Origin of the sequence: Marinigracilibium pacificum (assembly GCF_012926615.1) — a bacterium.
Classification (GTDB): domain Bacteria; phylum Bacteroidota; class Bacteroidia; order Cytophagales; family Cyclobacteriaceae; genus Mangrovivirga; species Mangrovivirga pacifica.
The window spans coordinates 1-57,671 of record NZ_JABBNU010000016.1; the positions used below are offsets into that span (position 1 = coordinate 1).

The window sequence follows — 57,671 nt, forward strand, 5'->3', positions numbered from 1 at the left end:
CTTTTTTTTCATAATTTCAATGATTATTTAAATTAAGAACTCCTCCTAAGTTAGAAACTTTCCAGGTTTCCGACGAAGGAGGATTTGTTCAACAAAAGCTATGAATGAATGGGGTTTTATCGGTCAGGATATTTTGGTGGAGATTGGAAAGTCCGCCACAAGTTTTATTTTTAAATCAAGGCGTGGCTATGTGCGAGATGAGAGGTTAGTGTTTTCTAATCCCCACTCATTATAGCAAGAGCGGTTATGTGTAAGTTAATGAAACTCATTACATAAATTAGAAAACAAAATAAAATGTGGAATCGAATAAAGGAAATTGGTGGTGTGATTGTGATGTTTATTACAATTATAGGAGGAACCTCTGCTTTTTGGATTTTTATTCACTATGACAAATTGAAGATTGAATATGATTCAAAAATTGAAACGTTACAAGTTAAGAATATTGCACTTCATGATGATAGAGGAAAATTGGAAAAAGAGAATGCGAAATTATATTCTTGGCTTCGAGAGACACCAAAAACGATTCCATATTTTGAAAGAGTAATTAAGGAAAAAGAAGCTACTATTGATTCTTTAAGACTTTTATTAGAAAAACCTACAACAAGTAAAACAACGGAAACTAATAATAAATCCCACAAAAAGAAATATCGATATTCTGAAAAACTGAAAGAGGGAGAAAGTTTTATTGACCCATTAACAAATTCTACTGTATCTATTTATAAAATTGAAATGGATTATTCAGCAAAGGCAAAAGTTGATTATCCAAATGGTTTTAATACAACTAAAGTTAAATCTGAATCTATAGATGTTTCTCCTGGATTTACTTGGACAGATGTTCGTTTTGAAAACCGTCAATTTAAAATTGTAATTCAGAAAATTGACCCGTTATTTGATGAATTTGTAATTGAAATAATAGAAAATTAAAACCTACACACCCATTCAGGTCCAAGATTGCATATCTGGCTCTGGTTCAAGTGTTTACTTGGACCGATCATTATTAGTTTAAAAATTAGACTTGCAATAGTCTATTTCTCCCATGACCTGTCTCCTGCCAGTACATTTATTGTAGAAGTTACTTTCCTGTCTGTTGAGGGAAAGACCAAGGTGGTGGAAAGCCGGGTGGGTCAAGTAGCGGATTGACCTGAACTGAAAAATCTGATTTCATAAATATTAAATTATCCATTTGGAATTGTTTATAAATGTTTACAAACGGATTAAAAATTTCCGGTTACATACGTTTACAAACGGGTATTTATAAAGTAAATATTTGATTTTGCGGAATCAAGAGCTATTTTAGAATTTTTAAAGAGAATTATTAACAAAAAGAACAACGAAGTTAAAAAAGGAATAAGAGCAATAGAGTCGCGCTTATCCGCTCATTATGACTAATTAATAAAACCAAAATATTGAAGCTAATCGTATTATTTGTATATTTATCCTATCATTAATTATACTCGAAGAATGATAACAATAATTAAAAAAGGGACTCCTTTAGAAGACATAAGAAAGGCGATGAAAAAAGCTACAACTTAACCTAAATCAAAAGGGATTATTAAATTTTCGGGTAAGCTAAAAATCAATCAGAATCCTTTAGACATCCAAAAAAAAATGAGGGATGAATGGGAATAGAATTTTTGTTGATACTAATATACTTTTATACCTGCTGAATGGTGATAAAGAAGTAACCGAAATGATATCAAATAAAGATGTGGTTATATCATTTATTACAGAACTTGAACTCCTCTCTTATTCAAATTTGAATGACGATTCAGAGCAACTTATTAAAGAATTATTAAATGAATGTATAATAAGGGATATTTCTGGAGAGATTAAAGAATTAACTATAGAGTTTAGAAGGAAATCGAAACTTAAATTACCTGATTCCATTATTGCTGCAACAGCGTATTTCAATAAACTCCCATTACTAACTGCAGATAAGCAATTTAGAACTGTAGATGAATTGGATGTGATAATTTATGATGTATAAAAAGCCATAACAGTACCTATATGCCAATGTTTAGTTTTTCTGTTGGGGCTATCTCGCTGTTCGAAGTTTAGGTTCAGCGTAACTTCGAACAATAAATAAAAACAGGGATTGTATCCCGGTCAATATTACAAGATCTCCCCGACGGTACTTAATTGCTTTATAAACCACTAACATGAATAGACTAATTATTATACTTTTAATAATAACAATTGGATGTAATCATTCTGAAATAAACTCTACCGAAGGGGATCTAGAAGTGTCAGATACAACTAAATTGACATTGGCAGAACACTCGACAATAATAGAAGAAGTAATTGAAACTGAAGAACTAGTACCAGAAGAATTCGATAGCTTTTTTGATAAATATAGTACTGATTCTATATTTCAAATCACAAGGACTCTTTTTCCATTAGAAGAAAAAATTTGGGAGATTGGTGAGGATGAACCAACATCTGAGACTATTAATAGAAGTCAATGGAATTTCATTACATTTAATTATCATGACAGTTTATCAACCCGTAAAATTGACCCTTACACACAATCGGTAAATTATGGAATGGATACTACGAAAATTGAAATACGGGGAGTAGATAATGGCATTTTCACTGATTTCAATTTTGTAAATAGAGATGGTCAATGGTTTTTAATTTCTATTCATGATTATTCGAACTAAGCTTCCACCTCTCGCTGTTCGAAGTTTAGATTCAGCGTAACTTCGAACTTTTTATGAAAAGCAGGGATTGTATCCCGGTCATTTTTACGATATCTCCCATGGCCTGTCCCCTGCCAGTACATTTATTGTAGAATCAAATTTCCTGTCTGTTGAGGGACAGACCAAGGTGGTGGAAAGCCAGTTGGGTTAAGTGGCGGGTTGACCTGAAACCTGAAAAATCTGAAAACATAAATTTTAAATTATCCATTTGGAATCGTTTGTAGATGTTTATAAACGGATTTAAAAATTTCCGATTACATTCCGGTTACATTCCGGTTACATACGTTTACAAACGGGTATTTATTAAGTAAATATTTGATTTTGCGGAATCAAGAGCTATTTTAGAATTTTTAAAGGGAATTATTAACAAAGACAACAACGAAGTTATAAAAGGAATAAGAGCAATAGAGTCGAGCTTATCTGATAGTTGTATTGCATTAAAATAGAAGACTGAATGAGTACTGTGAATTTAGCTTATTGATATAAAATAAGACATATAAATATTTGTAGACTGCTATATATGAAACTTGAAAACAAAGTTTATAAATTGAATTGGGGTTTTAATCATTCGGGTGATTCTGAAAAAGATGCTTTTCATATACCATTCAAAAATAATATGGAATTTTCTGCGGATATGATGAGTGTTAGGGAGTTTGAGTTGCCTGAAAGGCTTTATCTTCAGGCAAATTTTAGAATTATAGAAAATATTGACTACCCATTGACTGACCTGAATATTCAAATAATTAGTAAAAGAATACTTGATATAATTAATGAACTAGGGGGTATTAAACATAGACAGGTTCCGATAACTATGATTGATGATACATTTTTAGATGAATTATTTGACAAGCAAGGTGAATTGAAACCTAATGTTCCTACTAATAATGACTTTGTTGGGATTCAGCTAATGGAGTATACTGACGTTTTCGACTATGATAAATCAGAGTATGAAGAAGACTTTATACTTCCAGTTGGACATATTAGCAAATTAATACTTAAAAAACCAAAATATGGATTTCCTCCAATTTTTAAATTGAAAGAATGTTCAAGTGAAGTTTTTATTTCCGAACAGACATATAACAGAATGAAAAATGAGAACATTAGAGGATTTGATTTTGAAGAGATTGAAGTGTCTTGAAAAGAAGAATGACGCAATACAACAAGGTATAAAAAACATAAGTGGTTCAGTGGTTTACGGAACTATGGAGCATTTAATTAACTCCGCCAAAACTGCGATTTGACGGGTTTATGAAAGGATTTAAATTTGTGTCAAAACGTAAATTTGGCTCAGTGCAACTTGATAGTTATGTGCTTCGAAATCACTTACGTTTCTTATATTTAATGTTGTGAATAAGAAGAGAAAAAATGAGAGTTATTTTTTGCGACAGTGTATTTGATAATAAACTGATCGAGCCTGAATATGAAAAAGAGAAATTATCAGCAGTTAAAAATGGATTCTCTACTTCACTTATCAGTCACGAAGAACTAACAGATGGAAATGTAGCTCTAAGCATTAAGCTTGTTAAACCAAGCGAAACAAAAGAACTAGGCATTTACAGAGGATGGATGTTAACTCCATCTCAATATGAAGACCTCTATAATGCACTTCTGAACAAAAATATTGAGTTGGTTAACTCTCCAACCGAATATACAAACTGCCATTATTTCCCTGAGTCTTATGGTGTGATTGAACAACATACACCTAAGTCAAACTGGACTGAACAAATTGACGATTCAGCCATTTTAGAACTGACATCTCAATTTGACAACAGTGCAATTATCATCAAGGACTTTGTGAAGTCTGAAAAACATAACTGGGAAGAAGCTTGTTTCATACCTCAAGCCTCAGATCAAGAACATGTGAAATCTGTGGTTAAAAGGTTCCTTGAATTAATAGGAACTTCGCTCAATAAAGGAATTGTTTTTCGACAGTTCGAAGAATTAGAATTTCTAACAGACCATTCAAAAAGTAGAATGCCATTGACTAAGGAATTTAGAGTCTTCTTTTATAAGAACAAACTCGCTTGCATATTCGACTATTGGGACGAAGGTGATTATGATGGAGAAAAACCAAACCTTAAAACCTTCGAAGAACTTGCTACTAAAATCAATAGTAACTTTTTCACTATGGACATCGCTAAGAAAAAGAACGGTGAATGGATAATTATGGAATTAGGAGATGGACAGGTTTCTGGATTACCTGATAACGCTAATACAGACAAATTCTTTAATAGCCTAAAATGAAAAACCACTACAACATCCAGTATGATGTAATAGCTAGTAGCGTGTTTTATAGAGATTGTGCTAATTGGACCCCATACTGTTCGAAGTTTAGCTTCAGCGTAACTTCGAATTTTTAATGAGAGGCAAGCTCAGCCATTTTTACGATATCTCCCATGGCCTGTCCCCTGCCAGTATATTTATTGAAGAATCAAATTTCTGGTATGCCGGGGGACAGACCAAGGTGTTGAAAAGCCAGGTGGGTCAAGTAGCGGGTTGACCTGAAACCTGAAACCTGAAAAATCTGAAATCATAAATATTAAATTATCCATTTGGAATCGTTTATAGATGTTTACAAACGGATTTAAAAATTTCCGATTACATTCTGGTTACATACGTTTACAAACGGGTATTTATTAAGTAAATATTTGATTTTGCGGAATCAAGAGCTATTTTAGAATTTTTAAAGGGAATTATTAACAAAAAGAACAACGAAGTTATAAAGGAAATAAGAGCAATAGAGTCGCGCTTATCTGCTCGTTGGCAATAATGTAAAATGAAAAAATTAACATCATTCATAATTCTTTTCTTGACCCTGAGTTTAGGGTTTTCACAAAATCGAAAAAACTGGACAGAACTTGACTATCTAAATGCTGACGAATTTCGTTTTCAAACAGAAAATGATATTACGGGAAAATTCTTTGTAACTGTTTCAGACAATTTTAATTACTATACCAATCCAATCATTATCAAGGATCTAAGAAATAAAGAGATTGTAAAAATTGAATTTAGTGAAACTGGTATTGACATTGTTTTTGAAGGAATAAAATACCAAGGAAATGATACATCAAATCCCTTGAAGCCTTGGCTTCTAATGCTAAACCCTGACTTTTTCCGGTTAGTATTTGAATGTGTTGATATAACTGCTAATCATTATGTTGTCAAACTTAATGAGAACGAAGTAGGCTATATAGCAACAGATAATCCCGATTTCAAAAGAGTAACCATAGAGGATTTTATTAAGCATTGGACAGAATTGGGATTTGATTTTGACCGCTCAACTAATCCATTACGTACTGAACCCAATGAAGGTGGTCAGATTATATTAAACTCTTTAAATGAAAAGTACAAAATTTGGACTGGAGGAATTCTAGAACTGAGGAGTGATTGGTTGAAAATTAGAACTATAAACGATGAGGTTGGATGGATAAAATGGAGGGATGGCCAGAAAGTTTTGATAAAAATGTATTATGCTTGTTAAAAAACACTATTGCCAACAATTTGTAAAAAAACATGCCGAGTTTCCTGCTTGATCGAATTCTAGAAGTCCACTGCAGATTGGTCGTAATATTTGCTCATCGTTTTGGGGATGCAGTTAAGAGCTTCAAAGATTACTCAAAACTTATCGCAGGATTGCAGGTTCGAAGTTTGGTCAAAACTTCCAGCAACGCAAATATTACTATTTTGCTTGCTCTTTACAGCTTTAGGCACGTTTTTTACAAGGGCCGTTGTGCTTAATACAGGGCTATCAATCGAACTTAATGAAAATATTCAATCCAAATTATATAATAGAATTTCGCAACGCAATAGAATCTCATAACCTAAAGTCAGGAGAAATAATTCTTCAAATATGTGAGCATGATGGTTATAGAGATAATTATATAAATTTGATAAAGGATTTTTTTACCAAAACCAATATTCATTTAGAAAAGGAAAGTTTCGATATAAATAGAATAAAAAGAAATGAAGCTATTTCCGCAATCAAGTTTGGATTAAGTACAAAACCAAATTATACTAGCATAGATAAAGAGTTCAACGAATCAGATAAAAACAGATATGCAAATGGCTTTATTGACTTCTTTATTAATCCTGATTTTTTCTCTGTAAACGTAAGAATATTTAATAAGGATTTAGATTTAAATGATTTTTGGGAAACAGGAGGAGCAATCTTAATTGATGATAATAAAATTGGATTATTTTGGATTAATGATCTATATGATAAATTTAATTAAAGCACATAAGCACAATAACTAAGCATTCGAGTGGCCGATACGCAATTGAATACAGAGTTGACAAGTCCGGTGCTTGAAAATGTTACTATGGCGATTTCAGTTACTTTCGTGAGGTTATTGGCTAATTTACTGCCTCCTGCTGCTCGAAGTTTAGCTTTAGCGTAACTTCGAACTTTTAATAAAAAGCAGGGATTGTATCCATGTCAATATTACTATATCTCCCATGGCCTGTCCCCTGCCAGTATATTTATTGTAGAATCAAATTTCCTGTCTGTTGAGGGACAGATCAAGGTGTTGGAAAGCCAGGTGGGTCAAGTAGCGGATTGACTTGAAAACTGAAACCTGAAAAATCTGAAAAATCTGAAAACATAAATATTAAAATATCCATTTGTAATCGTTTGTAGATGTTTATAAACGGATTTAAAAATTTCCGATTACATTCCGGTTACATACGTTTACAAACGGGTATTTATAAAGTAAATATTTGATTTTGCGGAATCAAGAGCTATTTTAGAATTTTTAAAGGGAATTATTAACAAAAAGATCAACGAAGTTATAAAAGGAATAAGAGCAATAGAGTCGCGCTTATCCGCTCGTTGTGAGACATAAATAATGAATAAAATAAAGATCATATTTTTAATATTGACCTTTCCTTTAGTATGTAAAGGCCAAATGAAGAATTATGAATTCAATAAAAATGATTTGGTGAACTATAAAAAAATAATAGCTAATCAAATTGATTATTATCAGGAAAATGATAGTTCGATGCGTCAGTCGATTTACTATTTAGATAAAAAGGGAAATATTATTAAATCCGAATCATTTGAGAATGACACATTAAGGCACTATGCTATAAATGATTTTGATACTAAAGGACGAATAATTTCTCATAAATCATATTTTGAAATATATACATACAATGAAGATATTGGAGACCATACTCCTGAATGGAATGACAAATATTACAATGGCTCTGATTTTATTTATAATGAGGATCAATTAATTGAAGAACGTATTTTTAATTATGTAGATGGTGAAAAATCATACGATTATATATACAAATTCAAATATGATAAAGATGGAAAATTAATTAATACTCAGTTTATAGATCTTTATAAAGGTCTGACAGGAACTTTCCTTCCAAATACAGCAATTATTGATTCATTATTTAATAAGGAAGACATCACCATAACTAATACATATTATGAATATCGTAATGATTCAGTTATTGGAATTAATTATGGAACAAAAAATATCATTACTGGGTATGAATTTGAAATTTTAAATGAAAACGGGCTTCCAATTGAATTTCAAAGTGCAGATTCAGAGGGCTCAGTTTATATTATTTACCGGTCCAGATATAATGAATTGAATAAGCTAATCGAAAAATCAAGAGAAATAATTGATTACTCAAAAATCAATTATGATTTAACTGCTGAGGACAATTATGTTATAAAATATAATCAGAATGGATTGCCTGAAAGTGGAATTTCATATTGGAAAGGAGAAATAATATCAAAAAGAACATTAAAATATGAATAAATACATCTCACAACAGCATGTATGCAGTTATGGCGGCTATAGAGTCAGCTCAAGCGCCGGTTCTCGCTGGATTTCACTGTCCTATCGGACGCGAAATCGGCACGATAATCCGCCACAAACTCATACATCGAACGTTGGCAAAAAATTAAAACCTCGATGACAGATGCATTAAAATGCAATATTTAAACTACATATATGATTTTTTAATTTTACCGTACTTTTTTGCAAGTCTGATAAATATATTTATAACAGAGAGATTTCTTAAACGAGACTTTAAAACGATACAGGATATAATTGGGCTAGTTTTAATCATTGGTATAGTACTTTACATATTGATTATATTATTAGAACTTTTTGATGCATGGTATAGTGGTGTTGAGTATGAGCAATATGCCTTTATTAATTCGGATTCATTTTCGAAAGGTAGATTGATACTTACTTTCTATCCAATACTTATGTTGGTATTAAATATTTTTAGAAGATTTAGGACTAATGAAATTATTATGTTTATAACATCATTATATTATTTGCCTAGATTTTATGAATTAATAATATTTTTAACTGTTTCAAGAGTTACTTTGAGAACCATAAACCATGATTATTTAATACCGATAGGTAAAATGTTTGCATACCGGATTATTTTATACTTTGCGGTTTTAATATTTTACAGATATAGGAAAAAAACTTTTGCTAATAACTAAGCATTCGAGTGGCCGATAGGCCTATACTTAGCCTGTCTCGAAACAACCGGGAAATGCAGTGTTGACAAGTCCGGAGCTTGAAAATGATACTATGGGCATTTCGACTATTTTTATGTGACTTTTGGCTAATTGTCTCCCCCCCCCCTGGCTGTTCGAAGTTTAGCTTCAGCGTAACTTCGAACTTTTAATAAAATGCAGGGATTGTATCCCGGTCACCTATCAGTATTTATAAAGTAAATATTTGATTTTGCGGAATCAAGAGCTATTTTAGAATTTTTAAAAGGAATTATTAACATAAAGATCAACGAAGTTATAAAAGGAATAAGAGCAATAGAGTCACGCTTATCCGCTCGTTATGACTAATTAATAAAACCCAAATATTGAAGCTAATCGTATTATTTGTATATTTATCCTATCATTAATTATACTCGAAGAATGATAACAATAATTAAAAAAGGGACTCCTTTAGAAGACATAAGAAAGGCGATGAAAAAAGCTACAACTAAACCTAAATCAAAAGGGATTATTAAATTTTCGGGTAAGCTAAAAATCAATCAGAATCCTTTAGACATCCAAAAAAAAATGAGGGATGAATGGGAATAGAATTTTTGTTGATACTAATATACTTTTATACCTACTAAATGGTGATAAAGAAGTAACCGAAATGATATCAAATAAAGATGTGGTTATATCATTTATTACACAACTTGAACTCCTCTCTTATTCAAATTTGAATGACGATTCAGAGCAACTTATTAGAGAATTATTAAATGAATGTATAATAAGGGATATTTCTAGAGAGATTAAAGAATTAACTATAGAGTTTAGAAGGAAATCGAAACTTAAATTACCTGATTCCATTATTGCTGCAACAGCGTATTTCAATAAACTCCCATTACTAACTGCAGATAAGCAATTTAGAACTGTAGATGAATTGGATGTGATAATTTATGATGTATAAAAAGCCATAACAGTAGCTATATGCCAACGTTTTGTTTTTTATCTGGTGCTATTATCTTTGAGGGTTAGCTATGCGTTTTTTCAGAAAGCCGAATGTTTCGGGTATCCATAGCTTTATTTGTAGTTATGTTGAATGATAAAGAAAAATATCTTATAGATACTTTTGAAGGTAATAATAACCTCGATAACTGGATAATATTGCTTCAAAAATCAACCAATTCCTTTTTTTTAAAAGAAAGTGCCGAAAAATATAATTGGGATGACGGATTTGAATTGCCAACGGTTATTGCCGACAACCCCTATTGTGATAAAGGAACGGCTCTTACACTATTTTGGTTAGCTGAAGGAATTTCTTATTACACAGGAGAAATAGAAAAAAATGAATACAATACTGACTGGGTTGATTTTTGCAAATTTATGGGTGACAGATTAATAAATGGCGCCTATAAAGAAGGGCTTGTTAGCTTCAACCCTGGCCTTAGTAAAATATTAATATATAAATACAAAAAAGCTGGAATTCCCGAAGAACTATTCATGCCAATAGAAGGAAAACCAGATTATAACGTAGATAGCTCCTCAAACGGTAATTGAAAACCTGATTATCTTCAATAGATTTTTATAGAATCAGGGTGAAGTTTTGTCCGGGTTTCAAGCTCGTTATTATTTGAAAAAGTTTGAAATTTCCGATTGTGAGAGGGATTTACCAGAAATAAAATTAAGAGAGCATCAAGTAAACATTGTATTAATAAACCGTGAAAAATCTAATTCTAATAACATTCTCCTTACTTGCTATAAATTCAATAACTTTTGGTCAAAAGGGAGTCATTAAAGGTCAGCTTATTGACTATAAAACATCAAAACCTATTGCAGGTAAAACAATAATATTGTTTGGTACAACATCAGGTGTCACATCTGATAAGGAAGGCAGGTTTGAATTTGATAATCTGAAGCTAAAAAACACCGAGCTAATAATTTATGGTGGTCATATTCATGATTCAGGTATTGGAAATAAAAAAAACTATTATACTTTAAGCTTGCGAAATATTAAATTAAATGAGAATAACAGGACGATTGATCTTAAGATAATTTACTTATTGGATAGTGATCAAAATGTATCAAATCTGAATTTCCCGTGTATCATTCTTGATGAAAAAACTTTTCAATACAAATTCGTTGGAGGTGCAGACCGCCACTTTGAAGGCAAGTTTGGGTTAATTGATTTTTCAACTCCTTCAAAAAATTGTGCCTTATGATAATTATCATTCACCCGGAAGGCCTGAGTTCTTGAATAAACGAAGAAGTAAATCCTGTTTAAATGATCTCTGAAGAACAAAATATTGCCTTAATCGAAGTTGCCAAAGGGGCATCTGATAATCCAGCCTGGAAAGATTATGCAGATTATTGTCTTTTAAAAGAGAAAGGACTTAGAAAGCCGGCATTATCAAAGTTGAATGAGTTTTTAAATTCAACCCAAGGCTGGTCAGCAGAACAAAGAATCGAGTTTGTCAATTTCTTGTTTCCTCTTATTGAGACAATACCGGGAGCAGACCAGGGTCCATTTCCTCATCCATTAAGTATTAGGTTAACTAAACCTACCCTTGAAGAGTGGTGCGCTTATGAAAAATCAGACAGCAAGCCTTTTCGCTGGTTTGGAAAATATTACAGAAGTGAAGAACATCTACACAAAGCCCTGGAGGTAAATCCGGAGGATGATTTAGCAAGAGAGACTATTTTAAACTGGTGGACAAACATCCTTTATTTTTCAATTCATCATCTGCCTGAAGGTTATATTGGTGATCCCGTCGAAGATCTTGAATTTGCTGAAAAAATCAAGGTACAGATTTCCAGGTTAGTTGATCCGGAGCGAAGGGATTACTGGACAAAACAACTGGGTATTGATCTGGAAATAATTGAAAACTATCTTGAGTGGAAAAAATCAGGTCATCCCGATCTTGCCAGTTGGGGAAAGGAAAATAATAAAACAGTGGGTTATCATTTAACCAGAGCTTATTACTTCGAAAAATGATCAGGTTTCAATAGTTATGATTAGTTTGAGGGGATTAACTTAGAAATTTTCGTCAAGGAATTTTTCCGACCGGTATGAATTGGTAACCGGAGTGTTTCTAATATTATTCAAAACATAGTGTCCACTCTGATTAACTAACATATTAATATTCAGTTAGATATATATAAATAAATTGATGTCGTCATTTTGTTTATATGGCTTAAAACTTATATTTTGGTAGGTTTCCATATTAATCGTAAGGCTTCCCAAGGTTCGAGGGGTTATTATTATTAACAATTCAAATTAAGTATACGATCCATCATGGTGCTTATACACGACAACAGGATTCAGTTTAAAGTTATTCCGTATTAAAAAGACTGAAACATTCAATGAAATATTTATTATTAACTGCCCTGGTTATAGCTACTCTGGCCAGCTGCAGGCAATCAACTGAAACATCGGAAATTATGAAAGACAACAAAAATCAAGCAGAAACACCTGGCACACCTGTTGATACGTCAACACCTAAAGTCACTGGAATTGGTGGAATCTTTTTTTATTCGGATAATCCTGATAAGACAAAAGAATGGTACACGAAAAATCTGGGAATTGAAATTAATGACTGGGGCTCATCAAGTTTTGAATCAAGAAATCTTGATGATCCTGAAAAAATAAATTCGCTACAATGGAAACCATTTAAAAATGGAGACGAATATTTTGCTCCCTCAAGCAAGAATTTTATGATTAATTATCAGGTTCAGAATATCGAAGGGCTTTTAGCCAAATTGCAAGAGAATGGAGTAACTGTAATTGATAGTATTACCACATATGACGGAATAGGGAAATTTGTCCATATTATGGATGCGGATGGCAATAAGATTGAATTATGGGAACCCGCCGATTAACCTGAAATTACTTGATTTCTAAATTTCAGGTAATTTTTTGTCTGACTACAAGATTATACCTGCTGTTCGAAGTTTTGCTTCAGCGTAACTTCGGACTTTTAATAAAAAGCAGGGATTGTATCCCGGTCATAATTGTCTGAAATTCCACCCATGGCCTGTCCCCTGCCTGTACATTTATTGTAGAATTTGTTTTTCTGTCTGTCCCCCGACTGACCAGGGTGTGGCAAGTTTTTTACACCCCTCCGTTTGGTACCGGTATGACCTTTATCACCTCTATCAGTAGTCCTCTCCTACATATACTGCATATCAAATCAAAAAACATTAAAAAAAATAAATCATAAACATGTAACATTTTTTGATTTCTGCATCTAAAGGAAAAACAAACACAGAACCATGAAAAAAATCTTACTATTTTCAGCAATCTTACTTTCCTGTTTAACTTATGCTCAAGAAGTCAAACAACCAATTCATGTAAAAGTAACAGGTAGCGGAAAACCTCTCCTGCTTATTCCCGGCTTTACCGTTCCTGGTGAAAGCTGGAATTCCTTAGTTAACCAACTGGAGAAAAACCATGAGTGCCATATTGTTACACTTGCAGGTTTCGGAGACAAGGAACCTATAGATTTTCCGTGGCTTCCAGCAGTTAATGAAGCAATCGAAACCTATATAAATGATAATCAAATAAAAGATTTAACCGTAATTGGGCATAGCCTGGGAGGAACAATAGCTACCTGGCTTGCTGGTAGAAGTAATAACTATTTGTCCAGAATAATATTGGTAGATGCATTACCGGCTACCGGTGCCCTTATGATGCCCAATTATAATCCTGATAATTTGGTGTATGACAGTCCTTATAATAATCAAATGTTGTCGATGAGCGAGGCTGATTTTGAGAAAATGGCTGATGCTATGGCTAAGGGAATGAGTTTAAACCCCGAAGCACAAAAAAATATTAAGGACTGGATGATTTTAGCAGATAGAAGAACTTACGTATATGGATATACCGATTATCTTAAACTAGATTTACGGGAGAATTTAAAAAACATTTCTATTCCTGTGACAATAATCGCTGCAGATATGCCTTATGGAAAGAATATGGTAACGCAAACCTACCAGACTCAGTATGCTAACCTGGCAAAATATGATTTGATAATTGCTGATAATTCGGCTCATTTTGTAATGTTTGACCAGCCGGAGTGGTTTATTGATCAAATTCAACAAATCCTTGTATCTAATTAAATGAATATAGAAAAGGAGGACTTCACCTGTATTTATAATACCCATGCCCCGAAGGTATTCAGGTTGTGTATGCAGTATGCATCCGGTGATGAAGACTTAGCAAAAGAGTGGCAACAGGAGACTTTTATCAAGGTATGGAATCATAGAAAATCATTTCAGGCAAAATCTTCAATAAGTACCTGGATATATAGAATTGCTGTAAATATTTGTTTGGGAGATTTGAGGAATTCCAAAAAGGAAATTCAGATTGATGAAGGTATCCGGAGTATTGACTCAACCACTGAGGAAAATGAAAAACAGGAAAATCAAATTAAGAAGATGCATAACTGCATCAATAAACTAACTCAAATCAATAAGGCAATCATAGTTCTGGAACTAGAAGAAGTACCTCAGGCTACAATTGCAGAAATGTTAGGATTTAGTCACGGTTCATTACGAACCCGGTTGAGTAGAATTAGAAATTCACTTTTAAAATGTATTACAAATGGAAAATGATAAATTATCCCAGTTATGGAAAAGTCAAAACAAAGACTTTACGCTTGATAATCCGGATATGATTATTAAAAAGGCTAAAAAGCAACGTAATGGACAATTTATTACCATAACGATATTGGCCACAACAATTATAATATTGATAATATTCACAGTTAAGTATGCTAATACCGACTGGAATAACTTTACACTTGGGCTTACTTTAATGATTTCGAGTCTCGTTTTTCGACTCATACTTGAATTTGCAACAATTTACCGCAGAGAAAACAGGTTAGTCTCATTAGACAATCAGTTGTATCAGGAATACTTGAAAAAACACTATAGAATAAGGCTGGGTATTAATTATTTAATCACACCTATCTGTTTTGGAATTTATATTTATGGATTTACAATGTTATTACCATATTTCAAAAATGAGTTTTCCGAAGGATTTTATACTTACATTCTGATTTCCGGGTATGCCTCATTTGTTGTAATAGCATTAATTATTCTTAATAGTATATTTAAAGAACACAGATTTCTAAAACAATTGAAAAGTAAATAGCTTTCCTGTGTTACCGGAGTATATAATAATTACAAATGTTCGAAGTTTAGCGATAGTGTAACTTCGAACATTTTATGAAAAGCAGGGAATTTATTCCGATCATCTCTCCCTGTGGCCTGTTCCCTGACAGGACAATTATTGTAGAATTTGTTTTCCGGTCTGACGGAGTACAGACCGGGGTGCGGGCATAATTGTGAACAATGAACCTAATCCCTTGACTGATTTTTAATTTTATCTACAAATTCCTGTCTGTTACTAACCTCTAACTTCGCATAAATATTTCGAATATGAGTTTTTACGGTACTCAAGGAAACAAACAGTTCATTAGCAATTTCCTTATTGCTTTTATCCTGAATAATAAGATCGGCAATGCGTTCTTCCTGATTGGTTAAATTGATGTTTTCATGTGAAGAAATCTCATTTCCCTTTTGATTTAATTTTATAAATAAGAAGACAACTCCAATGATTAAAAAACTACTAAGAGCTCCCAGAATATAGGTCATTCGGCGGTAAAAGTCCAGGTCTTGTTGAGTTTCAGCTTTAGAAAAGTCGATAATCAATTCTTTCAACTGCTTTGCATAACCATCATTATCATAATAATCGTTCAAACTATTTTGAAGCTCTTCATAATATCCGGGATCATTTTTAAAATCTTCTTTAAGGATATTTGGCTCAACCTCTGAAAGTGAAATTAAAGTGACCAACGGATGAAACTTCTTTTTCTCAGAATATGCCTTCAGCTCAGAAAGTACTTGAGCAAATGATTGATTTTTTTGATTAGAGTCTGTTACAGTCAATAATTCATTCGTTAATCGGTTTGCATAACTGTCTATTTCCTGCCATTCTCTATCAATAGGATTTGTATTTGTATTACTGGAAAACCAATATTTATTATTTCTTTTGAAAACAATGGTGTCTTGATTAGAGAATATGAAAACATGAAAGTTCTTCCTGTTTTCATCAAAAAACAATTGTAACTCTGTTTGATCTTCCTCAATTCTGGAATGTATACGGTAAAATGCATGCTTTTCTGAAAGCAATTTTCCTTCAAAAGAAAAGTAACCCGAGCTGTCTGTTAAAGTTGACATCAAAAACTGTTTCGTCGCCATTGTACTTTGTTCATCGAAGCTCAACAGACTTAAGTAAACTCTTTTGTTTTTCATTGGTGTATCCAGATATCCGGATATGGAATACTGACCAAAACAGAAATGACTGATAACTAAAAACAGAAACCCAGATAATAATAAACTACGCTGCATACTAAGAGTAAATGTAAAAAATTTCAATGATTGATAAAATCAAATGAGAAATTTAACTCTCTAATACATATTAATGACTATTAAGCTGCTTCATCATTATGTGAATCATGTGAAAAAGAATAAAATCAGCGTGGTACAATTTTCAATTTTTATAAAACAAAGAATTTAAAAAAAATGGCGGCTAACAACAAGTGTTGTCAGCCGCCATGAAAATTGATAATTAAAGCTTAAAATTTCTGAGATCTAGTACAACTTTTTAAGCTCCTCTGCTGTGAAGTTTCTGTTTTCCGTATAATTATCTTTACAGTAGGCCAGTGCTTTTTTACCTTCATTTGGATTAATATCTTGTTCACTAGCTAATTTTGCGATATGATAATTAATGAATAATAAATCACTATCTACACCCTCCGGAATTAAGTCTTTATTTGAGTTTAAGTAAAATTTACTATCTAACAGAAGCTTCATTAATCCATCGTAATCTTCAATTTTCTTAAAAGCAGCAACTGTTTTATCAAGATTTCTATAATAAACTATCGGTTCAGTTTTAATCTGAATCTCAGCAAAGGCTTTTTTATAGCTTTCAGCACTTTTCTTATAATTTTCTATAATAAAATAGAAATTCCCTTTGTTTGCCTCGTCAAAACCTCCGGGTTCTTTCATGTTTGAGTTTTGCCAAAGCTTATAATCTTCAACAAACTTTATGAATTCTTCCAGTTCTTCATTTTTCTTAGCCAAAAGAATATCCATCAAGACAGGCCCCACGTCTTCTAGTGTATATTTTTCCTCTAAACCATAATTAATCTTCATATCATTAAGATAATTGGCTCTATAGGAAGCTAAATCCTTGTAACTTTTAACATTTCTGTAATCTTTAAATATAAACTGTATCCCATCTGTCATAGCCAGGGGTACTAAAGTATTATGATTGGCCTCATACGTTTGCTTTTTGAAATGGAATCCTGGATTCATGTTAGCCTGGTAAATTTTCTCATAATCATTTCCTGCTTCAATTCTATCAGGTGAATCTGATGTTGCATTTCCAACAAAATAATGCATTGGTTTACCTTGATAGTTCTTCATAACATCTCCAATATCCATTCTGACATCATTACTAAAGAAATTAGTTGACAGGGATATAAATCCTCTGAATGGATTATCGTCTTCAAGTAAAAGAAAATGATTATACTCAGCTCCGTTGGAATGTCCGATCATAACATTGAAACCTGAGGTGCTGTAATTACTGTCAATAAAAGGAACAAGCTCTTTAAAGATAAAATCCTTAAATTTTTTACCCGATTCCTTGTAGAAAACATCCAGATCCTTATTTCTATTTGATTGACCATTGGTCATTCCATGAACAATTCCCACTAAAATAGATTCGGGGATTAGTTTATATTCATCCAGTGATAAATAAGATATATTATCTTTGGCCACTGTAAAAATATTCCCACCAGCATCTGTTGTATAAAAAACAGGGTATTTCTTAGCCGGATCATAGTTAGCTGGCAAAACAATTTTAACTAATCTTTCCGCTCCTAAATATTTGGATTGGAACCTCTTGATTCCATAATCAATTCCCAAAGATTCAGCATTTGTATCATTCACCCACCCCTTAATAAAGAATACTTTTGTTGAATTATTATTTATGATTTTTTGATTTGGATTGTTATCAAGAGATTTAATAATTCCCTCGTTTTCCCATTTTCCTTTTGTGAATTTAAATTCTGCCGGATAAGAAATATCTGTAGTGATTTCTCTCTCGAAATCTGATGTTTTATTCATTTTCACTGCAGCTGGATTCCAGTTACCTAAAGATTCCTGATTACCGGTAATGTAAACCTCATCGGTCTTATTAGGTACAATAACTTTGATAGTTGCTTTTTCCTGAGCGAAAATGCTTCCTGATAAAAGCATTATTATCGTGAATAGAAATATATTTTGATTCATTGTGATTGGTGTTTTGTTGATTCAAATGTAGCTTGCAGAAAAGGCAAAACAGGCATTAACCAGGGTTGAAAAAGGGACTAGTCCCCCGTATGATTTTTATTCTAACAGGGTTTTGGGCATTTATCCTTATTAAAGAGAATGAATTTAGATAAAGCTAATAGGTTAGTTAATAAATATTTTTCTGATGTTAAAAGTTATGAATTGTTGGTTCACATCATACCTGTAATTTCAGGGTTAATACTATAACTTTCCTTGTTTATAATAAATTAATGTTTTCATCAATGCTCTAATATTCATTAAGTACGTTATAATAAGATAAGATTATAGTTTAAAGAAAAAAATGAAAATTACTGAATACAGACAAGTATGGGAGATTTGGAATTCAAGCAAGGAAAAGTTGCATGCCTACGTCTTGTCTCGATTTAAAAATCAGGTTATAGCTGAAGAGGTTTCTCAGGAAGTACTATTGAAAATATATAACTCTTGTTGTTCCGAAAAGGAAATTACAAATCTTAATTCCTGGCTATATAAAATTGCACATAATACATCTTTAGACATTCTTAAAAAAGAGTCACATAGTCAAAATTCGGTTGATTTCGATAATACCATAAATGACTCAGAGAAATGGGATGAATTATCAACTTTTCTGGAGCCACTAATCGATTTTTTACCCGAGAAGTATGGTGTTCCACTTAAAATGTCTGATCTGGATAAAATTGATCAAAAGGAAATTGCATTGAAGCTGGGACTTGGTCATAGCGCCACCAAAAGTAGAATACAGCGAGCGAGAAAGCTGCTTAGAGAGGAAATTGAGTTATGTTTCCATCTTGAATTAGACAAAAACGGGGTTCTTATAAATGCAGATTTGAAGACCTCCTGCCGTCCGTTACAGAAACTGAAAGAAAAAAAATAAAAAATTTTGCGTCTTTTTGAATCGCGTGAAGTCTTAAGGTAAAGTTTAACCATTAAAGATTTTAAAATGAAAAGATTTCACGTTCATGTAAGAGTTCAAAAGTTGGAAGAAAGCATTAATTTTTACAATGCATTATTTGGAGCTAGGCCAACAACTATCAAATCAGATTATGCAAAATGGATGCTGGAAGATCCACGAATAAATTTTGCTATTTCCACAGGCCATGGCGAAACCGGAATAGAGCACCTAGGTTTTGAAGTCAATAGCCACGAAGCATTAAACTCCATTTACTCAAATATGGAAAAGGCCAAAGGTGAGATATTCGAAGAGGGAGAATGCACTTGCTGCTATGCTAAAAGCCAGAAATCATGGATCACCGATCCTCAGGGAGTGGACTGGGAGGCATTTTACACCCATGGTACGTCAACGGTATATGGCGAAGGAATTAATGCAAGACCAGCTCCGGAAGCCATGGAGAAATGGGAAGGTAATGATAGTATTGATGCAAAAGAGGAAGAATCAGTTGTCAGCTGTGATGGTAGCTGTATTGTTTAAAAGATTAATTTTTTTGAATTTTTGGCACACGTTGATTTTGTATAACGTGTGCTATTCAATTTAATATTACTTTGGTCATAAGATAAAGTTTTGGGATTAAATGCTTTTTATTGGTTTTTATCGATATTGAGCATTTAATTTTGAAAATCATTTATGTTCAATAACATTTAAAAATTATTGTGGCTGATATTATCAAAGCAATTTTTATTTATCTGATTATTCCGTTTACAGGATTGATGTATTATTTGGGACTTAAACGAAAAATGAAAGCACAGGAAATACCTGCCCCTCCTGCCATTGAACTTTTCATTATTTTCACTACTTATGGTGGACTGCTGCTAGTTACTTTGACGACACTATTTTGGAAATGGTCAGCAATGGCTTCATTAGGAACTTTTTTTCTTATTCTGGTAGCTCCAGTTATCATGGGTATTATTGTTTTTTGAAATTATAAAAGGAAGGAATTATCAATTTATCATTTAAGAATTTTCGAAGCAGGAGTTTTGTATTTCTTGATTGCGCCTGTTACATTTGGCCTTTTAATGATTATAGGATAAGGAGAATCTCTTTCAACACTAGCATATTCTTTCAGGCTAGAAGATAAAAACCTATTTAACTGAAAGGATAATAGAACATGGAAATGAAAAATGAAGAACATATAGTAGATCTTGACTTGCCTGCTGTCAAGCGTTGGGAATTTCTGTCAGATTATAAAAAGGAAATTAATGAATTACTTCAGTGCTATTTAAATGACTTCGATGATGCAGATTTCATATTCGAGAGTATTGAAGATTATAAGCATGATATAATTTCAAAAGAATATCTTGAAGAAATTGAATTTATTGCTTCAATATCCAACTTTTCACCTGATCAGGTATTAATCGCCAACCTGTACTATGATGTACTTAAGTTTTATTTTGGATGTACCGCATTTGCTGTATACAACAATGAATCTGTCTTACATTCAAGGAATCTTGATTGGCATACTGAAAACAACCTGTTAAGCCAGTATTCAAAAGTTTTTGACTTTCAGCGTAATGGAAAAACAGTATTTAAGACAATCGGATGGACAGGTTTCATTGGAGCACTTTCCGGAATAAAGCCTGATCGTTTCTCACTTACTTTAAATGCTGTATTGAGTAATGATAGCCCTGATATTGCTTTTCCAGTATCTTTTCTTCTTAGAGAAATTTTAGATTCTTCTAATTCATTTGATGAAGCAAAACAGAAATTAGAGCAGACTATCATTGCAAGTGATTGCCTGATTTTGTTATCCGGGATTAATCCAGATGAAATGGTTGTGATTGAAAGGACTCCCAAAAGGTTTGCTACCAGAGAAACTCAAAATGGTTTTATCGCTGTGACTAATGATTATAAACTGCTGGAAAATAACCTGACTGGTGAAAGTATATTGCAATCGACTTCATGCGGTAGATATGAAAGGATCAGTGAAATTTTAATGGATAAAATCCCTAATAATTTTGAAGAATGCTTTAAAATATTAAAAGATGAAAAAATAATGATGGGAATAACAGTTCAGCAAATGGTATTCAACAATAAAACAGGAGAAATAGGATTAGTAAGGACAGGAGATAATTAATGATAAATTATTACCGTTTTATAAACCTTCAACCACCAATTTAAAAATATGAATAGAATTTTTCTTTTAACCACTCTTCAACTGTTTATTTATATTGAAGGCTTTCCTCAAATAGATTTATATGCTGAGGTTAATACAAATTACTCCATAATGAATAATGCCCAAAAAGTCGTTGGCATTTATACATTTGATGAATCATACGATCATAAATTTGGATTTGGATTTAACGCGGGAATATCAAATAAGCTTTCTGAGAATATTTATTATAATGTGGGCATAGGAATAGATAATATTAACTATCAAAAGAGAATTGAGATTGAACGCGCCTCAAATTCTTATCCTGATTACCCCCAAAACCCTGATCCATTTCCAGTTACATTGCCTGACAATTATGATAAAATTGGGACAACGGCAATCTATAATTTGAATTTACCGATATATGTAAATTATTCAGTACGCAAATTCTCATTTGGTCTCGGGATTTCACCTTCCATTCTAATATATTCAAAGCAGATTCGTGGTGAAAATGGTTTTTACGACCCTTTTAAAGTGACTGAAAAAACTAATAATGAAGGGCTAAATGATTTTTCATTTAGTGGATTTTGCAGAGTAGAATTTCAGGCAATTAAAAATATAAGTGCTTTGGTTCAATATACTCATGGATTCACACATATTTATAATAAAGATGAGCAACATGCTGGGAATGACAAAACTAAATTGATTCAGCTTGGACTTAAATATTATTATAGAAAGCCAAATTCGAACAATTGATAATAAGTTACTTTAAGATATGTGGTTTGAAGACTTAGTTGGATTTGAGGAAGTATCACTTGAAAACGTCAGGGATAAAATCTCTATCGAGGGTAACAAGTTAATTTCAAAAGTAAATGGAAAGTCTTTTCAATATGGAACTCTTGAAATTCCTACCTTAAAAGAACTAAAAGACAAATCGCCATTAGAGAATTATAAGGGAAGAATAAGCATTATAGAAATTGTCGGTAATGTTCAGGAAATGCATTGCGATCCTCAAAATAGAAATGCATTATTTCAAGCAGCATCGCAATTCAATCTATTAGAGATGGTTGGGCCTCATATTACTCCTGAAAGCGGTGTTGGTATATATGAAAAAGATTACACACAAGGTCCGGCCTGTGCCATAGCTTGTGGAGCAGGTACTATTTACAGGAACTATTTCGTTCCTATCAAAAATCAAGTTGGGCAGTCTTCAACTAATCAAATAGATTGCCTGGATTTAATAGGAAAAGAATTAGGTAACGATGAATTGTTTCTCTGGAAAATGACTAATGGCTATGCGTTGGTAAATCAGGATGGACTTTTGAATATAAATGCACAAATCAATAATCTTAAGCAAGAACAAAGAGACAGGTTAAAAGAAAAACTTAAAATTGGAATACAATGGAATACTGAGGTGACTATTAAAAACTCTAATCAATTAGTTTCACAGGCCTATTGTTCTGCGTTACCCGTAGCTTATTCGAATGTTGATTCTATTTATTGGTCAAGTTTTGCAAAGCTAATTCTCGAGGCAACCTATGAGGCTACTTTACATGCAGCTTTGATTAATTTTGAAAATACCGGCTGTAATAAAGTATTTTTAACTCTTGTTGGAGGTGGAGCATTTGGAAATGAAATTGAATGGATTATAGATTCTCTTTCAAAAGCTCTTTCAAAATTTAAAAATACACCTTTGGAAATAGGAATTATTAGTTATGGTTCTTCAAATTATAATGTTAGAGAATTGATAAAGGGAATAAGCCTTTAATACTTTCTCCTATCTATTATTTGTTTCATTTTAGAATAATAAAATAGCATAGTTATAACATAATTGTTTTCTTTCATTTAAATCATAATGAAACTGTTAGTTATGTTATATTTCTTCAATATTGTTAATTCAATCCCTTTCAAGTAAATTACTATTTGTCTGTCAAAGACTATCTCTTATGAATTAAAGAGATAATATCACCTCCCTGATGGTATCCTGATATGCCTAAGATTTCAGTAAACGGAGCAACACTGTATTATGAACAGGAAGGAAATGCAAATGAAACTTTGATTTTCGGGCATAGTTTATTGTTCAATCTACGAATGTTTGATAGTCAGGTAGAGTTTTTGAAAAACAATTACACTTGTATCCGTTTTGATTTCAGAGGACATGGTAAAAGTGAATCCACAAACAATGGATATGATCTAAACACCCTGACAGAAGATTTAATCGGTCTTGTAAAAGCATTAAATATTGAAAATTTCCATTTTATTGGATTTTCAATGGGTGGAATGGTTGCGTTAAGAGCTGCTATAAAGTACCCGGAACTCATCAAATCCCTAATCCTAATTGACACGTCATCAGAACCTGAGCCCAAAAGTGGTATGATTAGAAACAAAGCTATGTTATTTGTTGCAAAATATTTCGGACTAAGTCCTATTGCTGGTAAGGTAATGAATATGTTTTTTGGGGATTCATTTTTGCAAGATCCAGCACATGAATTAATTCGTGAGTTGTACCTGAATTATTTTTTGTCGAATAACCGGAAAGGAATAATTAAAGCTGTCAAGGGTATATTATATAGAAAAGGGATTACCAATAAATTAACGTTGATTAATCGTCCTACTACAATTCTTGTTGGCGAAGAAGACATTTTAACCGATTACAAAAAAGCTGAAGTATTACAAAGAAATATCAGGAACTCCAAATTGAAGGTAATTCCAAGTGCCGGACACATGTCACCAGTTGAAGAACCAGAAATAGTCAACTCAATAATCGATGATCATTTAAATGAGTATTATAAAAATCATGCGAGATTAATCTAATTCCCTTCCTTCTTATCAAAGAATAGTACTTTAATTCAAAAAAAAGACTATTTTAAACTTTCGGGAATACAATTTTCAAAAATTGATCTATGTTAGACCTCTACGGATATCTTCAGGCGAGTAACGATTATAAGAAGCTGCAAATCAATGACCTTCTTTTTATTGAATATAAATGCCTGGTAGAAGAAGTAAGAGCAGGGATCTGGTCTGATGCCAATTACTTTGTCTTCGTTACATCAGGCAAAAAAATGTGGCGAAGTATTGAAAATGATTATATAGTCGAAGCTGGAGATTCTTTATTTGTAAAAAAGGGAGCCAATCTGGTTCATCAGTTTTTTGATGAAGACTACTGTGCATTGATGGTATTTATTCCAGACGACTTTATCAAAAAGTTTATTCATCGGTTTTCTGCAATTGTATCAAAAACAGTATCAAATAATGAAAGCCAGACAGATGCAGTTATCAGAATTCAGCTGGATACTTATCTGGAAGCCTATATTAATTCGCTGGCAGCCTTTCTAAGCTCTCCCTCCTACCCGGATAAAAACTTATTACACCTGAAATTTGAAGAGCTGTTGTTGAATATCTTTACTAATCCGATTCATAAGGAATTAGCGTGCTATTTGCTTTCTATAAATAAAGAACAAAGTGCGCAGATTCAGCAGATCATGGAAGAAAATTATGCCTATTGTCTAAATCTGGATCAATATGCCGAGTTATGTAATATGAGTCTAAGTACCTTCAAAAGAAATTTTCAGGAGTTATACAAAACTTCACCAGGTAAATGGCTGGCAAATAAACGCCTGGATCTGGCTTCTCATTTGCTAAAAACCACCGACAAACCCATAAATCTGATTGGTTTTGAATGCGGATTTGAAGATCCTTCAAGTTTTACAAGAGCATTTAAACTCCGGTTTAACTGTACCCCTGTTCATTTCAGAAGTACTGTTATCAGCTAATCTCTTCCCTTTTAAGCCACTATTTTAGGTTAAAGTCCATAATGGACCAAATTGTATAGTTTGTGAACTTTTGTGTCTAGCCCCTAGGTCCGTTTCTGCCATAAATTTGTACTATAATCAATCTTAAAAAAAACAAATTATGGAAACGCTAACAAAAACAGTAAACGGATTTAATCAGGAAGACATTGCAGCTGTAGTATCAGCTTTACAGGCAAATCCTGAAATGGGAAATTTCGAACTTCAGGTAACAAATGACTGGATTAACGGAGGGCACAATAGAAGCTACATCCAGGAATTCTATGTTGCAGGTCAAAAAGATACCAGTCGTACTGAACCTTTTATTTATGACAATGATGAACCTCCAATATTATTGGGAGCCAATAAAGGAGCTAACCCTGCAGAAGCTATGCTACATGGCTTATTGGGTTGTATGACTACGGCAATGGTCTTGCTTGCAGCTGCCAGGGGAATTCAGATTGGCAAAGTGACATCTCGTGTTGAAGGTGATATTGATGTAAAAGGATTCCTTGGTTTAGATCCCGATGGAGTTAAAGGATTCAAGCAAATCAGAGTCATGTTTGATGTACAAGGAGTTGATGAGGCCCAAAAAGAAGAATTGCTGACCTTAGCCAAACAGTCTCCACTGTATAATTCGCTTATTAATCCAATGGATGTTCAGGTAACTATCTAAGAAAATATAGGCTGAACGGGCTCTATTCATAAGAAATGAAGCCCTTTATCTATCAAACCACAATCATGAAAACAATATTATATTATAGAATACCCACAGTTTTTCCCGGTTCTAAAAGTGAAGCCTGGAATAAAAAGAGAAAACATAGAAAAGCTTAATCGTCAAGCAGCAACTACCATAACAATCTTTCCCCGTGGCCTGTCTTCTGACAGGCCACGGGGAGGGAAATTGTTCATAAACTAAAGAATCATATTGCCTTTTGTTAGTTGTTGTTTATTAGTAACTTAATTATAAGTGGGAAGATGTGCTTGATCAATATTTGACTACAATCAGGTGACAATTTCTTATTCCCACATTTATAAAACTCAACTCCAGGTAAAATGAAAATTCTTCGAATAAATTTCCTGATATTATTAATCATCTTATCTGTTGTCAGTTGTCAAAATAAGAAGACTGAAATACCCGTTGTTCTTGAAGATATTGATCTCATCAGAGGAGATATTACTCTTTGTGGTAGTCAGGATTTCGGAGAAACTAGCTTTGAGTTATCATCAAATAAAGATTTAAAAGAAAAATTTGATTTGGCCCTCTCCCTTTTACATTCGTTTGAATATGAGGAAGCTGAAAAAGCATTTGTTCAGGTGATTGAATTAGAGCCTGAATGTGTAATGGCATATTGGGGAATAGCCATGAGTAATTTTCATTCATTGTGGCTACAGTCAGGGAATGATTATTTAATAAAAGGATCCAAAATTCTGGAGGTAGCTAGACAACTTCCTAAAACTGAAAGAGAAGGTGATTATCTTGATGCAATTTCTGCTTTTTATGATGATTGGCAAAATCTTGATCGTAATACTCGGATTAATAGATTTGAGGAAAGAATGAAAGCAGTTTATGAAAAGTACGATCAGGACAAGGAAGCTGCAATATTTTATGCCTTGGCACTTAGGGCATCAGCTGATCCAGCTGATAAATCATATAAGAAGCAACTGGAATCCGGAAAAATACTTGAATCAATTTACCCAAACCAGCCTAATCATCCCGGAATTGCCCATTACCTCATTCATAATTATGATTACCCGGAATTGGCAGAACTTGCCCTTCCAACTGCACGTGAATATGCCCGGATAGCACCATCATCCGCCCACGCTCAGCATATGCCTTCTCATATTTTTACAAGATTGGGTCTATGGGAAGAGTCCATACAATCAAACCTGAATTCAACTGATGCCGCTCTGTGTTATTCAAAAAATATTGATCCGGATGGTCATTGGGATGAAGAGTTGCATGGTATGGATTACCTTGTATATGCATATTTACAGCAAGGAATGACTAAAGACGCTGAAGAACAAAACAATTATCTGAATACCTTTAAGAAAGTATTTCCTGCAAACTTTAAAGTAGCCTACGCTGCTGCTGCAATACCTTGCCGGATTTCCCTGGAAACCAAAGACTGGAAAAAAGCCGCAACTCTTCAGCTACCTGATATCGATATCAACTGGAACGATTACCCTTGGCAAAAAGCAATTATTTATTTCAGTAGAGCATTGGGAGCCATAAATACGAATAACCTTGATCAGGCATATATAGAAATGGATACCTTGATTGGTCTACGAGATAAATTGATTCAAATTCAAGATGTTTATAAAGCAAACCAGGTGCAGATACAGGTAAAAACAATTGAGGCCTGGATAGCTATGAAAGAAAATAAGGAAAGTGAATCAATTAAATTAATGACCGAAGCAGTTGAAATGGAAGAGAATACGAGTAAGCATCCGGTAACGCCTGGAGAAGTTTTACCGGCAGAAGAACTCCTTGGAGATCTGTATCTGGAGATAGGAAACCATGTAGAAGCACTTAAAGCATATGAAATAGACCTCAAGTCTCATCCTAACAGGTTTAATGGAATCTATGGGGCTGCTATGGCGGCAAAGAGCTCTGGAAATAAAGAAAAGGCCAATGAATATTTCTCCTTATTAATCAATATAGCTTCAGCTTCTGATAGAAATGAATTAAATAAAGCAAAAGAGTATATAAATAATGAATTATAAGTTCTGGTTCAATCTAATTAAATTCCATGCTTCTTCATTTGCTTGATCAATCAAAATAATTTCTACAATTTTCATTTATGCTAATAATTACAATTTAGTATTTGGGTAATTATCATCTTCGGTTTTGTTTTTAAACTTGTGGAATTATCTTTGAGATTTCAACCATACTTTTATTGTGCCAGGTTAGGTTTCCATGGATATATAACCTGATGATCAAAACATTAACGATGAAGAATCTTTTTTTTCTCCTGATATTGATTTCAGGAAAGCTTAGTGCCCAAACAGTTACGGCAAGAATAATCCCGGTCTCTCAAATAGAAACTGAAAAATTCATTCCTCTTAAAATATATACTAACGATAGTATTGTTAATGGATATGGCACTCTCTATTCTTCAAATTCCGGTCATATCAAATTTGTAAAAGAGTTACCAGAGGATAAGAATATCGTCAAGAAATGGCAAATTTTTAATTGTTCTGAAATCAATAAAGCTGAATTTGAATTGAATGACAGAATCATAACTTTCACACCGGTAAAAGTTAAACCAGGGGGTTTATTTCTGTTATCAAAGCAATATGAAAATGAGTCTGTGATTTTATATCATTGCTATAATGGTGTTTTTCCTATGTGTATCATAAAAAAGAAAAAGGAAGAACATGCGGTATATTTTATTATTAACCCAAATAAACCGACAGATAAGCTTAGTAAAAGGTATGCTAAAACCTTTGATGAATGTCCACAACTTTCTGAGAAAATTAAATTGGGTGATTATAAACATACCTATGATGATTTAATCGCTATTCTTGACTTTTACAATGCAGAATGCAATTAACTCATTGACATAGTTTGAGAAATTCATCTTAGAATTATCTATTAAATCCTTCTGGATCAGATAGTTAAATTAATTTACTAATGCTAGAACCTAATTGTGATGAAGTTGGAGACTATTAGTAATGTATTAATGATTCTTTGGGAATAGGAATATACATATGTCTAAAATCATCAAAAGCCTTAATCATTACTATGCCTCCTACTCTTGTCAGTTACAAATAGATAAATATGGTTAAAAATTATTAAGACCTTTCCATATCAATTTTAGATCGAATATTTTTCAGCTTCATATCTGGTGACGTTATTTATAACCAACGATAAAAGTATTGATGTTACTCTAAGATATGTGTTAACCAAAATAACCTGTATGAGAAAAATCTTTGGTGCAGTTCTAATTTTTTTAGCCACAACTATTAATGCGCAGGATGATAAGGTCATCCAATGGATCAATAACAACTTAATCGAAATAGAAAATCAGGATTTGGATTCCGGGTTGGTTGCATTTCATAATAACATTCCAGAGAAATTTAAGAATGCCAGTATTTTCGGATTTGGTGAAGCTACCCACCATGGTAGGGAATTTTTCACCATCAAAGCTAAGTTTTTCAAATACCTGGTAGAAAATCTAGGTGTCAGAGCATTTATTATGGAGGAGTTTAAAATGGCGGAATCTGGAATAAACGAATGGATTAGTGGTGGTGAAGGAGACATTAACACTATAGCAAATAACTTTGACTATTATCTTTGGCAAACAGAAGAAGTGATTGATCTGTTGCTTTGGATGCGTAATTATAATCTCGATAAACCCGAGTCAGATCAGATACGGTTTTATGGTATGGATATTCAATCGGTTGTGGGTATTAATAATGAAATTCGTGCTTTTATAAAGAAATATGATATTCCTGTAAGTGAAGAATTCCTTTCAGTAATAGATAGTTGTTCTTACAATCAAATTGATTCAGAAAAGGTTTCATTATGGAATGAAAAGCTAAATGAGATTGAAAAAGTCATATTAGAAAATGAGGGTACTTTCACGGCTGAACAAAGGAAAGATTTCAGATCAGCTGGCAGGGCTCTTAGTTATATTATTAAGCATATTAACTATTTAAAACATCCCGGAAATGGAGTTCGTGATCAATTAATGTTTGAAAATGTAAAGTGGATTATAAATAATGAAACCAAAAATGGAAAGGCTTTTATTTGGGCTCATAATGAGCATGTTAACAATATAGAAGTTTCCCCTATGGGAAGTGGTTGGGTAAGTTTGGGTGGTCATTTAAAAAACTTTTATGATAATAAATATTACAGCGTATATTTTGACTTTGGCAAGGGAGAATTAATGGGGATAGTTAGAGATAAAAATAAACCGGTACACTGGAATATTTATGAAATTGATAAGCCTTTTCAAAACACCTATGCAGAGACGCTATTTAAAGCTGATAAAGAAATTTATTTTATAGACATAGAGAGTGTTAATAATATCGAAGTTGAAAAATTCTTTAGCTATCCAAAGAAGCAGCTTTTATTAGGAGGACCAGGTTATAACCCAAAAGTTAAGAATAGAGCTCTCGTTCGTAAAAACTATATGGAGACATGTGACGGACTAATATTTGTTAAGAATATATCAGTTCCAAGGTATATCAGGAATTAAAGGTTTCTTTTTTGCCCAAGTTAGTGCCTTGAATGTACAAGCAACTTTAAAATCTTGGTGCCTATTCTTCTTTTTAAAGGGAGGCAGGCCATAAAATATTTTATTAGAATATAGAAAAGTACCGAGGGTACATTCTTTTAACTTTTCAATGATTGTTTTACATATTTTTCATAATTTGATATATAATTGATAATTATCCTTAAAAGGATTTATTCTCTTATTATATCTAGCGTCTGAGGATTTATCTGTAAAACCTGTTGCAGTCCACTCCTATAGTAAAACATATTCTCTACCGTTAGCCATATAGGCATAATTATCATTCTTTTAAATGAATGAGGTTAAAATATTTTATAAACGCGTCAAAATCTATCAAAAATGAAAATTGCAGTATTATCCAGAAACTCTAAGTTATACTCAACAAAAAGACTAATTGAAGCAGCAACAGAAAGAGGGCATGAAGCAATAGTTGTAGACCATTTGAATTGTGTAATCGAACTTGAAAAAAAAGGACCTAAAATATACTACAATGGAGACCACCTTGATGATATTGATGCTGTGATTCCAAGAATTGGAGCTTCGGTCACTTTTTATGGTACCGCGATAGTACGACAATTTGAAATGATGAAAGTATTTACTGCAGTTGAATCACAAGCATTGGTCCGGTCAAGAGATAAACTCAGAAGTCTACAGATCTTATCGCGTTCAGGTGTTGGTTTACCTAAAACAACAATCGCCAACAGTTCAAAATATGTCGATCATGTTATTAATAGTGTCGGTGGCGCTCCTTTAATTATTAAATTACTCGAAGGAACTCAGGGATTGGGCGTTGTATTAGCTGAGACAAATAATGCTGCAAATTCTGTAATGGAAGCATTTGATGGATTAAAAGCCAGAGTTATTGCTCAACAATTTATAAAAGAAGCCGGAGGAGCTGATATCAGAGCATTTGTCGTTGATGGTGTGGTCGTAGGAGCCATGAAGAGACAAGGAAAAGAAGGCGAATTTAGATCGAATTTGCACAGAGGTGGTAGTGCTTCAATTATTGAACTATCAGATCAGGAAGAATTAACGGCAATAAAAGCAACAAAGGCTATGGGACTTGGAGTCGCAGGTGTTGATATGTTACAATCTTCTAATGGTCCTTTAGTTTTGGAAGTAAATTCATCTCCTGGCCTTGAGGGAATTGAAAAAGCAACAAACAAAGATATCGCTAAGGAGATAATTAAATATGTCGAGAGAAATGTAGATTTATAGTTAAAATTTATGTCTGGTAGTTTTACTTCCCAGATTTAAGCACATTCACTCATGCCCAGTTCACCGACAGGCCATTTTAATGAAGCTTGAATTTTTGGGGATGTCAGAGAACAGACTCAGGAACAGGAAAATAAATTGAAAATAAACAACAAATGACAAAGAAGTTTTTAAAGTCCTTATTGATTCTTACAATATTTATGGTTCTAAATGAAGCCCAGGCTAATGAGTTAATTGACACTTTAAAAATTACAGACTTTGAGTTTAAGTTCTGGATAGGACATCAAAAGAATTTGAAGGTTAATCACAGTTACTGTTTGTTGGGAGTAGGTTTTTTTAGGACTCCGATAGCAAAAAATACAGATTCTTTGATTTCAACATGGATTGAAAACCATCCTGATGCTATTGTAATTCCAGTTTATACTTTTGGACCTACAATGAATATAGACCCAAACTCCAAGCAAACATATTGTTGGGTAGTTGATAAATCAGATACACTTAATATACATCTTGTAAGACAAGGTGCGGTGCCTGGTGGTACTATGCAAAGACCAAGAACCTCTAAAGAAATGTCAAAAAAAGAAAGGAAAACCTATCATGATCTACCAAACGAAGAAGTTCATGTAAGTGACCAGGCTTATCTTGATTTTCTTGAAAAGATTAAGATTGCGGAGGAGTATGCACGCAAATCCAAACTTGGAATTTATGCAGATAAAGAAATTGATACCAATTGAAAATAATTATTGAGCCATATAATAAAGTATGGAAAGAACAATTTGAATCTTTAAGAGATTATCTATTATCTCATATTCAAAATGATATTTTAGAAATTGTTCATGTAGGTAGTACTTCGGTTCCGGGATTGAGTGCTAAACCAGTTATTGATCTGGACATAATTATCGAAAATGATAATAAGAAATTAGATAAGGTTATATTAAAACTTGAATCACTCGGTTACCAACACAGAGGAGATTTGGGCATATCAGGCAGAGAAGCCTTTAAAAGAGCTAATTCCAGAATACCAATCACTGATTCAGATATAGAATGGTTTCCACACCACCTGTATGTTTGTAAAGAAGGTTGTGTCGCTCTTCGAAATCATCTGGCTTTAAAAAAGCATCTGTTAGAAAATCCAGACAAAGTAGTTGAATACAGTAATCTGAAACATAAACTCGCCGACAAGTTTCCTGATAATATGGATGCTTATATTGATGGGAAAACCGAATTTATTCTGGATATTTTAAAGAAAGAAGGAATGAAAAGTTCTGAAATTGATTTGATTAAAAGTCAAAATGAGATTTAATATTATTTAGGGCCTCTTTGAGGAGGTCTATCCGGAAAGCAATCCAATGGATAATATGTAGAATTACCTAGCTGATCATTTACAACTAAAATGGTTAATATTGATTCCTTGTAGCCCGAAACAGGTACTGCAAGATTAAATGAAGCTTTTGAAAGTCCCAACTCAGTAAATTCAAGAGCTTCACTGAATTGCATATATTCAGACTTCCAGGTTTTTCCATTATCCTTAGAATATTTGAGCTGTGGGGTATCCAGAAGTCCGAACTTTTGTGTTAATACCACTGACGTCCATATCCAGGGACGTTCTTCATCCCAGTAACTTTTAGTTTCAGCCAACCTGACACTTTCTAACCCTTGAATAAGATAAAATTTAACTGGAACTGTATAAGGTGGACAGAATTCTTCTCCACGAATGCCGACGTCAACAGAAACAGTGAAAATTCCATCTTCATGTTTTCTATCTTTTCCTTTTAAGAGCAGATTTAGTTGTCTTGATTTCTCATCAGGAGTCATGGCAAATGTTTCGCCAACAGCAGGCCATGACACTTCAAGATCAATCCCTTCTGGTAAACCATGAATATCTTTGATATAATATTCACGTACTACACCAGCAGGTTCAAGAGAACGTGGATACGGTATCGATGCTCCAATCATTGTATACCAGACATGACCTAAAGGGTGTAAAACATGGTCATAAATCCATTTTAAGTCTACAACTCCCCCACTGCCTACACCATTTACCGTATAGTGATATCTCCAGCGAGTTGAATATCCGGTTGGTATCTGGAGAGAATAAACATCAGTATAGTATTGCCTTGGTCGACCACTTATATTGAATATAACATGCTGACATTCTCCAGGTGGTAAAATAACCACTTCTTCTATGGGACGGCCTGTTTTGTTATCTTCACCTTCATAATAAGGCCAACTGGTGACTAGTAAATCTTTTTGTTGCTGGGTTAGATTACACACTTTTACTATGTGAAGCCACCTTCCATCGATATCGTGAATTGTTGCTTCAGCTTCAATTCTTACTTCTGATCCATCGTCTTCTGGCATTGATAGTGTGGTTATATATTATTGAATACTTATAATTTAATTAAATATCAGCTATTATTATATTATTTAGATATTCAGTTTATGATTGTAACTTGTGAAAGTTAATATTATTTAATATCCGTTTAAAATTTAACCTGAACCAATAACATAATTATATTACTATAATTATGTTATTGGTTAATCAAAAGGAGTCGATTCCTTATTGAAAAGATTTAGAAACCTCGAAAATAATGCCTTACAAAGGATACAAATTACACTTGAAGGACAGTTTGTTCTTCCTCTGCATATGCTTAATTACAGTTTTTCATTCTTTGGCATTTAATCAAAATAATGAAGAGCTTGTCTATGGGGAATTACCAATTAAGGTAAGTGTAACCCTTACCATTGATAAAATAGATGATATTAATTTGCGTGATGAATCATTTTTTATGGATGGCAACGTCCAATTTTACTGGAATGACCCCAGAAGTAAACTGCTTTTGAATGATTCCATAACTGATAATAAAATTTTTGAAAATGAAGAGGCTTTGCAAGTCGTCCAAAACAATCCGTGGTTTCCGAAATTTGAATTCATTAATCTAATTGGAGATTTGGACGTTCACAAGATCCAATTAAAAGTTACTTCCAAAGGTAATATTGTATATCACTTATTTTTTAATGGAGTTTTTATTTCAAATTGGAATCTGAAAAAATTCCCTTTCGATACCCAGAACTTTAATATCAATATTGAGTCATTTGGTCAAGATGTAAGAGAACTGGTTTTTAATAGCGCCGAGTTGATTCCCGGGGAAAGTTTTATTAATCGGGACTGGAGATTTGCTGGCATGAATTCGAATATCACAAATCAAGACTATGAATTAAATACAATTACTGATATTGAAGAATCAGCTAAGTTTTCAAGAGTTACTTTCAATTTGTCAGCAGAAAGAATCACAACTCCTTACAAATGGGTAATATTATTGCCTCTACTTATATTAATTTTACTATCAGCTACGGTATTTTGGATTGAAGGATTACGGTTTAAGGTATTTAGTAGTATTGGGTTATTATTAGCCATTATTCTATTAAGATATTTTTCCCTCAAAGCTTATGTTCCTTTTCCAATAAATAGTCTAATGGGAGCCCTATTCATATTGGGGTTAGTTATTGCAACTCTAACTTTAATTATTACCGTTATTGTTCAAAGACTCAGAAATAGACAAATCACTCAATCAATAATTATTCCTTCAATACGAAAATTCAGGATTATAATTCCTGTGTTAGTTGTGTTTTTTATAATAATCATTTTTCTAACTTTCATCCTTTAGAAGAGGGTTTAAAGACAAATTTTAAGTAGTATAGCAATCAATATATATTAACATTCAACGACATATAAGCATATTTCCATCATTTGAACTAAATACTTTTATACAATCAACCAATAATGAAAAATCGAATCTTAACCCACCTGAAGAGGTTTATATTTGAGTTTGTAATTGTCACATTAGGAATATTAAGTGCTTTTAGTATTAATAAATGGGATGAAAACAGAAAACTTAAGGCAGAAGAAATAACATCTTATAAAGCTCTTAAAAGCGATTTGGAATCAGAACTTTTTGTATTCTCTTTTTATAAGAAACCGTTAATTAATGCCAGGCAATACCTTAAACCTGTTCTTGAAAACAACCATGAAAATATAGATTCTTTATTAACTTATTTACATACCGGATTTGATTTACAGGAACGTAATGCCACGTATATTAATTTGAAATATAGCGGGAAGCTTGGGTTAATCAGTAATGATAAGATTAAAAGCCGGGTTACTATGTATTATGAAACCTACTATCAAGGGTTAGAAAGCATGTCTAATTGGAATTACGATTTTAATCTGAATTTTCTTCAGCCATATATGATTGCCAACTTTAAATTTAATCCTGATGAAAGTGATATATTGGAAAACCTGAAGCAAGATGAATTTTTAAACCTTATAAGATCAAGGTATCAGTTAGTTGAGTACAATATTTCTACGATCGAAAAATCTGAGAATCTGATCAATAAAATTATCGAAGAGATTGATGCTGAGTTAATTGAGCAAGAAAAAGATGTTTGATCTGGTTGGCAAGTTTCTAATTAAGTATCTTTTATTTATCAATTATTAGTCAGAAGGATTTCATTTTTATATTAAGAGTTAATTTTAAGTAGAGTGAGTTTAGAGAAAGTTTTCAAATAATGAATAAGCTATATTATATATTGATTTTATCAGGGATAATGTGTTTTTCGTCATGTAAACGTTCAGATGAATCTAGTATGGGATTTAATTTTGAGTACTACAATATTCAGGATTCTGAAATTATATCCAAAACTGATTTAATAGCTGTGACTGATGAAGATTATCTTCAATTTGGAGCTAGAGTTGCTTACATAAATAATCATGGAGATACCATTATTCCCCTTGGTAGGTATTCTTATTATGGTACAGATACGTTAAAGTATTTTGCAAATGTAATTGAGCATCCCAACGATAGTACTTGGGGAAGAATGGTTGCAATTGATAGAAATCAGAATATATTATTTGATTTGGTAATGTTTGATAATGGTCCGGAGCCATTCAAAGATGGAATGCTTAGAGTATCGAGAAATGGTAAAATGGGATTTGCCAACAAATTTGGTCAGGTGGTGATACCATGCGATTATGAATACGCACGATGGTTTGAAAATGGCATTGCTGAGGTTACTTTCGATGTTAAAGAAGTATCTCGTGATGATGAACATTCAATGGTAGAAAGCGATGAGTGGTTTGAAATTGATAAAAAGGGTGAGAAATTGAATTGAAATATAATATCACATAATCATGGTAAAGAAAATAGAAGAGCTAACCGATGAAGAGTTATCGCAGGAAGTGAAGAAAATGAAATCATCTAGCATTTATGATGCATTGATTATAGGCTTCTTGATAGGAGTTGCCATTTATAGCTCTGTTAAAAATGGAATTGGCTTGTTAAGCTTTTTACCATTAGTTTATATCCCAATTGCAGCTAAAAATAAAGTTCGAAATCACCAGTTGAAAAAGCAATTCGATGAAAGACACAGTAAATAAATTAAAGCAGCTTCTTAATTCAGGAAAAAAGTATATTTCAAATTCATCTGAATCAGACTTATCATTGAAGCCAGCACCCGAAAAATGGTCTAAAAAGGAAATTTTGGGTCACTTAATTGATTCTGCAATAAATAACCTTCAGCGGTTTACCGAAATTCAGTTTGAAGATAAGCCCTACCCTATTAGAAAGTACAATCAGGATGAGTTAGTAAAAGCAAATGACTACCAAAATGCTGAGATAACCGAACTACTTAATTTCTGGCTAGCACTTAATCAAAGAATAGTTAGTGTGATGAATCAACAAACTGAGGAAACACTTAATTATAAAATAGATTTTGGAAAAGGTGAAATATCTGATTTACGTTTCTTGATGACTGATTATGTTGACCATTTGGAGCATCACTTGAAGCAGATATTTTAATCTGACCCGTAATATTAGTAGTAGAATAAATATTTTGAACTTTATTAAGCAATACAAGTAAATTAACTTATATTCATGATAAGTCTCTCCTTTTAGACTTTTGACATTATTTATGTCAATCAAATTGAAACTACCATTATCATGAAATTTATATCAAAAGGTTATTCGATACTAATTTGTACGATTTTATTAATATCCTGCAATAGTAAAAGTGATCAAAAAAAAGAAGTTAAGGATACCATAAATGAAAAGGTTCATGTTGCTTTTGCCGGTGGTGGATGGCGTGCTCATACAGCCCATTCGGCATGGACAATTGCATTGTTAGATAGTGGCAGGCAAAATTTAAATGATATATTTACTAATGTTGGTGTAGTTTCTTCAAATTCCGGAGGTAGTTGGTTTAGTACTATGTTAATGTATTCTGATGATTTTGTCTCGGATATTGAGGCATCAGATGCAGTAACCAATTGGACAACTACAAATGGTTGGATTGGTAAGCAAAGGCAACTTTTTGATGCAGCTAATTGTGGGGATGTTCCCGATGATATTTATTTAGAATGTGTATTTGATTATTATACAGGGATAGATTTTAAGGGTGGTTTGTTTTGGAAATTGATGGTGGATAGTCTGGTCTATAAAGATTATTCATTAGGAAACACAACCTTAAAGGACTCCCATTTAGTTTGGGCATCTGAAAAACCATTGCTCCTGGCGTCTTCATTGTTAAATAATGCTGTATTGCTCAACAAAGAAGGTGATATCGAAAATAATCATTATTATTATCAGGTTTGTTTATCTCCCGCTACTCCGGAACTAAATGGAGACTCTGGATCAACTTGTAGTGATGGTATGCCTTATGATGTAACTCCGGTAACATTTTCAAGCATACCCGATGGAGTTAATTACCAGCCTTCCCCTTTTTTTGCTGAACTCGGCACTAGTTCAAACTCTTCAGTTTTTAATATTGGTTACACTGCAGATTATGTAGTTGATAATCCTCCTGTAGAAACATCAAGTTTAGTTTTACCAATTGACGATTCCAACTTACCGGTAATGACTGCCGCCTCAGCTTCCAGTGCAGCAGCCGGATTTGGAGCCAGTGAACGAATTACCGATGACTTTGATCTTTCTTATATTTTATCAGAAGATGCCATAAGTTTTAGTTTTGACAATTCTTCTGTGGAATATATTGATACTAAAGGATTGAGTTTGGAAGAGTTAGTTCAAAATAAGGTTTTAAGACTAGCTGATGGTGGATCAATTGATAATTCTGCTGTGGCTCAATTGGTAAGGTCGCTTCAATTCAATAACCAGGGAGATGATTTTAATATTATTGCATTTGATAATGTTTCAACGATATCAGTTCCGGGAAATAATGCAGCCAATGTAGGAATTGATATTGCCAGTTTATTTGGTTTCCCTGACAGGCTTTGTGTAAATCTTGACTTTAAAGATTTCTGTATAAACACTCCCGAACTTCAAATATTCGATTCTGCTGCACTTTATACTACTCAACCAGTTTGGACTATTAATGATGGTGATAATCAACTTGTTTATACAAAATATGAAGTGACAACGATTAGCAATCCTGCTTTAGGTATTACCGCAGGATCAAAAGGAACTCTGCACTCATTTACCTGTGCCTATCCAACAGCGACTACCGCACCAGTTGATGGTGATAAGAATTTTGATGCTTACGAATCGATGTTCAATTTCATAATATCCGGGTTGAACGATAATAATGGCGAAGGATTTAATCTCCTCAGAAGTGCTTTTGGACTTTAATTTTGAGACTTAATAAATAAAAGTATTATCAAAATCCACCCTGATTAAGGAGTGGATTTTGATGTTTTTATCAATACTGGTTGTTCTTTTTTATTTCCAGTTGACTTTTTTCTATGCATAGTTTTATAAAACTGTATCGCACCATTTTTAACCCGAATAATGGACGGACGAACCCAACTCTTCTGATTATGAATTCATAAATTAAAAAACATACTGTTCCGGTAAAGATCACAATAGAAAGAAATTTAAGTTCTACCGGTATTTTTAATGGCAGTATAAGAGCTGCGCCTGCATACAATACAAACATATGGATTATATAAACAGGATAAGCTGCCTGACTTAGATATGCCAAGGCTTTACCTGGTTTATTAAGGTGTTTGTAACCCAGACCAAAAATTGCCAGTATCCAGCAGTTTGATTCTGCAGCCATTAGTGTATGCGGTGCATTTAATTCATAAACAAACAGTCGGACGCAGTATAAAGACAACGCTAGTATAAGATATAGCCATCTCCATTTTAATACAGTTTGCCAAAATGTATTTCCACAATACACAAAGAGAAACCCAAATAAAAATGCAAGAAACCCAATAAAAAAGCCATGCCAGGTTTCAGCGTACATCTCAAATAATGCTGGTTTAACAAGGATTACTTCGAGTATAAAAAATGCTGAAATTGAAAGCGGTCCTATTGGATTACTAAACAATAGATTCAACTTTTTACTGAATGATCCTCCTTCCCTCTTTTTCAGAAAAAATAAGAACGGAGATAATACTAATACATATACAAAAATATTCCCGAGAAACCATAAATGTGCCGGACCTGGCATATACGCATACGGCATATTATAATACTTCTGTAAAATAAAAATATGTATTGGTGTTATTAATGCTATGCCAAATAGCAAGGGTACTAGTATTCTTTGTGTTCGTTCTATCAATAATTTCATCAAGTCTCGCTTTCTCATGGCAAAGTATAGTCCCATACCAGAAACATAAAACAGTAATGGTATTCTCCATACGTTTAGCATCGTCATTGGCTTCCATAATCCCTCGATTAGTTCGTTACTTCTGATAAAGCCAATGAACATTGCCCAGGGTTGAAAGATAATTGCTATATGGTAGATTAATAATAATCCAATAGCAATTACCCTCAGCCAATCAATATCGTATCTTCTTTCTGTAATCATTGCTTGTACTATTGCAGCATCATTGCTATTACAGGACGTGTTTTTTCCAATTCATCCATATCCAGTTTTAATCCTAATGGACTAAGTTGTTCCTTTAACATTTGATATATAGGTTTGATATCCTTAAAGTCTCCGGACACAGTTTCAAGAGGAGTTGCTCCATAGTTGTTTTTTGCAGTTTTATCTGCATTAGCATCAATCAACATTTGAACTATCTCAACTCTGCAGAAAAATGCTGCCACATGTAATGCGGTTGAACCATCATTGTTTTTAATCGAAAGATCTGAATCCGCATCTATAAGGACTTTTGCAATTTCTCTTTTATCAAAAGTGATCGCCGTGATCAATGGTGTAGCCCCACTCATTGGCTCTTTTTCATTAAGGTTGGTGCCAGCTTCTATATGTTGCTTTACAACTTCGATGTTTCCGGAGATGATTGCAGAGTGAATATTCATTTCCGGACTAACCGATGCATTCTTAACCTCTTTACTTTTTTCGGCTTGCCCGCAAGAGATCAATACAGAGCCCATCATAGTTATTAAAAAGAGCGCTTTGGTCAGGTTGATTTTAATTGTTTTCATAATTGAAAGTTTCTGATTTTATGTTTTAACTATCGCAAAGGTCAGAAATCAATGAATATGAGGCTTATGAGCTATGTTGCCAATGATATCAAGTTTGAGGAATGAGTATAAAATATGATGCAGCCATATAAATTATGACGCAAAAGCTCATTTTTTACTTTTTAAAAGTTCAATATTAAACTGTGGGGATTGAATTTAATTTTATTATTTTCACCACAATATTTAATGACATGTCCAATACACCAATTCCTGAAGAAGAATTTATTGAAGAGGTTGAATCTATAATTCTGGATAATATTTCAGATGAGCAATTTGGAGTTTCTGAATTGGCGGAAGCACTGAATATGAGTCGATCTAATTTGTTGAGGAAGATTAAAAAATGCACTAATCTTTCAGCGAGTCAATTTATTCGTCAGGTGCGATTAAATGAGGGGATGAAATTGTTAAAACAATCCTCGTTGACAGTCTCCGAAGTGTCATATAATGTTGGTTTTGGCAGTACTTCTTATTTTATAAAGTGCTTTCGGGAACATTTTGGTTATGTACCTGGTGAAGCCAGAAAGGAAATTGCAGATTCAACAGTTGTTGATTCAATTGAAGAGCCTGATTCGAAACTTAATAAATCATATTTGTGGGTAGGATTAATTTCCTTGCTTGCCGTTATTCTGGTTCTTGGATATGTGTTTATTGATAAGTCAGTTATTGGTGATGAAACCGATATCGAAAAGTCTATTGCTGTATTGCCATTCAAAAATGAAAGTAGTGATTCGTCAAATCTCTATTTTGTCAATGGGCTAATGGAATCGACACTCAGTAACCTTCAGAAAGTTGGCGATTTAAGAGTGGTTAGTCGTACCTCTGTAGAACAATTCAGAAACTCTAGTACCTCTATTCCTGAAATAGCAGATGAGCTAAATGTTAATTATGTTCTGGAAGGTAGCGGGCAAAAGGTAAATGACAGAGTTCTTCTTAATATTAAATTGATTAATGCATCTAATGATCAGCCGATTTGGACGCAGCAATACAATCGAAAGGTGGTTGATATATTTACACTTCAAAATGAAATTGCCAGAGAAATAACTGATGCAATCAAAGTTATAGTAAGACCTAATGAGCTTGAGCAAATTCAAAAGAAGCCAACAGAAAATCTTGTAGCTTATGATTATTATCTTCAGGCATTAGAACCATATCATACAAGAACCAGGGAAGGACTGGAAACTGCAATTCCATTATTTAAAAAAGCTGTTGAAAACGACCCACAATTTGCATTGGCATACGCTGATCTGGCCATTTCTTATTTCTTCCTTGATGTATATCAAGCAGATAAGAAGTACAAAGAGGTTATAAATAATTATGCAGACAAGGCATTACTCTATGATTCCAAATTAGCAGAAAGTCTGATTGCAAAGGCATTGTATTATATGAATAATAAAGAATACAGGTTGGCATTACCACATATGGAAAAGGCACTTGAATACAATCCAAATTCAGCCGTTGTGGTGCAAATGCTTTCTGATTATTATGCCCGAATTGTTCCAAATACAGCTAAATATCTGGAATATGCTTTGAAAGGCATACAGTTAAAGGCAGGGGCAAATGACTCTTTAACAATGAGTTATACTTATTTACATCTTAGCAATGCATTAATTCAATCAGGCTTTGTTGATGAATCTATAAAGTATATTGATAAGTCATTGGCCTATGATCCGAATAATTATTATTCGCCTTATGTAAAACCACTGATCTTATTTGCGAAGCATCATGATCTTCAGCAAACTCAGCGCGATCTGGGTGCTATTTGGCGAAGGGATACTACCCGGTTAGATATTCTTCAGGAGTACGCTAAGATGTTTTATTTCCAGCAAAAGTATGATAGTGCCTATTACTACTATCAAAAATTTGTCACAGCCAGAGAAGTAAATGGGCTTGAAATCTATACCCATGATGATATAAAAGTTGGTTGGGTATATGAAAAGATGGGAAACAAAGAGAAAGCTGAGGAGCTTTATTCTTCGTATGAAAAGTATTGTGAAAATGATAAGTCTATTTACAAAAGTGCAAGCTTAGCTGTTAATTATACTCGGAAAGGAAAATATGATGAAGCAATTGAGCAGCTAAAAGTTTTTTCAAATCAGGAGAACTACCAATACTGGATCATCCTGTTTTTCGAACTTGATCCGATTATTCAACCTTTAAGAAGCCATCCTGAATATAAAAAGGTTGTAAAAAAGATAAATGATACCTTCTGGAAAGATCATGAGAAGTTGAAAGAGACATTGTTAAAAAAAGATTTGATTTAATCAAACTGTAAGTTAATCAGGTATTGGCTTTAGAATTGAGAAAGGATACTCGATTTTAGTAAGATCCAGAGAGAATTCGATTAAGCATACTTCACATCTCTTTTAGTTTATTGAAAACATTTTAATAGATAAAATGGCATAAATATTATATTATAGTATTATATTTGAATTATTAGGGGACGTAATAATTTTATAAATTTAAAAATAAGCTTGAAACCAAAATTTAGTATTTATCAATAAATGTCAAATATGAAAATCTCTCTATTTACTATTTCTTTTTTATTCATAAACATGTTGTGTCTGGCTCAGGATAAACAATTGTATGCCACTCAATTTAAAACTGATGGAGGTGTTATGTTGTCGACACAAAGAATTTCTGCACCAGTAAATTCTAAAGCCAGCACAATTGAATTTTTTACCAGGGAAGAAGAAAACCCTACTGCTTATTATCCTTTTGGTGATATATCACATTTGGAAGATGAATTTGAAATGTTAAACATGTTCTCTGATAATATACCTTTTAATTATGATGCAGGTTCAACTAAGTTTTATTTATGTTTTAATAAAGAAAAAACTACTGGTAATAATTATGTGCTTAAACTGGCTGATCACCCAATTGTAAAAAGTGTGGATGAGTCTGGTTCAATGTATTATTTGCCCACCACTTTTGAATCAAAGTCTGATGCTGAAAAGTTAGTGAAGACATTGAAAGAGAACTTCGATCAGGATTATTATGATCAATTTGTTTCTTTTGGTAAGGAACAATAGTCAATAAAATATATAATTAATAATCTTAAAGCATGCGTTAATTATTAACCGCATGCTTTTTTTGTTTATAGTTATAATCACAAATAGTTGATTTGTATATCGTGACACTAATTTTACTCCTTGATTAACTATTGTTATTCTGTTGTTACAGCTCTGTGACACTTTTCGGGTTTGTTTGTATTGTTCACAAAATCAAATACAATCATGAAAACCAGTCAATTAAAACAACCCTTAATTTTGATTGTCCTTGCAGTCTTTTTTCTGTTTAGCTGTTCTAAAAATCAATTAGAAGAGTTAGATAAAACAAAAACTGCAGGTTAAAGTGAATTAGAGTCTGATGCTAATGCAAGAAAGGCTGCTGTCCACACCACCACAATCACAGTCGAAAATGTACTTGAAGCTCAACCACTGGTCCAATCAGGATCTTTTATGGGGGCCGGATCACCACCGGTAATTTTCCCGGGTCAGGAAATATCATTTAGCTTTTATGCCGGAAGAGGTCAGTATTTAAGCTTTGCAACAATGTATGGATGGAGTAATGACTTATTCTTTGCCCCTGATAATCCAGGACTTAAGCTTTACAATGATGATGGTACACCTATTGAGGGTGATGTATCTTCATATATTAAATTGTGGGATAATGGCACCCGCGTAAACCAGGTTCCTGGGATGAATGTCATACACCCCGGAGTAGCTGAAAGTCCAATGAAAGCCATCTCTGAGGTTGATGGTACTGATGAGTATGGGAACACCTACCCTGCTGCCTCTGATATGATGAAGTTAAACCTTGAGTATAACGGAAATTCAAAATTTACACTTACAATTTATAATAACTCAGATCAAACTAGTAATGTGACTCCTTTTAGTCCTGGAGTGTGGGCAATTTCGTATGCTCCGGGTGGAAATCTGTTACTTCCTGATCCTATTTTTCAGGAATACGCCACTCAGGGCTTAACTAACATTGCCGAAGGAGGAAATATTACAGTTTTACATGAATATTTAAGCGAACATACCGGAATCTTCACTCCTCTTTCACCAATATTGGTTGTTGTTTATAAAGACAATGAAAACCCATTTTATAATGAAGGAGAATTTGATGCAGGTAATGGACTGGCGGAAATAGCTCAATTCGGGAATGCATCAATTTTAGCCGATTATCTAATGGGGAATCCAAATGTGGAGAGTGTACATATTCTTCAGGAACCAACTACAACAGTTCTTCTGCCTCGTATAAATGGCAACCCCGGAGGAAAGGTGTCAATGGATATTGAAGTGACTGGCGGTAATAAGCTGGCAATAGTTACAATGTATGGGTTATCCAACGATTGGTTTTTCGCAACATCTGGAAACGATGTTAATGCTCTTCGAAAAGGAGACATCTCAAGTACAATTAAGCTTTTCGATGATGGTACTGCTGTAGATGAATTTCCGGGTGCCGGCTTTTCTCAAGCTGCATTGGGTGGAACTCCGATTACTGAAAATAAAAGAATAATGGAAGTACCTAATCCCAATCAGTTTACAACCCTACCTCCTGTTTCAGAGATTATAAAAGTTACGTTGGAATAAGTGTTAAATCACAGGTTAGTAGTTTTATAGTTATTAGAAAACCATCCCGGAAATTAAGGATGGTTTTCCTCATTAATAATGACTTCCTTCCTCAAAATTTGTTGAAGATCAGGATTTACTTTGTTTTGACAGATAAAACGAATATTTTGAATGCAATCAGAATTCACTTAGCAACTATGTTAAATTAAAGCTCAATCTATATAAATAATGAAAGCAGCAGTAACCACAAGTAGTGGAAACCCGGATGTGATTCAAATCAAGGAAGTACCTATACCAGAGGTAATACCAGATTGGGTCCTGGTACGTATAAAGGCATTTGGATTAAACAGATCTGAATTATTTACCCGAAGAGGTGATTCTCCAGGTGTTATTTTTCCACGGATACAGGGTATCGAATGTGTGGGCGTGGTTGAAGAAGATCCTTCAGGAACATTTCAAAAAGGTCAACAGGTTGCAGCAATTATGGGCGGTATGGGAAGATTTTTTGATGGTGGTTATGCAGAATATGCGCTGGTGCCATTAGAAATTGTTTTTCCATTCGAAAGTAAATTGCCCTGGGAAACTCTGGGAGCCATTCCGGAGATGTTTCAAACCGTATCCGGGTCTCTCAATCAGGCATTAGAGATTAGTTCAGGGGAAACTTTGTTGATTCGTGGTGGTACATCATCAATTGGGATGCTTGCTTGTCAATTAGCAAAAACAAAAGGCTTGAAGGTTATATCTACAACCAGAAATATAGACAAAAAGCAAGCATTGATTGATAATGGTGCTGATCATGTTGTGATTGATGAAGGGCAAATAGAAGAAAAGATAAAAGAAATATACCCTGAAGGAGTAAATAAGGTACTGGAGTTAATTGGAACTCAAACATTAAAGGACTCCCTTAAATGTGCTGCCCCAAAGGGGATTGTTTGCATGACAGGTATACTTGGGAATGAATGGACTATGAAGGAATTTACTCCAATGGGTGATATTCCTTCATTAGTCAGGCTTACTGCCTACATGGGTGAATCAAGTAATCTTTCAAAAGATCATTTACAAGAGTTTATTAATGAGGTTGAAAAGGGATCAATCAAGCTTAATATTGACAAGGTATTTAAACTTGATGAAGTTGCGGAAGCTCATCAATACATGGAAGACAACAAGGCTAAAGGTAAGGTAGTAGTGGTGATTGATTGACAATAATGCACGCTAATAGTTGAAAATGCAATTCGTCAGTGGAGGATCAATTAATATATAACAATTAAACAAATAACCATAAGTAATGATTTTTTTGAAGAGAATTGGCATTTTTTTAATCTTAATAATTTCGATTCAGGTGCTTACATTTTATACTATTGCAGATAAATATTTGGTAAATGAATTAGGCAAGTACCATGAAAGCTATGTTTTGAACTATAAGGGTAATGAGTTTGAAAATATCGGAATTATAACAGAATTCGAATTATCCAAAGAACAATTTGAGGAATCATTCCATGTCTTCAAATTAATGAATTTGAGGTTTTGTACTTCTATCAATGATTGTAATGAACTATATAAAACTGACACCTTCTTCTTTTATATTTTTGATGTAAAATCAAGAAATCCATTTGGTGTAAACATAATTTCAGAGAGCGAGATGGCAAAATTTTATGGGGCTAATTGGGAGTCAAAGTATATTTGGGTGATCTGTAAGTGGGTTTTATTAGAGAAAGAAAATACAGGTATATCCTGAAAACACCCCAGGTGTGCGTTGCGCAGCAAAACGCGTGACTAACCTTTTAACTGTCTATTTATTTTAGATTGATACATTTGGTTGCTAAGCACGCGTTAGCCAGTCAGTTTTTATTTATTTTAACCAATCTCCAAAACCCCATTAGTTATACACTTTACCACTAACTCTGTGGTATTGCTACATTCAAGTTTATGTAGCATGTTTTTACGATGTGTTCTAATAGTATTAAATGAAATGTGTAATTCAGTTGCAATCTCTTCTGCATTCAAACCCTTTGCTAATAGATTGACAATCTCTATTTCTCTGGGGGTAAGGCTGAATTCCTGGTCACCACTACCCTGTCGTGCATGTCTTCTGCCATTATAATTTATTAGTGCAAGATTTAATGTACTAAATAGCTGATCTCCATTAAATGGTTTAATCAGGTAGGCATAAGGACGTGTACTTTCAGCTCTTTTAATCGTAGATAAATCGTTATAGGCTGTCAGGTATATTACCGGAGTAGAACTATCAACTGAAGATTCAACAAAATCGATACCGTCTGATTCTGAATTTAGATTAATATCACAGACAACCACATCCATTTTATTATTACTATACAGATCTATCGCTTTTTCGACACTTGTTGCTATAAAGGCATGGAATCCATTTTTTTGAATATGTAATTTAAGGCTGTTAGCAATAACAACTTCATCTTCCAGAATCAATACATTTTTTATTTCGGTGGTATTTGAATTATTCTTCATGATTAAAAAATGGTATATTTAATTATCCCTTCCGGATGATATTTTATCACTAATATTTCTGTAGTCAGTATCTATCAATTTGGATTTATCAAACTCAAATTTAAAAGTTGAACCCTTCTCAGATACTATTGATAAAACTCCGCCAAGCTCTTCTGTCATGGCATTAATAAGCTGTAGCCCCATACTTGATGTATCATTAACCTCTGTTTCGGAAAATCCGATTCCATTATCGTGATAAAGGATATGTATTTTATAATCAGATTCTTTCACTTCAATATTGATAAGCTTTATTTCTTTAGAATTTGATATTGGAAAAGCATGCTTTATTGAATTTGTTATTAGTTCGTTGAGAATCAAGCCCAGATAGGTTAGTTTTTTTGAGTTGATTAGAATCGATGGACTGGCAGTATTTACAATTATATCTGAACCTGAAAAGTTTGCAATGTCAAGGGTTAACTTTTCTATAAAAAGATCTATACTGATTTCATCGTTAGCTATTTCAGTTGGGTTAAGCAGGTCATGTATTTTTGAAACTGTGAATATCCTGGTTTGTAATTGCTTTAATTTGACTTCCTGGCTTATGTTTCTATCATCAAAATTTTGAAAGTCAATTAGACTGGTAATTAACTGCAGGTTGTTTTTGACACGGTGATTTAATTCCCTCATCAAAAATGAAATGTTCTCCTTTTGCTTTTTGGTTAATTCTAAGGAATCCTTTAATACTTCATTGATCCTGGTTAATTCTTTAGTTCTTTCTTCTACCATCTTAGAAAGCTTCAGATTCATACTTTTTTGCTGTCTGTCTCTGATAAGGAAAATGGTTGTGATAAGAAGGATGCCAAAAATTATAATTGATATTTTAAACCAGGTTGTAGCATACCATGGTGATCTGATTGTTATTAATACTTCCGTTTCATCTCCCCAAATAAGATCATTATTACTTCCTCTTACCTTAAAAACATAGGTGCCCGGGTCAAGATTAGTGTAGGTTGTTGATCGCTCGCTGGTAATAGGCCGCCAGTCAGTGTCAAAGCCTTCCAGCATAAACTGATAATGATTTTTTTCAGGATATAAATAGCTCAGATTGACATAATTAAAGGTAATTACATTTTGATTATGTTGAAATTCGAGCTGTTTAGTATGAGGAGAATAATTATCAATTGCCTTTCCGAAAAGCTCAATTTCTTCAATGATTATTTTCCCCGGATTTTCATTTATAAATATCTTCTCAGGATTGAAGGCGTTAAAACCATTCATTCCTCCAAAATACAATCGACCTGATTCAGACTTAAAGGCTGCCTTTCCATTAAATTCATTGTTCTGAAGTCCGTCAGCCTCAGTATAATTTTTAAAAGTTCGGGTCTCCTGATTAAATACTGATAATCCATAATTTGTACTAACCCAGATATTATCATGAATGTCTGATTCAACACCGTATATAAAGTCATTAGGTAATCCCTCTTGTTCGTAATAATGCGTTATGATTCCAGTTTCTTTATCAAGCCTGTTGAGTCCTTTGCCAGTGCCAATCCAGATATTGTGATTACTATCCTCAGTAATGTCAAAAACTCGCTCGTTTGTTAGGGAGTCGTAATAATATTGATTATCTCCGGATATTTGATATAATCCATTATCACTGGCCAGCCAGATATCTCCGGAAGAATCGATAAAACTATTCCTCGAGCGTATCAAGGATTCACCTTTTATAGAAATTTTTTGTGTTGAGTTGGTATTGACGTTCAATGAATAAATCCCTTCTGACCAGGTATGTACCCAAATAGAATCTGTAGTAATGGGTGTGATATGAATTACGTCTTTATCTTTAACATCTAAAGGTACATGCCTGAAAGTATCATTCTTTCTATCGTATCGTACCAGGCCTTCACCAAATCCACCAGCCCACAATGTCCCGTTAAGGCCTTTAACTATAGTGTATTCCAGGTTATTTGTGAGATATAGTTTGTATTCATCCTCATTTTCCAGATATCGTACAAAGCCGAATTCTGTAGCCATCCACAAGGTGTCGCCCTCTTTTTCGAAGTTGAACATACTTATGAAGTCCTTCTTAGGAGCATTTTCAACTATTATTCTGTTTGGGATAAATTTCTTTTGATTAGGATGATAATAAAATACACCTCTTCCCTCTGTACCCAGCCATCTGCCACCTTGTTTATCTATTGCAAAGCTTAAAATTGTCGACTGGACCGGCTTATCATTTTGGTTAGTGAAAACTATTTCTTTAAAAGTATTGTCTTCAGAAAGCAGGAAGTTTCTATTGATCCCACCAATAAAAATATTCTCTTCATCCCATTTGAATATATTTCTGATTACGTTTAACCCATGAGGAGCATTGATTTTTTCAGTGATTTTGGTACCTGTTTTATGCTTGTACAATCCAGAATTTGTACCGATAAGAAAGTAGCCATTTCCTATATCATAAAATGAGTTAACCTCGAGCTTATTAAATAAAAAGGGTTCTATTTCTTTAGTAGAGATATCAAAAATATAAGTACCATTATAATTTGTACCTATCAGTATTTTATTGTTATACCTGATAGTATTAGTGACATATTCGTTGTCAGTTTTACCAGTGATTTTAATAACGGTACATTTTAATGTTAACCGATCGATAAGAATACAATTGTCTATCGACCCTGCTAATAAGTATCTTCCATCAACCGGAGTAATATTATAGGTAAATTTTGTTCCCGGGGATTCATTAATATTGATACTGTCTTCTAAATTAATGAATCTATTTTCTTTTAATAAAAAGGCACTTACCGAATGAGTATTTGTAGCCAGCCACAAGGTGTCATTTGAGTGATACATTCCTCTGATATGATCATCTCTTAATGAATTTGATTGAGAGCCGGCTTTAAAAACCTTTATTTGATAACCGTTATACCTGTTTAGGCCATTTTCAGTACCAATCCATAAGTACCCGAGATTATCAAATTCTAAAGAAAGGGCATTAAGCTGTGAAAGACCTTTTTCCTGTGCAATGTTAACTACCTTAATAGTATCAGCATTTGAATTTGGGTAAATTGAATTACTGCATGTGAGGAATATAATTATGCAAATTGATAATATTCTTGATATTGGGTTTCTATCAACCTTTTGATAATAAAAGTACTTTTCGGGTATTATTTTTCTCATAAACCTAACCGGTAGGAGTCAATTTCAAAAATGCATTGTCGGTTAAAAAAAGTATTAATAGCGGTTGAGACTTCAAATAAGCATCTTTTAATTTCAATTCCAAATATTTATTAGATTATGGCAAGAAAAAATACGCTTTTTGTGGTATTGACTTTGGCCCTATACAGTTTCTACTTTTGTAATAAGATTTTTTAATCAACCACCAGCTTGAAATAAGAGGAATACTACGATTGATAATTGAATACATGTTAAGCTAATAATCGATAGTAATATGGATAGTGACTGATCTTAAATATTTGAGTCAGAAACTGGAATTTTTTATTTAAGAAATTATGAAAACCAAAAGCAATGTTCTTAATCTACCATTTTTGTTGGTAGTAATCATTTCTCTTTTTTGCACCAATATTTCCGCTCAGAAAATCGTTTACATTAATAATATCCCGATTAATATATCAGGAGATGGAGTTGATGGATATGTGGATTTTAAGGCTAGAGCAGGATGTGTCGGAGCTGCCAGACTTCAAATGGCCGTTGACAGGATTGTAATTACGGGAGTTACTGTTGATGGCAGATATTATAATTATGTTGATGGGTATTCTTTTCCGATGGAAGTCCCTGCTAAAGGAAATTTATATCTGAAAGGCTCAATACCCTTTTGGTATAATAACCTACCGCAATACTATGAAGTAAACCCAGGTAGTATAAGTGGAGGTTTAGGTGGATTTATGGACTGGCTGGTTATAAAAGACGGTGAACTTCCTGAAGGCATGAAGTGTCCTGAATGGACAGACTTGGTTGATAATAATTTGAATACTTCATCTGCACAAAATCATTTATATATCTATAATGAAGACATGATTGGCGGAGGTATTTATATGGAGATCAAGTCTAAAATAATAAGTATTGAGAAAGAAGAAAAACTTATCAATGATTTAGAAAGTAGCCTGGGCAATGCCGAATCAATGTCTGATTATGAAAGTATTATTAGAAAAATCGATAATAAGACGTGGACTTCTACGAATCAGTCTGCTGCGAGTAATTTAAGACAGCGAGCAAATAATGATCTGGAGGCTTTGAAGAGCGAAAAGCAAGCAGAGGAAGAAAAAAAGCAACAGCAGTTAGATCAGTTGAGTGATATTTCAAATAAAATATCTTCTGCAAATCAGGAATATGAGTTGCAAAATCTAATATATGATCTGGAAAGGGAAAGCTGGAATGCTGAGTTTCAGGAAAGAGCAAATAGTTTGTCGAATCGTGCAAAAGCCAAACTATTAGAAATGGAGGAAGAAGAAGAAGAACTCGAAGATGAGGTTGGATCTTCAATATCTTCAGGTTCTTCTTCAAGCAGAAATAATGAAGAGGAAGTAGAACAAGAGGAAGAAGCGGAAACAGAAGAAGATGAGTCAGATAGTAGTTCTGAGACTTATAAATCGTCGTGTGAGTATTTGGAAGATGCCAGGGAGCAATTGAGAAATGCACAATATCAGGGGCAGGTAGATATCTGGAAGAAGGAAATTGCACGTTTGCAGCCTTTATGTGAAAGAGAAAGAAACAGACTTGCAAATGCTACGACTTTATCTGGTACAGATAATTATACTCAATCGGGTCAATCACAATCAGCTCAGGAAAAACAGAAAAAGTATAATGATTATCAGAGAAGGGTTCAAGAACAAAATGATAAAAACCTGGCTGCTGCATCTGCAATGGGTGCCAGTAGTATGGGAGTTCTGTATTTGTTGGCCGGAGTAATATATGATGGATTGGGCACATACAAGCCAAAAGATATGTACACAGGGGCAAATATTTATAATGGTATTGAACTAGGTTATACTGCAACCGGAATTCCATTTTTATTTGATAGTAAGGTTACTACACTTGATTATAATAGTGGGAATTATGTAGATAAAGAATCAACAAAAGCTGATTATGCGATAAATATCAACCTGAGATTCAGATATAAGCTGGGCTTTGAATCAGACTTTCTGGCATTTTATGGGCAAGTAGGTGGTGAAGCAGGTTTCTCTCCTCTTTTTGAAACATTCAATTATAATTATTTATATGGAGGTCGTGGTTTGTTTGGCGCAAAATATATCAGAGCATTCGCAGAATATAACGCAGGGTCTAAAACAGTAACAGGCAATGGTTGGCTGGATTCGGAAGAATATGGTTCAGGAAAGACCAATTTTGAATTTGAAGATTATAAATATGGAGTTCAATTTAGCTGGTATGGTAATAGAAGGACGGGTGCTCGAAATCATATTACACTCGGGTTGATTGAACACAGAATTTCAGAACTGGGTGAAGGAGTTGTGTTGCGTAGGTTATCTGACACAGATAAGAATAAGCCATACATTTTCGATGATGCATACCTGGGATATATGTTTGAGTGGAAACATGATCACCATGGTTTACTCACTATTGAAGTATTTCCTAATTATCCATATACTGGGGTGAAAACATCAAATTATGATAGTGGACATGATTTTGAAAGTGAATTTTATATTAATATAGGTTATGTCAGAACATTTGACTGGTGGTAGAATGGTAAATAATTTTTTCCAGGAACCGATCATTATTTTGATCGGTTTTTTTATGTGTAAATAACTTCTGGCGCTAGAATTTTTTTGTGTCTCCCCTGGCGCCCGTATCGCAGTAAAACGCGTGACTATCCTTTTTAACTGTCAACTTATTTTAGGACAATAAATATCATATTCGGCATGCGTAATGCTGAAAAAGCAACGCTTAACGGTTGAGATTTTGACTTCAAATTCAAAAGTATATATTTGTTGTTTAATCAACCATAACATAACTCATGAAAATTGTTGATTTGTCAAAACCGATAAAATATAACAAAAATGACCCCTGGTTTATGAAGGTCAAAATAAAGCATAAACCTCACCATAAAGCGAAGTGGCTAATCAGATTATTGGGATTACCTTTCAGGCTTTTTCCAAAGAATTTTGTCGGTTGGGCTGATGATACTATTGAGAAAATGGGAATTCATTCTACCACCCATATTGATGCTCCCTGGCACTACTCTCCTACTGTCAATGGTGAAAAAGCAAAAACCATTGATGAGGTGCCCCTGGAATGGTGCTTTGGCGAAGGATTGGTTATCGATATGAAGCACAAGGAAGACTTTGATCCGATTACAGTTAATGATATTGAAACCTTTTTGTCAGAAAACAGCCTTGAAATCAAGCCTGGGATGATTGTTTTAATACGAACAGGTCGAGACAAGTTTAATGGCACCAAAGATTTTCATAAGAAAGGTACCGGTATGAGTGCTGAGGCCACAAATTGGCTAATTGATAAAGGGATTAAAGTTATGGGTATTGATAGCTGGGGCTGGGATCTTCCCCTGCCCTATATGATTAAGAAAGCAAGGGAGACGAACGATCCGGATTTATTCTGGGAAGCTCACCTGGTTGGTCAGGATAAGGAATACTGCCATATGGAGCAACTGGTAAACCTTGATGCCCTTCCATATACCGGATTTAAAGTGTCAGTTTTTCCATTAAAGATTGTAGGTGCATCAGGAGCTCCGGCAAGGGTTGTTGCTATTTTTGAGTAGATCCAATGGGTCTTGAAGTGCACTGGCGTGCCCCTGGTAAAAGAATCCTCTTGTTCCGTCCTCGTTAAGCGTAGTTGTCGTAGGTGTTTCAACAATTGTTTTTACAAAGAAACAATCGGTTTGGTTAGAAATTTTAAAGGAACTAATTTCGATTGATGTATTCAAATGAACTAATATCGGTTGGGCAGTAAAACGCTTGACTAACCTTTTAAAATTTAACCTTATTTTAGCTGTTATTCGGCACGCGTTATGCTGAAAAAGCAACGCGCGCCAGTATAGATAGGTTGGAAATTTTAAAGGAACTAATATCGATTGGTCCAAGAGGATTATTGAACCAGTACGATACTAAGTCAATGTGTTGTGATCGCGAGTTTATTAAGTACAATAATTTATTTATTTCTTGATATCAAAAAAATTGCTACCTTCAGTAAAAACTACCTTACCAATATGATGAAACGCTACCTGCTATTTACATTATTAGCTTTTTCTGTGAACATGATTTATGGCACACATATAAAAAGCAATACAACGATTGATAATAATGCTGAGTTTAATAAGATATTAAAGAATGAATATTCAATTAATTACCAGACAACAAACCAACCACCGGTATTAACAGGTTTTAATCCGACAACCGTAACCTTTATTGAAGATAGCGGACGAAACACTTTTAATGGTATACTTTCTAATGCTACTTTTTCTGATCCGGATGCCGGAAATGGAGAAGTTGTTTTATACCTGAATATTACTCATGGCTTTATTTCTTTTTCAGCCACCGGCGGGATTCCGGTTCAGTTACAAGGAAACGGATCCAGATCTGCGTCGATTACCGGAACAGTAGCAGCTATCGAACAATATATAAGCATTGATTCAAACATTGGGTATTTGACCGTTACTGATCTTAATGGAGATAATATAGATGCACTTGTTATTTCTGCTAATGATCAGGGAAATACCGGCACCGGTGGAGGCCAAACGGTACAGTTAGGCACTATTCCGATTAATATTACTCCGGTTAATGATGCGCCAAGTTTTGATCTTCCGGCAAATCCTGACCAGGTAAAATTTAAGAACTCCGGAATTCACAATATAAGTAGTTTTGCAACAAATATTTCTGATAATGACGAAGAAGCAACTCAGAGTCTGACTTTTAATGTTACCAATAACAACAATGCGCTGTTTGCCCTACAGCCTTCTATAAATGCACAAACCGGAACCTTGACATTTTCACCAGCTGCAAATGCCGTAGGAACTGCAACAGTAACTGTGAATTTATCTGATAACGGAGGTACTGCAAATGGAGGAGTTAATGTGTCTCCAAACCAAACTTTTCAAATAGAATTTAAAGATTATCCTGTTGTATCCATCCAAAATAGTTCAATCTCGGAAGGAAACAGTGGTACATCCATAATGCAGTTTACCGTTTCACTATCAGCTTCCCCTCCCCAGTCAGTATCTGTGCAGTATTCTACATCAGATGGAACCGCTGAAGCCGGAACAGATTATGTTGCTGCCACTAGCCAGACACTAACATTTGCGGCTTCTGAAACTTCAAAAACTATATCAATTGAGGTTAGCGGGGACAATATTGCTGAGCCTGATGAAACATTTTCGTTAACGATTAGCAATCCGGTTAATGCAACATTAGGTACTTCATCGGCTACCGGAACGATCATAAACGATGATTATTTACCGGTAATTACTACCGGACAATCATTTTCTATAGATGAAAACAGTCCGAAAAATACAGTTATTGGAACGGTAGAAGCAATAGACCAGAATTCGGGTACTACATTACAGGGCTGGACCATTGTAAGTGGAAATTCAGATGTGAATACAAATGGCACCCTTGCTTTTGGCATTAATCAAACAACCGGTGAGTTATTTGTAAATGATTCCTTGGATTTCAATTTTGAAAATACCAATACATTCAATCTCTCAGTATCAGTTAGTGATGGCATAAATACCAGCACCGAAGAAACAGTAACAGTTCAGGTAAATGACGTAAACGAGGCTCCAATAGCTATGGAGCAGCTTGAAAATATAACTGAATCCGAAGGTTTTGAAACAATTAAGATTTACATCCTGGAAATATTTTCAGATCCGGATGGTGACGGACTAAACCTTTCTGCTGCTTCATCTAATGAAAATGTAGCTACAGCATCAATTGAAGCAGATACACTAGTATTGAGAGAGGTTGGTCCCGGGACTACTCAAATTTCATTTAGTGCTTCAGATGGAGAGCTGTCGTCAACAGTTACCTTTGATTTAATTGTTGAAGAAGTACTTGGGATAGATGATTTGAACACCGAATGGATAAGAATTTATCCAAACCCGGTTGTAAATACTTTATCAATAAATACAACTAAAAGTATCAGTGGAAATATAGCCGTTTACTCTATTAGCGGAGCTTTGATTCATTCAGAGAAATTCGAAAACAGAAAGACCCATGAAATTGATTTTTCAAAGCAAGGAAATGGAGTTTATATACTTCATCTGAAAAGCGAAGATGATTTGATAAAAGTGCGGATTATCAAGTGATTATAGAAAGTATTACTATAAACTAACCCGGTCAATTTTGAT

General features: G+C 33.6%; 54 protein-coding genes. 46 read left to right on the forward strand and 8 right to left on the reverse strand.

The features are described from left to right. The first annotated feature begins 294 nt into the window (after positions 1 to 294). The 5 genes from HH304_RS20315 to HH304_RS20335 all read left to right on the forward strand — a co-directional run bounded on the left by HH304_RS20315 (position 295) and on the right by HH304_RS20335 (position 4,943). On the forward strand, positions 295 to 924 hold the full coding sequence (locus tag HH304_RS20315; protein WP_169685132.1) for a hypothetical protein: 630 nt from the start codon (positions 295 to 297) through the stop codon (positions 922 to 924). Between the two features lie 691 nt (positions 925 to 1,615). Further along, the gene (locus HH304_RS20320; RefSeq protein ID WP_169685133.1) at positions 1,616 to 1,987 is read left to right on the forward strand and encodes a type II toxin-antitoxin system VapC family toxin; all 372 of its coding nucleotides are present in this window, start codon (positions 1,616 to 1,618) and stop codon (positions 1,985 to 1,987) included. Positions 1,988 to 2,159: 172 nt separating this feature from the next. Next, positions 2,160 to 2,660 (forward strand): DUF4348 domain-containing protein, encoded by a 501-nt coding sequence (locus tag HH304_RS20325; RefSeq protein ID WP_169685134.1) that lies wholly within the window; start codon positions 2,160 to 2,162, stop codon positions 2,658 to 2,660. Positions 2,661 to 3,219: 559 nt separating this feature from the next. Next, positions 3,220 to 3,837, forward strand: a complete 618-nt coding sequence (locus HH304_RS20330; protein WP_169685135.1) for an Imm43 family immunity protein — start codon at positions 3,220 to 3,222, stop codon at positions 3,835 to 3,837. A 227-nt stretch (positions 3,838 to 4,064) separates the two neighbouring features. Further along, positions 4,065 to 4,943 carry an ATP-grasp domain-containing protein gene (locus HH304_RS20335; RefSeq protein WP_169685136.1) on the forward strand — a complete coding sequence of 293 codons (879 nt, stop codon included), beginning with the start codon at positions 4,065 to 4,067 and terminating at the stop codon, positions 4,941 to 4,943. 176 nt (positions 4,944 to 5,119) lie between these two features. Here the strand turns inward: HH304_RS20335 and HH304_RS21330 are convergent, their stop codons facing one another. Beyond that, positions 5,120 to 5,251, reverse strand: a complete 132-nt coding sequence (locus HH304_RS21330) for a hypothetical protein (RefSeq protein WP_271711717.1) — start codon at positions 5,249 to 5,251, stop codon at positions 5,120 to 5,122. Positions 5,252 to 5,475: 224 nt separating this feature from the next. On the opposite strand from HH304_RS21330, the gene HH304_RS20340 reads away from it, so the two are divergent. The 12 genes from HH304_RS20340 (at position 5,476) to HH304_RS20395 (ending at position 15,319) form a co-directional block, all read left to right on the forward strand. After that, on the forward strand, positions 5,476 to 6,180 hold the full coding sequence (locus HH304_RS20340; protein WP_169685137.1) for a hypothetical protein: 705 nt from the start codon (positions 5,476 to 5,478) through the stop codon (positions 6,178 to 6,180). A 280-nt stretch (positions 6,181 to 6,460) separates the two neighbouring features. Next, entirely contained in the window at positions 6,461 to 6,931 is a 471-nt protein-coding gene (locus HH304_RS20345) for a hypothetical protein (RefSeq protein WP_169685138.1), read from the forward strand. Positions 6,932 to 7,543: 612 nt separating this feature from the next. Beyond that, complete coding sequence (locus HH304_RS20350; RefSeq protein ID WP_169685139.1) at positions 7,544 to 8,473, forward strand: hypothetical protein; 930 nt, start codon at positions 7,544 to 7,546, stop codon at positions 8,471 to 8,473. A gap of 1,136 nt (positions 8,474 to 9,609) precedes the next feature. Then, positions 9,610 to 9,777, forward strand: a complete 168-nt coding sequence (locus HH304_RS20355) for a hypothetical protein (RefSeq protein WP_169685140.1) — start codon at positions 9,610 to 9,612, stop codon at positions 9,775 to 9,777. Then, positions 9,764 to 10,135: a type II toxin-antitoxin system VapC family toxin gene (locus HH304_RS20360; RefSeq protein WP_169685141.1), complete on the forward strand. Its 372-nt coding sequence runs from the start codon at positions 9,764 to 9,766 to the stop codon at positions 10,133 to 10,135. The genes HH304_RS20355 and HH304_RS20360 overlap by 14 nt, the downstream gene beginning before the upstream one ends. 125 nt (positions 10,136 to 10,260) lie before the next feature. Beyond that, positions 10,261 to 10,725 carry a DUF4274 domain-containing protein gene (locus HH304_RS20365; protein ID WP_271711718.1) on the forward strand — a complete coding sequence of 155 codons (465 nt, stop codon included), beginning with the start codon at positions 10,261 to 10,263 and terminating at the stop codon, positions 10,723 to 10,725. 161 nt (positions 10,726 to 10,886) lie between these two features. Beyond that, positions 10,887 to 11,387 (forward strand): peptidase associated/transthyretin-like domain-containing protein, encoded by a 501-nt coding sequence (locus tag HH304_RS20370; RefSeq protein WP_169685143.1) that lies wholly within the window; start codon positions 10,887 to 10,889, stop codon positions 11,385 to 11,387. Positions 11,388 to 11,449: 62 nt separating this feature from the next. Beyond that, on the forward strand, positions 11,450 to 12,160 hold the full coding sequence (locus tag HH304_RS20375; RefSeq protein WP_169685144.1) for a hypothetical protein: 711 nt from the start codon (positions 11,450 to 11,452) through the stop codon (positions 12,158 to 12,160). A 368-nt stretch (positions 12,161 to 12,528) separates the two neighbouring features. Continuing rightward, positions 12,529 to 13,044 (forward strand): VOC family protein, encoded by a 516-nt coding sequence (locus HH304_RS20380; RefSeq protein WP_333908771.1) that lies wholly within the window; start codon positions 12,529 to 12,531, stop codon positions 13,042 to 13,044. 393 nt (positions 13,045 to 13,437) lie between these two features. Further along, a complete protein-coding gene (locus tag HH304_RS20385) occupies positions 13,438 to 14,283 on the forward strand; it encodes an alpha/beta fold hydrolase (protein ID WP_169685145.1) in 846 nt (281 codons plus the stop codon). Then, positions 14,284 to 14,778: an RNA polymerase sigma factor gene (locus tag HH304_RS20390; protein WP_169685146.1), complete on the forward strand. Its 495-nt coding sequence runs from the start codon at positions 14,284 to 14,286 to the stop codon at positions 14,776 to 14,778. Beyond that, positions 14,768 to 15,319: a hypothetical protein gene (locus tag HH304_RS20395; protein ID WP_169685147.1), complete on the forward strand. Its 552-nt coding sequence runs from the start codon at positions 14,768 to 14,770 to the stop codon at positions 15,317 to 15,319. Before HH304_RS20390 ends, HH304_RS20395 begins: the two co-directional genes overlap by 11 nt. A gap of 206 nt (positions 15,320 to 15,525) precedes the next feature. Here HH304_RS20395 and HH304_RS21335 read toward each other — a convergent pair whose 3' ends face one another. Both HH304_RS21335 and HH304_RS20405 read right to left on the reverse strand, forming a co-directional pair. Beyond that, positions 15,526 to 16,578, reverse strand: a complete 1,053-nt coding sequence (locus HH304_RS21335) for a response regulator transcription factor (protein WP_271711719.1) — start codon at positions 16,576 to 16,578, stop codon at positions 15,526 to 15,528. 243 nt (positions 16,579 to 16,821) lie between these two features. Beyond that, on the reverse strand, positions 16,822 to 18,525 hold the full coding sequence (locus tag HH304_RS20405; RefSeq protein WP_169685148.1) for an alpha/beta hydrolase-fold protein: 1,704 nt from the start codon (positions 18,523 to 18,525) through the stop codon (positions 16,822 to 16,824). Between the two features lie 340 nt (positions 18,526 to 18,865). Between HH304_RS20405 and HH304_RS20410 the strand changes: the two genes are divergently transcribed. From HH304_RS20410 to HH304_RS20480, 15 genes are all read left to right on the forward strand, one after another. Continuing rightward, on the forward strand, positions 18,866 to 19,438 hold the full coding sequence (locus HH304_RS20410) for a sigma-70 family RNA polymerase sigma factor (RefSeq protein ID WP_169685149.1): 573 nt from the start codon (positions 18,866 to 18,868) through the stop codon (positions 19,436 to 19,438). 66 nt (positions 19,439 to 19,504) lie between these two features. After that, positions 19,505 to 19,993, forward strand: a complete 489-nt coding sequence (locus HH304_RS20415) for an ArsI/CadI family heavy metal resistance metalloenzyme (RefSeq protein WP_169685150.1) — start codon at positions 19,505 to 19,507, stop codon at positions 19,991 to 19,993. Positions 19,994 to 20,172: 179 nt separating this feature from the next. Next, positions 20,173 to 20,439 (forward strand): hypothetical protein, encoded by a 267-nt coding sequence (locus HH304_RS20420; RefSeq protein WP_169685151.1) that lies wholly within the window; start codon positions 20,173 to 20,175, stop codon positions 20,437 to 20,439. A gap of 188 nt (positions 20,440 to 20,627) precedes the next feature. Further along, the gene (locus tag HH304_RS20425; RefSeq protein WP_169685152.1) at positions 20,628 to 21,593 is read left to right on the forward strand and encodes a C45 family autoproteolytic acyltransferase/hydolase; all 966 of its coding nucleotides are present in this window, start codon (positions 20,628 to 20,630) and stop codon (positions 21,591 to 21,593) included. A gap of 48 nt (positions 21,594 to 21,641) precedes the next feature. Then, positions 21,642 to 22,364, forward strand: a complete 723-nt coding sequence (locus tag HH304_RS20430) for an outer membrane beta-barrel protein (RefSeq protein ID WP_169685153.1) — start codon at positions 21,642 to 21,644, stop codon at positions 22,362 to 22,364. A 19-nt stretch (positions 22,365 to 22,383) separates the two neighbouring features. Beyond that, positions 22,384 to 23,376, forward strand: coding sequence for a hypothetical protein (locus tag HH304_RS20435; RefSeq protein ID WP_169685154.1), 993 nt, complete (start codon positions 22,384 to 22,386; stop codon positions 23,374 to 23,376). A 221-nt stretch (positions 23,377 to 23,597) separates the two neighbouring features. Continuing rightward, a complete protein-coding gene (locus tag HH304_RS20440; RefSeq protein WP_169685155.1) occupies positions 23,598 to 24,422 on the forward strand; it encodes an alpha/beta hydrolase in 825 nt (274 codons plus the stop codon). Between the two features lie 89 nt (positions 24,423 to 24,511). Beyond that, complete coding sequence (locus HH304_RS20445; RefSeq protein WP_169685156.1) at positions 24,512 to 25,381, forward strand: helix-turn-helix domain-containing protein; 870 nt, start codon at positions 24,512 to 24,514, stop codon at positions 25,379 to 25,381. A gap of 139 nt (positions 25,382 to 25,520) precedes the next feature. Continuing rightward, the gene (locus HH304_RS20450) at positions 25,521 to 26,072 is read left to right on the forward strand and encodes an OsmC family protein (RefSeq protein WP_169685157.1); all 552 of its coding nucleotides are present in this window, start codon (positions 25,521 to 25,523) and stop codon (positions 26,070 to 26,072) included. Between the two features lie 380 nt (positions 26,073 to 26,452). Then, complete coding sequence (locus tag HH304_RS20455; protein WP_169685158.1) at positions 26,453 to 28,123, forward strand: tetratricopeptide repeat protein; 1,671 nt, start codon at positions 26,453 to 26,455, stop codon at positions 28,121 to 28,123. A 227-nt stretch (positions 28,124 to 28,350) separates the two neighbouring features. After that, positions 28,351 to 28,953 carry a hypothetical protein gene (locus HH304_RS20460; protein WP_169685159.1) on the forward strand — a complete coding sequence of 201 codons (603 nt, stop codon included), beginning with the start codon at positions 28,351 to 28,353 and terminating at the stop codon, positions 28,951 to 28,953. Between the two features lie 366 nt (positions 28,954 to 29,319). Next, positions 29,320 to 30,603 (forward strand): erythromycin esterase family protein, encoded by a 1,284-nt coding sequence (locus HH304_RS20465; RefSeq protein WP_169685160.1) that lies wholly within the window; start codon positions 29,320 to 29,322, stop codon positions 30,601 to 30,603. A gap of 375 nt (positions 30,604 to 30,978) precedes the next feature. Next, on the forward strand, positions 30,979 to 31,857 hold the full coding sequence (gene rimK, locus HH304_RS20470) for a 30S ribosomal protein S6--L-glutamate ligase (RefSeq protein WP_169685161.1): 879 nt from the start codon (positions 30,979 to 30,981) through the stop codon (positions 31,855 to 31,857). A 152-nt stretch (positions 31,858 to 32,009) separates the two neighbouring features. Next, complete coding sequence (locus HH304_RS20475) at positions 32,010 to 32,588, forward strand: hypothetical protein (protein ID WP_169685162.1); 579 nt, start codon at positions 32,010 to 32,012, stop codon at positions 32,586 to 32,588. After that, positions 32,585 to 33,157: a GrpB family protein gene (locus HH304_RS20480; RefSeq protein ID WP_169685163.1), complete on the forward strand. Its 573-nt coding sequence runs from the start codon at positions 32,585 to 32,587 to the stop codon at positions 33,155 to 33,157. Before HH304_RS20475 ends, HH304_RS20480 begins: the two co-directional genes overlap by 4 nt. 2 nt (positions 33,158 to 33,159) lie before the next feature. Here HH304_RS20480 and HH304_RS20485 read toward each other — a convergent pair whose 3' ends face one another. Then, entirely contained in the window at positions 33,160 to 34,215 is a 1,056-nt protein-coding gene (locus HH304_RS20485) for a hypothetical protein (RefSeq protein WP_169685164.1), read from the reverse strand. Positions 34,216 to 34,445: 230 nt separating this feature from the next. On the opposite strand from HH304_RS20485, the gene HH304_RS20490 reads away from it, so the two are divergent. The 6 genes from HH304_RS20490 (at position 34,446) to HH304_RS20515 (ending at position 39,497) form a co-directional block, all read left to right on the forward strand. Continuing rightward, a complete protein-coding gene (locus tag HH304_RS20490; RefSeq protein WP_169685165.1) occupies positions 34,446 to 35,522 on the forward strand; it encodes a ligand-gated ion channel in 1,077 nt (358 codons plus the stop codon). Positions 35,523 to 35,638: 116 nt separating this feature from the next. Continuing rightward, the gene (locus HH304_RS20495) at positions 35,639 to 36,304 is read left to right on the forward strand and encodes a DUF6090 family protein (protein ID WP_169685166.1); all 666 of its coding nucleotides are present in this window, start codon (positions 35,639 to 35,641) and stop codon (positions 36,302 to 36,304) included. A 119-nt stretch (positions 36,305 to 36,423) separates the two neighbouring features. Further along, positions 36,424 to 37,026 carry a WG repeat-containing protein gene (locus HH304_RS20500; protein WP_169685167.1) on the forward strand — a complete coding sequence of 201 codons (603 nt, stop codon included), beginning with the start codon at positions 36,424 to 36,426 and terminating at the stop codon, positions 37,024 to 37,026. A gap of 19 nt (positions 37,027 to 37,045) precedes the next feature. Next, positions 37,046 to 37,291, forward strand: coding sequence for an FUSC family protein (locus HH304_RS20505; protein WP_169685168.1), 246 nt, complete (start codon positions 37,046 to 37,048; stop codon positions 37,289 to 37,291). Further along, entirely contained in the window at positions 37,272 to 37,712 is a 441-nt protein-coding gene (locus HH304_RS20510) for a DinB family protein (RefSeq protein WP_169685169.1), read from the forward strand. The genes HH304_RS20505 and HH304_RS20510 overlap by 20 nt, the downstream gene beginning before the upstream one ends. Positions 37,713 to 37,853: 141 nt before the next feature. Then, positions 37,854 to 39,497: a hypothetical protein gene (locus tag HH304_RS20515; protein ID WP_169685170.1), complete on the forward strand. Its 1,644-nt coding sequence runs from the start codon at positions 37,854 to 37,856 to the stop codon at positions 39,495 to 39,497. Between the two features lie 70 nt (positions 39,498 to 39,567). Here the strand turns inward: HH304_RS20515 and HH304_RS20520 are convergent, their stop codons facing one another. Both HH304_RS20520 and HH304_RS20525 read right to left on the reverse strand, forming a co-directional pair. Beyond that, positions 39,568 to 40,683 (reverse strand): acyltransferase family protein, encoded by a 1,116-nt coding sequence (locus HH304_RS20520; protein ID WP_169685171.1) that lies wholly within the window; start codon positions 40,681 to 40,683, stop codon positions 39,568 to 39,570. An 8-nt stretch (positions 40,684 to 40,691) separates the two neighbouring features. Then, positions 40,692 to 41,264 (reverse strand): ankyrin repeat domain-containing protein, encoded by a 573-nt coding sequence (locus HH304_RS20525; RefSeq protein WP_169685172.1) that lies wholly within the window; start codon positions 41,262 to 41,264, stop codon positions 40,692 to 40,694. Between the two features lie 230 nt (positions 41,265 to 41,494). Between HH304_RS20525 and HH304_RS20530 the strand changes: the two genes are divergently transcribed. The 5 genes from HH304_RS20530 to HH304_RS20550 all read left to right on the forward strand — a co-directional run bounded on the left by HH304_RS20530 (position 41,495) and on the right by HH304_RS20550 (position 47,612). Beyond that, entirely contained in the window at positions 41,495 to 43,564 is a 2,070-nt protein-coding gene (locus HH304_RS20530) for a helix-turn-helix domain-containing protein (RefSeq protein WP_169685173.1), read from the forward strand. A 249-nt stretch (positions 43,565 to 43,813) separates the two neighbouring features. Further along, positions 43,814 to 44,332: a hypothetical protein gene (locus tag HH304_RS20535; protein WP_169685174.1), complete on the forward strand. Its 519-nt coding sequence runs from the start codon at positions 43,814 to 43,816 to the stop codon at positions 44,330 to 44,332. 375 nt (positions 44,333 to 44,707) lie between these two features. Further along, a complete protein-coding gene (locus HH304_RS20540; RefSeq protein ID WP_333908773.1) occupies positions 44,708 to 45,898 on the forward strand; it encodes a spondin domain-containing protein in 1,191 nt (396 codons plus the stop codon). A gap of 207 nt (positions 45,899 to 46,105) precedes the next feature. Then, positions 46,106 to 47,077, forward strand: a complete 972-nt coding sequence (locus HH304_RS20545; protein ID WP_169685176.1) for a zinc-binding alcohol dehydrogenase family protein — start codon at positions 46,106 to 46,108, stop codon at positions 47,075 to 47,077. A 139-nt stretch (positions 47,078 to 47,216) separates the two neighbouring features. After that, positions 47,217 to 47,612, forward strand: coding sequence for a hypothetical protein (locus HH304_RS20550; protein ID WP_169685177.1), 396 nt, complete (start codon positions 47,217 to 47,219; stop codon positions 47,610 to 47,612). A 119-nt stretch (positions 47,613 to 47,731) separates the two neighbouring features. On the opposite strand, the gene HH304_RS20555 is transcribed toward HH304_RS20550, so the two are convergent. Together HH304_RS20555 and HH304_RS20560 are read right to left on the reverse strand one after the other, a co-directional pair. Then, positions 47,732 to 48,358: a DNA-binding response regulator gene (locus HH304_RS20555; RefSeq protein WP_169685178.1), complete on the reverse strand. Its 627-nt coding sequence runs from the start codon at positions 48,356 to 48,358 to the stop codon at positions 47,732 to 47,734. A gap of 18 nt (positions 48,359 to 48,376) precedes the next feature. Next, a complete protein-coding gene (locus HH304_RS20560) occupies positions 48,377 to 51,514 on the reverse strand; it encodes a ligand-binding sensor domain-containing protein (RefSeq protein ID WP_169685179.1) in 3,138 nt (1,045 codons plus the stop codon). A 332-nt stretch (positions 51,515 to 51,846) separates the two neighbouring features. Between HH304_RS20560 and HH304_RS20565 the strand changes: the two genes are divergently transcribed. The 3 genes from HH304_RS20565 to HH304_RS20575 all read left to right on the forward strand — a co-directional run bounded on the left by HH304_RS20565 (position 51,847) and on the right by HH304_RS20575 (position 57,629). Next, positions 51,847 to 54,054 carry a hypothetical protein gene (locus HH304_RS20565; protein ID WP_169685180.1) on the forward strand — a complete coding sequence of 736 codons (2,208 nt, stop codon included), beginning with the start codon at positions 51,847 to 51,849 and terminating at the stop codon, positions 54,052 to 54,054. A 272-nt stretch (positions 54,055 to 54,326) separates the two neighbouring features. Then, positions 54,327 to 55,088: a cyclase family protein gene (locus HH304_RS20570; RefSeq protein WP_169685181.1), complete on the forward strand. Its 762-nt coding sequence runs from the start codon at positions 54,327 to 54,329 to the stop codon at positions 55,086 to 55,088. A gap of 447 nt (positions 55,089 to 55,535) precedes the next feature. Further along, the gene (locus tag HH304_RS20575) at positions 55,536 to 57,629 is read left to right on the forward strand and encodes a Calx-beta domain-containing protein (protein WP_169685182.1); all 2,094 of its coding nucleotides are present in this window, start codon (positions 55,536 to 55,538) and stop codon (positions 57,627 to 57,629) included. Positions 57,630 to 57,671 lie beyond the last annotated feature (42 nt).

Excerpts from the sequence above, each read along its gene's own strand:
- HH304_RS20505 (WP_169685168.1), top strand. The coding sequence starts at position 37,046 with ATGGTAAAGAAAATAGAAGAGCTAACCGATGAAGAGTTATCGCAGGAA.
- HH304_RS21335 (WP_271711719.1), bottom strand. The coding sequence starts at position 16,578 with ATGCAGCGTAGTTTATTATTATCTGGGTTTCTGTTTTTAGTTATCAGT.
- HH304_RS20515 (WP_169685170.1), top strand. The coding sequence starts at position 37,854 with ATGAAATTTATATCAAAAGGTTATTCGATACTAATTTGTACGATTTTA.
- HH304_RS20495 (WP_169685166.1), top strand. The coding sequence starts at position 35,639 with ATGAAAAATCGAATCTTAACCCACCTGAAGAGGTTTATATTTGAGTTT.
- HH304_RS20455 (WP_169685158.1), top strand. The coding sequence starts at position 26,453 with ATGAAAATTCTTCGAATAAATTTCCTGATATTATTAATCATCTTATCT.
- HH304_RS20575 (WP_169685182.1), top strand. The coding sequence starts at position 55,536 with ATGATGAAACGCTACCTGCTATTTACATTATTAGCTTTTTCTGTGAAC.
- HH304_RS20415 (WP_169685150.1), top strand. The coding sequence starts at position 19,505 with ATGAAAAGATTTCACGTTCATGTAAGAGTTCAAAAGTTGGAAGAAAGC.
- HH304_RS20345 (WP_169685138.1), top strand. The coding sequence starts at position 6,461 with ATGAAAATATTCAATCCAAATTATATAATAGAATTTCGCAACGCAATA.
- HH304_RS20485 (WP_169685164.1), bottom strand. The coding sequence starts at position 34,215 with ATGCCAGAAGACGATGGATCAGAAGTAAGAATTGAAGCTGAAGCAACA.
- HH304_RS20535 (WP_169685174.1), top strand. The coding sequence starts at position 43,814 with ATGAAAATCTCTCTATTTACTATTTCTTTTTTATTCATAAACATGTTG.
- HH304_RS20475 (WP_169685162.1), top strand. The coding sequence starts at position 32,010 with ATGACAAAGAAGTTTTTAAAGTCCTTATTGATTCTTACAATATTTATG.
- HH304_RS20510 (WP_169685169.1), top strand. The coding sequence starts at position 37,272 with ATGAAAGACACAGTAAATAAATTAAAGCAGCTTCTTAATTCAGGAAAA.
- HH304_RS20490 (WP_169685165.1), top strand. The coding sequence starts at position 34,446 with ATGCCTTACAAAGGATACAAATTACACTTGAAGGACAGTTTGTTCTTC.
- HH304_RS20380 (WP_333908771.1), top strand. The coding sequence starts at position 12,529 with ATGAAATATTTATTATTAACTGCCCTGGTTATAGCTACTCTGGCCAGC.
- HH304_RS20555 (WP_169685178.1), bottom strand. The coding sequence starts at position 48,358 with ATGAAGAATAATTCAAATACCACCGAAATAAAAAATGTATTGATTCTG.
- HH304_RS20445 (WP_169685156.1), top strand. The coding sequence starts at position 24,512 with ATGTTAGACCTCTACGGATATCTTCAGGCGAGTAACGATTATAAGAAG.
- HH304_RS20365 (WP_271711718.1), top strand. The coding sequence starts at position 10,261 with ATGTTGAATGATAAAGAAAAATATCTTATAGATACTTTTGAAGGTAAT.
- HH304_RS20350 (WP_169685139.1), top strand. The coding sequence starts at position 7,544 with ATGAATAAAATAAAGATCATATTTTTAATATTGACCTTTCCTTTAGTA.
- HH304_RS20500 (WP_169685167.1), top strand. The coding sequence starts at position 36,424 with ATGAATAAGCTATATTATATATTGATTTTATCAGGGATAATGTGTTTT.
- HH304_RS20520 (WP_169685171.1), bottom strand. The coding sequence starts at position 40,683 with ATGATTACAGAAAGAAGATACGATATTGATTGGCTGAGGGTAATTGCT.
- HH304_RS20395 (WP_169685147.1), top strand. The coding sequence starts at position 14,768 with ATGGAAAATGATAAATTATCCCAGTTATGGAAAAGTCAAAACAAAGAC.
- HH304_RS20465 (WP_169685160.1), top strand. The coding sequence starts at position 29,320 with ATGAGAAAAATCTTTGGTGCAGTTCTAATTTTTTTAGCCACAACTATT.
- HH304_RS20530 (WP_169685173.1), top strand. The coding sequence starts at position 41,495 with ATGTCCAATACACCAATTCCTGAAGAAGAATTTATTGAAGAGGTTGAA.
- HH304_RS20355 (WP_169685140.1), top strand. The coding sequence starts at position 9,610 with ATGATAACAATAATTAAAAAAGGGACTCCTTTAGAAGACATAAGAAAG.
- HH304_RS20570 (WP_169685181.1), top strand. The coding sequence starts at position 54,327 with ATGAAAATTGTTGATTTGTCAAAACCGATAAAATATAACAAAAATGAC.
- HH304_RS20405 (WP_169685148.1), bottom strand. The coding sequence starts at position 18,525 with ATGAATCAAAATATATTTCTATTCACGATAATAATGCTTTTATCAGGA.
- HH304_RS20525 (WP_169685172.1), bottom strand. The coding sequence starts at position 41,264 with ATGAAAACAATTAAAATCAACCTGACCAAAGCGCTCTTTTTAATAACT.
- HH304_RS20425 (WP_169685152.1), top strand. The coding sequence starts at position 20,628 with ATGGAAATGAAAAATGAAGAACATATAGTAGATCTTGACTTGCCTGCT.
- HH304_RS20340 (WP_169685137.1), top strand. The coding sequence starts at position 5,476 with ATGAAAAAATTAACATCATTCATAATTCTTTTCTTGACCCTGAGTTTA.
- HH304_RS20450 (WP_169685157.1), top strand. The coding sequence starts at position 25,521 with ATGGAAACGCTAACAAAAACAGTAAACGGATTTAATCAGGAAGACATT.
- HH304_RS20410 (WP_169685149.1), top strand. The coding sequence starts at position 18,866 with ATGAAAATTACTGAATACAGACAAGTATGGGAGATTTGGAATTCAAGC.
- HH304_RS20360 (WP_169685141.1), top strand. The coding sequence starts at position 9,764 with ATGAATGGGAATAGAATTTTTGTTGATACTAATATACTTTTATACCTA.
- HH304_RS20565 (WP_169685180.1), top strand. The coding sequence starts at position 51,847 with ATGAAAACCAAAAGCAATGTTCTTAATCTACCATTTTTGTTGGTAGTA.
- HH304_RS20320 (WP_169685133.1), top strand. The coding sequence starts at position 1,616 with ATGAATGGGAATAGAATTTTTGTTGATACTAATATACTTTTATACCTG.
- HH304_RS20390 (WP_169685146.1), top strand. The coding sequence starts at position 14,284 with ATGAATATAGAAAAGGAGGACTTCACCTGTATTTATAATACCCATGCC.
- HH304_RS20315 (WP_169685132.1), top strand. The coding sequence starts at position 295 with ATGTGGAATCGAATAAAGGAAATTGGTGGTGTGATTGTGATGTTTATT.
- HH304_RS20545 (WP_169685176.1), top strand. The coding sequence starts at position 46,106 with ATGAAAGCAGCAGTAACCACAAGTAGTGGAAACCCGGATGTGATTCAA.
- HH304_RS21330 (WP_271711717.1), bottom strand. The coding sequence starts at position 5,251 with ATGGATAATTTAATATTTATGATTTCAGATTTTTCAGGTTTCAGGTTT.
- HH304_RS20460 (WP_169685159.1), top strand. The coding sequence starts at position 28,351 with ATGAAGAATCTTTTTTTTCTCCTGATATTGATTTCAGGAAAGCTTAGT.
- HH304_RS20375 (WP_169685144.1), top strand. The coding sequence starts at position 11,450 with ATGATCTCTGAAGAACAAAATATTGCCTTAATCGAAGTTGCCAAAGGG.
- HH304_RS20440 (WP_169685155.1), top strand. The coding sequence starts at position 23,598 with ATGCCTAAGATTTCAGTAAACGGAGCAACACTGTATTATGAACAGGAA.
- HH304_RS20435 (WP_169685154.1), top strand. The coding sequence starts at position 22,384 with ATGTGGTTTGAAGACTTAGTTGGATTTGAGGAAGTATCACTTGAAAAC.
- HH304_RS20325 (WP_169685134.1), top strand. The coding sequence starts at position 2,160 with ATGAATAGACTAATTATTATACTTTTAATAATAACAATTGGATGTAAT.
- rimK (WP_169685161.1), top strand. The coding sequence starts at position 30,979 with ATGAAAATTGCAGTATTATCCAGAAACTCTAAGTTATACTCAACAAAA.
- HH304_RS20385 (WP_169685145.1), top strand. The coding sequence starts at position 13,438 with ATGAAAAAAATCTTACTATTTTCAGCAATCTTACTTTCCTGTTTAACT.
- HH304_RS20330 (WP_169685135.1), top strand. The coding sequence starts at position 3,220 with ATGAAACTTGAAAACAAAGTTTATAAATTGAATTGGGGTTTTAATCAT.
- HH304_RS20335 (WP_169685136.1), top strand. The coding sequence starts at position 4,065 with ATGAGAGTTATTTTTTGCGACAGTGTATTTGATAATAAACTGATCGAG.
- HH304_RS20560 (WP_169685179.1), bottom strand. The coding sequence starts at position 51,514 with ATGAGAAAAATAATACCCGAAAAGTACTTTTATTATCAAAAGGTTGAT.
- HH304_RS20430 (WP_169685153.1), top strand. The coding sequence starts at position 21,642 with ATGAATAGAATTTTTCTTTTAACCACTCTTCAACTGTTTATTTATATT.